This window comes from Alloscardovia venturai (genome assembly GCF_042676605.1).
In the GTDB taxonomy this organism is placed as follows: domain Bacteria; phylum Actinomycetota; class Actinomycetes; order Actinomycetales; family Bifidobacteriaceae; genus Alloscardovia; species Alloscardovia venturai.
On sequence record NZ_JBHTHQ010000022.1, the window covers coordinates 1 to 57,671 of the forward strand.

Below are 57,671 nucleotides of genomic sequence, written 5' to 3' on the forward strand. Positions count from 1 at the left end.
TTCCACAAGAGCGAGCACCGACAAGATTTTTATTACTAACTAGCCAGCAACACATTTTGTCCTATAAGCCCGACTTATTTACTGAGATGAGCGGTGGTTTGGCGGAATAATACAAAGTGTCCGAAAGTGTCCGAAAGTGTCCAAAAAGTGTTACTATAGTGACACTGATTTGGTAGTGACACTAGTTAGTTTGAAATAATGACGGTGCCTTTAAAATATCGAAACTCTAATTATTCCCCACCATCTGTAGTGTCTTGCGTCCTCTGAAATAGTTATAACTGAGCCGGACAAAAAGTCGCTCAGGAAGTTCAGAAGTATTCCATAAGAGCACGGGCGGACACCCCGGCATGGAGAGTTTAAGATGCTGCTTGCTGTTTCCTAGAGTTTGCTGAGTGGCACCGACAGGTATATTGAGTTCAAAGATAGGATATTCAAAGTTTTTCCCAAATGGTCCAATACTTTCCAAGAAATCCGCCAAAGAGCTCAATGCCGCTTGGTCCCACCATGTCACATCATCGTCACTCTCGCCTATGGTCAGTACGGGTTCTGGCAGGTAGTTCATTGGCACTGATATACCGGTGAGCGCATCAGTAAGTGACTCTAAAGGGCCTCGTACGCCGCAAGCTCCCTGATGACCTACGACTTCTAGACCGTCTCGATGGGCAAGCATGTCGATGATTGGGTAGTAGTCTGGCGCGCGCATGGAGCCATCGATGGTTTGATTCTCTTCGTTAACGTGTACGACCGCTGTCGGCAGTTGTGAACGATGCATGAGATGACCCGCAAGAAGTCCAAGCATACCTTGAGGAGCGTCAGTAATGTACACGTACGGTGCGTATGTATCGTCTAGACTTTCCATATACTGGGCAACTGCCTTTTTACGCTTATTATTTGCCGCTACAAGATGGACAATTGCCGTTTTTCGTATCTGCTCATTTTTGCCAATGAAAACGTTGAAAGCATCAACCATAGGTGACCCTACGCGACGCGGGGCATTAAACATCGGAGCAAGAGTATAGGAGTAGAACTGCTCATCGCAGTTTTCGATCTTTATCGCCAACTGTGCTAAAAGTTGTACATACCCCTCAAATGCTGTGAGAAAGACTGGGTGAACGTTTGCATCGGCACGTAGTACATCTAGCGCGAGAGGTTTGGAGATAAGCTCACGGGTGAGTTCTAGAGATTGGCGTACCAAGAAACGATTATCGTGGACGAGAGGCATGACATCAGAAATGGTTCCTATTCCAGCAAAGAGAATGAGGAGATTTAAGTATTTACGTTCGCTGTCAGATGCGTATCGACGTGCGTATGCGCTCACCATTAAGAAAGCAACAGCTGCGCCACAAATACCAGGCAACGGATAGGAAGAGTTGCGTGCGCAAGGGTCTATCATTGCGTCAGCTGGACATGCTGTCTCTTGCTCATGATGATCTGTGACGAGTACGGCAAGACCCTGTGATTGAGCATAGCGGATGCCCTCAGTGGAATTTACTCCACAATCGCATGTGAGAATTACTTTTGTATCTGGGAAGTCATGCATGATGTCGTCCACGTCTTCTATGCCAAACTCGTGACCGTGCTCATAGTGGGGAATACTGAGATTGATAGTGAAGCCTAATTGACTGAGCCCCGCATAGAGAATGATTCCCGACGTAATACCATCCATATCAAAATCCGGTGCAATCGTTATTTCTGCAGATTTGTAAGAGTGAAGAGCCGATATGAACTTATCCATACCGTCGAGCTGAGCACCATAGGGAGTATTTAATTCGCGCAGAAATTCTGGTGTGAGGCCGGAGCGTTCTATAAACTTTTTGACGAGTGGTGAGTAGTGTGACATGTTTTTTTATGGTAACTCAGTGCAGAGAAACCGTCAGAGAAGCTGTTAGAAACCTGTAGAGAAGCCAAAAAACTAAAGAGAGAAAATTAGAAGCCTTTCTCTGTGGAAGAGAAAGGCTTCATACAAGTAACTTGTCAAGTAGCTGTCAAGTCGCCCATTAAGTGCTCGAAACACACGCGACGAGTAGCGTTTTAGACGTACTTCATACCGCCGTCCACGAGGATTGCCTGACCGGTGATGTAGTCAGACTTCTCACTTGCGAGGAAGGATACGAGGTTTGCCACATCTGCAGGAGTCTCACCACGACCCAAAGCGATACCCTCGATAGTCTTCTTCAAGCTCTCACCTACAGGCACATGGTTAATCTCGCTAAGGCGACGGTCGATTTCATCCCACATAGGAGTGAGAACGATACCTGGGCAGAACGCATTTACAGTGATGCCGTACTGAGCAAGCTCTTTCGCCGCAGTTTGAGTCAGACCGCGCACAGCAAACTTTGTTGCTGAGTATGCCGCCAGAGGAGTGAATCCTTCATGGCCAGCGATAGAAGATGCGTTGATAATCTTTCCCTTCGTACCTTGCTTGATAAACTGATGCGCTGCTTCGTAAGTGCCGTAGAATGCGCCCTTCACATTGATGTCGAGCAAATCGTCAAGAGCCTTATCTGTCTGCTCAAGGAATGGCTCTACGCGGCAGATTCCAGCATTGTTGACCATGACATCAAGCTGACCAAAGTCTGCTACGACGTCTTCTACAAGTTTCTTGACATCATCATGAGAAGCAACATTGACGTAGTAGCCCTTGGAGTCATTTCCTACAGAAGCCGCTACTTTGTCTGCATTGTCTTTATTGATATCAGCAACTGCTACAGTAAAACCATCTTGAGCAAGCTGACGAACGATACCTTCGCCGATGCCTTGTCCACCACCAGTTACAATTGCTACCTTCATAATTTCCTCCTCAAAATCTCATGCACATCTTTGCGCATGTGACTTTGAGCATAACACACATGTCTAGAGAAAAACGCAGCAGATATATGAGTAGAATGTAGGTTATGAGACTCGGTTCCATTATTGATTATGCGCGCTCGCAGTTTGCGACTTTTGACGTTATCCCTTTTAACGACGTTGACGCCGCTATTTTCGCGCAGCTTTCTTACGCGCAGCTGACAGAACCGTTTACTACCTTCGCTTCTTCGAATACTGCTTTACTAGAGTCGAAGCAAGCCAAAGCGCAGGCTTCAACTCTTGTGCATTACTTCCAACGTGTCAAAAATTGGCTGGCTCACAAACCGCAAAACCCTGTGCAGCTCGAAGACGAGGAACGTTTTACGAGCCTTTATCAAGCGTTTTATCATGCGGAAGATTTTTCTTTGACTTTCTCATCTGAGGCGAGCCGTGAGCAGATGGTGGAGCTCATTACGGCTATGATAGGGTCGCCTCGATATCGTGATGTTCAAGTTGGGGAATTCGTCTACCAGTTCAATGAAGAGCGATATAACAATGAGCAATTTGCCGCTATGACGTTTTTGCTTCCAGATGGTACGGAATACATTTCTTTACGCGGTACAGAAGCAACGTTTGTAGGTTGGAGAGAAGACTTTCAGCTCGCGTTTGATGACGTGATTCCGTCGCAAATTTCGGCTGTAAGTTATGTCAACACTATAGCTAGGCGCTCACATCATCCGCTTATTATAGGCGGACACTCTAAAGGCGGCAATACTGCTGTGTATGCTGCTGTACATTGTGATGATGATGTGCGCTCGCGTATCCAGCATATATATACTTTTGACGGACCAGGATCCATGACAGATATTATGCAGTCGCAGGAGTTTAAGGATATATCTCATCGACTGACAAAACTTGTGCCGCAAGAGTCGTTTATTGGAATGATGTTTGAATATACGGAACCATATCAGGTGATTCATAGTAATGCGACTGGCATCAATCAGCATTTCCTTTTCTCCTGGGACGTGGACCTCGACAGTGATGATTTTGTACATGACGATGCTCTTACAGTTTCTGCCGATAATCTCTCTAGCGCTTACATCGCTTGGACGAATACGATGGATAGACAGGAACGTCGCGAGATTATCGATGCCATGTTTGCCATAGTTGAGGCATCAGGGTACGACAACTTTACCGATTTAGCGAATAATATCTCCATCTCTGCGCCAGCTATGTGGCAAAAGTTCAGGTCACTTGATGAGGATGAACGAGCAAAACTTGTAGATCCATTTACGAATCTGTTTGCCAAAATCTTCCACTTTAATTGGGCGACATCTATGATGAACCCTGCCACGTGGAGTACGCCAGATTTACAGTCAAGCTCAGTCGTGAAGTCCCTTGCTTCCCTAACTGATAGAATTATCGACGCAGTAACTCCTACCGACACGACTCATGATGCAGACAGTAACGAATAAATATACGCAACCCGCACATTTTTCTTTCGTTGAGAAGAAGTCAGAATTTATCGCAGATGCGTGTCATATAGAAAATCTTGACGAAGCCGTAGTTTTCGTTGAATCTATTCGTGCTGAACATCCTAAGGCGAGGCATGTGTGCTTTGCAGCAATTGTTGGAGCAAGCGAAGCGCAGTTTCAAGAAAGAATGAGCGACGACGGTGAACCGAGTGGAACTGCGGGAAAGCCCGTTCTACAGGTCTTGCGACGCTCCGGTACGACGGACACTGCCATCGCGGTAACTCGTTACTTTGGGGGAGTACTTCTCGGCGCTGGTGGTTTGGTTCGCGCATACTCTACAGCGGCATCTGGGGCGTTGAAAGCTGCAGAAATGTCTCGTGTCGTTCCTGCGCAGGGTATGGTGTGTGACCTTGACTACTCACAATATGCCACGTTACAGCACCTTATAAAGCAGTATCGAGGCGTGATACACGCCGAGAATTTTACGGATAAGGTGAGCGTAGAATTTTTGGTTCCCATATCAGAAGTTGACCGTGTGGAGCAGGCTATACGGCGCGTCTTTCAGGATACAGTAAAGCTCGTGCGCGGTGAGCTTGAATCGATGATGGAATAGAGTAGAGATTATGGCTACAGAAAAAACGTCAAATACTGCCCTGACTACTGAGTATGAATTTTTGCGACATACAGATGATTCCTCAGAGCTACACACTCGATGCCATACGCCACTTCCAGATTCAAGTGATGCCGCTGCGTTTTCGCGTGCCACAGCACTTCTGGAAGCTGTAGCAGGAAATATGAGCACTCCTGTGGAAGACCGAGTGTATTTGGCGGAGACGATGCCTTATCCAAACATTCTTGTCAAACTTTCGACAGATCCTGAGGCGCGAGTGCGTGCAGCTGTTGCAGCAAATACGTCATCAAAAGATTGGCTTGTGGGTCGTCTGACGAAGGATGAAGATAGTGTCGTACGAGCGAAGGCTTTGACAAACCCGGTGACGTCATGGCGTATGCGCATGGAAGGTGCTGAAGATGAGCACACAGAAACGGATACTTTGCGATATCTCGCTAGTCTCGGCACTGAGGAAGATAGCAAAGCTCCTGCGGTTCTTGCAGCGATGGTACGTCGTGCAGTGGCAGAAAATCCACATACGGATGATGAAACGCTCGATACTCTGACGCATGATTCTTCGCCGGATGTAGCTCATGCAGCGGTAAGGATGCAGGAGAAAAGACGGACTGCTTGAGATACGGCAAAAGAGATTGACACTCGTCGAAGTATTCCGCTAACATAAAAGATTGTTGTGTTTCCCTATAGGGGTCCAGGAAAGCGCTTTCCCACTCGCTCACTAGGACTTTCAGGGAGCCCACGGATAAAGGATGTCATAAGGCATCTGGAACACAATGAAAGAAAAGGTTACAAAGTGAAGACTTTCACTCCACGCCCAAGTGACTTAAGCCACGAATGGTACGTTGTAGACGCTACTGACGTGGTACTCGGTCGTTTGTCGGTACAGGTAGCAAACTTGCTTCGTGGCAAGAACAAGCCTACTTTTGCTCCACATGCTGATGGCGGTAACTTCGTTATCGTCATCAATGCGGACAAGATTGCTTTGAGCGGCAATAAGTTGGCAAAGAATCTTTATCAGCACTCTGGTTTCCCAGGTGGTTTGCGTGCAGATACTTACGCAGAGCTTCTTGAGAAGAATCCAGAACGTATCATTCGTGCTGCAGTTAAGGGCATGATGCCTAAGAACAAGCTTGCTAAGGCACAGCTTGCTCGTCTGCGCGTTTATGCAGGTGCTGAACACCCACATACCCCAAACAAGCCACAGGTTGTAGAGATCACTCAGGTCTCTCAGCAGGCTAAGTAGGACCGAAAGGAGAATCCACAATGGCTGAAAATGCAAGCTCCGCGGTTCTTGAGACCGAGGTAGAACTCACTTCTTACACTTCTGAAACCAATGCAGGTGCTGGCACCGGTACTTCTGCAATCGCTCCTGGCTACGGCACTGGTCGTCGCAAGGAAGCAGTTGCTCGAGTACGTTTGGTACCGGGTTCTGGTAAGTGGACCGTTAATGGTCGCACTCTTGAAGAGTACTTCCCAAGCCGTTTGCACCAGCGCGAGGTTAACTCTCCAATCGTTTTGCTCAAGCTCGAAAACAAGTTTGACGTCATCGTTCTCGTAGACGGTGGCGGCGTGACCGGTCAGGCAGGTGCTGTCCGTCTCGGTGTAGCTCGTGCTTTGAACTCTATCGATCGTGATGCTAACCGCGCAGCTTTGAAGAAGGCTGGCTTCCTTACTCGTGATGCTCGTGCAGTAGAACGCAAGAAGGCTGGTTTGCACAAGGCACGCAAGGCTTCTCAGTACTCCAAGCGTTAAGTTTTTACTTACCGTTTTGGTTTTATCCTGCTCCACTTCGGTGGAGCAGGATTTTTTGTTTTTGGGCGGCAGACAGGTGCATGTAACGCAAAGTTGCGTTGTGGAAGAGTAAAGATGCATCGACTGACAAAAATTAATGCGATCACAAAGGATTTTTCCTATAACAATATTGAATTTTGGAAAACTTTCTAAAAAGTACACGCCGAAAGTCGTGGGGGGGGGCTTAGTATAGAGCTCATCTTTCAAATAATTTTGTAGAGATTATTAAATGAGAAGTATCAGAGGGGAGGAAAGTTAATTGTTTACTCCAACGCATGTCCGACATATGGTTAAGCATCTTGTAGTTTTCACTCTTTCTCTGCTTCTTGTTCTAACTACCGCGTTAGGAAGCTCTGTCGCTGTAGCAGACACCACGATTACGCCTGAAGTCGCTTTGAGTGGTATCTACCCACACTATACTGGCGGCACAGGCTCATATAGCCTTGACTATTATGTCGTGAAGTACACAGTAACGATGGATAAGCCACGCCTTTTTGGCATGAAGCAGACTGCCAACACTATGGGTGTTCAGCTTCTTTCTGAAGACACTAATTCTCCAGTGGCAAGTGGAAATGTTATCAATGGATATGCATACTCCCAGCAGACGACTTATGTTCCTGATGGCTATACTTCGATTTTTACTCCTACACTGTCTGCGACGAATATAATTACTCTTTCTTTCAAGATTCCTGCGTCGAAACTTCAATACTGGAAGTTCACGTCAGATATGTTCAAGTTCGACTTCATGCTTCTCAAAGAAGAGAACGGTGTTTATACTCAGCTAACTGATACGCAAGAATCGACGACAGGTACACAGACTGGTTCTACTATCAAGACGAATTGGGTAGGGTATTACTACGACGATGGATATGTATCGCGTTTTAGAATTAGTAGTGTCGATGGGTCTCAGACATTACCGTCATTTTGTGTTGATGGCAAGACATCTACGTTGAATGAAGTAATCGGAACTTCTCGTATTGACGGCATTTCTACTGCCAAAGCAAAAAATTATTACTTCCAGAAGCTCTCTGAAGATAATCCCGCTGTCTATGGCGAGAATGGAGTTATTTCGACACGTTCTCAGGATGCTCAATATCGACCGTATACTTCTCAAGAAGAGATTATTAAGCACATTAAAATGGCGCTTTACTATTATCAGACTCAAGGTAGCACTGATAGTATTCTTTCTGCGAAGCGGAAGAAGACGAAGAATTATCAGCACTATCTTCTTGAGCAACAACTTATTTGGATGTATACCGATGGTATTGCTTCAAGTAATACTGCTTGGAAGAATGTGCATGACCACTATCTTTATACTGGCGATACTGCGAGTATTTCGTTTAAAGATACGCAGACTCTATTTTCGCGTATCGAAGCTCAGAATCTTACACAGAGCCAGCTTGATAGCATTACGTTGACATTCTGGCAAGGCGTGGGACCGACGGGTAGTGAAAAACGACCGAGTCAAAATCAGATGACTTATGAGTACAACCCAAACGTTGTTTCGCTTTCCGTAGTTAAGGTGGATGTGAATGCAACTACAACACGGCTTGCAGGTGCAACCTTCACTCTAAAGAATTCTGCTGGAGAAGTTGTCAGTACACAAACAAGCGGCGCAGACGGTACTCTTACTTTCCGTAAACTTACTGACGGTACATATATGTTGCAGGAAACTGTGGCTCCTTCCGGTTATGACCTTAATGCGACTGTGTACACCGTAACTGTTGCGGGTGGCTCTTTCACTATTAAAGACATGCAGAATAATACTGTAGCTCTTAACTCATCTGGTCAGCTTCAAGTTGGCGATAAAAAGACGCCTGTCAAAGGTAAGTTCGCTGTGAAAAAGGTGGATGCTGACGATGTGAGTAAGACTCTTGCCGGTGCTACCTTTGAGCTCAAGCTCAACAGCACTTCAGCTAGTACATCTTTTGAGAAAACAACGGATTCACGTGGACTCATTTCCTTTGAAGATTTAGACCCAGGACAGTATCTCTTGAAGGAGAAAGAAGCTCCATATGGTTATCAGCTTGATAGTGCAACTTACGTGATTGACGTTCATGATGATGGAACCGTCACATGGAGGAATACTGCTACTGGAGAGTCTTCTTCGAGTGCTGGTCGTGACATCACTATCACCATAAAGGACTCTGCCTATCCACCGATGAAGGTGCAGGTAGTTAAGATGACTCACGTCGCTGGAGATGGTAGCGAAACGCAGGAAGTGCCTATTACATCTGGGAAACTTGTCCTGAAGCTAACCGCTGTAGCCGGGAATACACACGCTGTGCCTACTGGTAAAGATACTTTTGAGTTTGATTTGTCTACACAGCCATCTGACGGAACTGAAATGACACCACTAACGATGACTCTACCAGACGGGTTAAGTGGTGACTATATCCTCACTGAGGTGAGCGCTCCGGCGGGGTATGTAAAGACGAATAAGTCATACACGATTCGTGTCAATCCGGACAACAGGACCGTTACGCTGCTAGATTCTTCGAATTTGCCATCAACTGTGCTGTATAGATACGACGTGCAGGACAAGGTGGACGATATGAGAAGCCTCAAGATTTTTAATGAGAAACCAGAGTATCCGCATACAGGTGGCAGTGGAACTCGTATGTTCACTGTCGCAGGATGCATCGTGATGCTTATAGGTATTGCTATCGCCTTCGGATATCGAAGTAAAGCAAAGAATAAATAAGATTTTGCGCACACAAACGTGTGTACAGGAAATTGTATGAACCCCATACATCATGTCGATGATAAGAGAGGAGAGATGATGCGAGCAAAGTCTAAAGTATTAGCTGCACTCGTTGCACTCTTTATGATGGTAGGTACTCCTGCAGCTGCAATGGGTACTGCTGTAGTGGCGCACGCCGCTAATGATAAGACAAGCACAGTTACCATTCACAAGTTGATGATGACTGATACTCAGTTGGATAGTTGGACAAGTCCTGAGAAGTATGATGGTACTCAGTCTCTCAGCGAGCTTTCTACACTTGCTGGTCAGGACCTTAAGGAAGTAGCAGGCGTTTACTTCGCAGCACAGAACAAGGCTGGAAAGTGGATTAATGCAAATGGTCAAGAAGTATCCTCAGCTAAGGATGCACTTGGCGGGCTGACCACAGCAACTGGTCTTGCTTTGAACGTTTCCAATTTTGATCAGTCCAAGCCAACCGTATACCGATTCGTGGAAGTCAAAGAGCTTTCTGAATATAAGGGCGCTGATGGTCAGACTCTTTCACGTCAGAAGGCAACTGATATCGAGGTAACTCTTCCATTCGTAAAGGCTGATGGTTCTATTCTTGATAATGTTCAGACTTATCCAAAGAATACAGAAACTGGCAAGCCAGAGCACAGCAAGGCACTCGATACTTCTGCAGATAAGACTGGTAGCGATGTCAAGAATCACGGCATGTCTGTGACTAAGGGCGACAATGTACCATTCGTTCTTACTACTAAGATTGCGGCTGGTTCTACTCTGAACAAGGCAGATTGGAACGATACCATGTCTGCTGGTCTCAAGATGAACAAGGATGTCACTATTACTGATAATGCAGGTGTAAACCTTGCTCAAGGTGACTACACTGTGACATACACAGATAAAGGTTTCGCGCTTGCACTGAAGGCTTCTGGCCTGACTAAGCTTGCAAAGGTTACCGCGCCAACGGATGCTTCCTTCAAGGTTTTGGGTGCAGACCCAGCTGTCAACGGTCAGAACAAGGCTGTGACATTTACTCTCAAGTATTCTGCAAACGTTACGGAAGACGCTCAAATTGAGCAGGCTCTCGATAACTCCTCCACCTTCCACTATGGAAACAATCCTGGATACACCACAGAGCCAGGCGACAACAATCCTCCAACCGTAACTCCAAAGAATCACGAGATTACTGTAAAGAAGTCCTTCACAAACGGACCAACTGCTGCTTCTCCTACAACTGACTGGCCTGCTGGTTTGAAGATTACGTACACTCTTCAGGTATTTGATCCAACTACAGTAGACAGCGAAACAGCTGGTGCAGCGGACAATGGCTGGACCAATGTATCTGGTCAGTCCTTAGAGCTTAACGCTACTAAGACTACAGGTTCCTTCACAGGTCTTGACGATAGCAAGTCCTACCGAGTAGTAGAAACTGCAGTTGATGGTTGGGTACCAAACTACTCTGTAGATACTGATGGTAATGTTGTCGTAGTCAACAAGAAGAACGTCAACCCACAGCCAATCGGTCCAAAGCACGTGACAGTCGTCACCTTCGGAAAGAAGTGGGTCAAGACTTCTCAAGAAGCGACTGAACGTCTTGCAGGCGCAAAGTTTGTCATCAAGAACAGTGCAGGAAAGTTCCTCGCTCTTCAGGAAGATGCAACAAACACAGCGAACAAGGCTGCTTATGAATCTGCTATGAAGGCATATCAGGACGAAATTGCGAAGTTCAATAAGGACAATACTTCTACCACTCAGGCAAATATCGATGCTAAGTACAATGCGATGAAGGCAGCATATGAAGCAATGAATGAGCAATATCGCTGGGTAGACTCCCAAGATGATGCACTCGTGCTGACTTCTGACGAAGCTGGTCGTTTCGAAATTAACGGTCTGCGCAAGGATACATACAACCTCGTAGAAATCGCAGCACCAGCTGGTTACGCATTAAACTCTGCACCAATCAGCTTCGAAGTAAAGCCCGGGTCATACACCACTGGAAACATCGAATACAGTCCAACTGATGCTTCCAAGACTGCAACTCAGGTCATCAACAAGAAGGTTACCATCCCACAAACTGGTGGCATGGGTACCATTCTCTTCACTATTGCTGGTATCGCCATCATGGTTGCAGCAGTTGTGGCTTTGAAGATGAACAACAAGAAGTCTGAATCAGACGCAGAGTAAACATCTGCGACAACACAAGATATACGAGAAGATAAAGGAGGCAGTATGAAGTACAACACAATGAAGTCAGTTTTAACTGGTATGGCTGCACTTATAACTGTCTTCTTTGTCGTCCTTGTATCTTTCACAGCAAGTGCCGCTCATGCGCAAGATACGTCGTACACTCTGAACATTCATATCAAGAATTACGATGCTATCTACGCGGCATACGGTGGAAGCACATCGACGAATCTACAGATGTGGGAAGTTCCGTCATCTGCATTGGCTGAGAATAGAGACATTCAAGACACATTCCAAAAACTTCATGAGAAGACTCAGGGAGCACTTGACGCCACTTACTCGGCTGTACAAGTCCCTGTCACGTTTATGCGTGATGGAATTCATACGTCGAATGTAAAGCAAGGTATCTTCTACGTGCGTGGGAGTTTCCCGACCTCTGATAATCTCAATAAATTCGAGTTTATGGTAGACACTCGCGATGCTGGAACGTCGCATGTCATTGACATTGATGCAAAGTCTATCGTAGAGAATCCTCATGCACCTACCGGAAACTATTACTTCCTCAAAGTAGGTGATGATGCTGCACAGACCCCTTTGAGCGGAGCAGTATTCAAGGTATATACCTACGATAAAGTTACCCATACATATTCTGACGTCATGGTATCAGGTAAAGCTTTGACCGTAACGTCAGATAAAAATGGTGAGTTCCATGTAAGTGATTTGCCTTATGGTAACTATGCGCTTGAAGAAGCGAAGGCACCCGATGGCTTTGTCAAGCTCAACGGATACGTACACTTTACCATTGATTCTTCTACAAATCAGGGAAGGAAGCACAAGGTCCTTGTGATTGAAAATCATAGGAAGCCAAATATTCCACCCCTTGCCAAAACTGGTGCGTCAGTGATAGCTATTGCACTCATCGCAGTACTTTTCGTAAGTCTGGGTATAGCTGTTTATCGCAAGAAATATCAGAGAATCTAAAGATATGCGTATTTCTCATGGTTCGGTTAGAAGTCTTGTCGCTTCTGCCGAACCATTACTATTTTGAGCATCACGATTTTAATTTGTCTGACAGAATATCCGAAGGAGACGGGAGAAGGCGGCAAGTATGACAGATAAGAGACATGTCAATCCTACTCATAAGCCGAGCAAGTCTCTGAGCACTCGTAAACGTAAAAAGCTTATCGTCAATATAGCAATTGGGCTCGTTTTTGCCATTGGACTTGGGGTGCTTCTTTACCCACAAATTTCGCAGTTATACTATCGTATCGAGTCGCGCCAGCAAGTAGCAGACTTCGACGAGACAAGTAGATCCATCTCTCAAGAAGAGATCAACAAGCGCATGAAGCTTGCTGAAGCATACAACTCTACTCTCACAAATCTCGTCAAAGATCCTTATGGAAAAGATCAGAAGAAGCAAGGCGTCGCAGAGTATGCGCGGATGCTCGAAGTGCATGAAATGCTGGGACACGTTGAAATTCCTAGCATTGACGTAGATATCCCTATCTATGCGGGTACGAGTGAACAAGTGCTCGCTAAGGGTGTAGGGCATTTGGAGGGTACGTCGCTGCCCATTGGTGGAAACTCTACTCACACTGTGCTGACTGCTCATTCTGGTTATCCAACTGCTCGTCTTTTTACCGATATTCGCAAGATGAAAAAGGGCGATAAGTTTTATATTCACAATTTAAAAACGACACTTGCATACCAAGTAGATCAGATTTCCGTCATTGAGCCAACCGATTTTTCAAAGCTTCTTATCGTACCTGGTCATGATTACGCTACTTTACTGACATGTACGCCACTGTATGTTAATACGCATCGTTTACTTGTACGAGGACATCGTGTCCCTTATGTGCCAGCCGCGGATGAGAAGATTATAGCGGAAAATCGAGCAGCATTTATCTATAAATATCTCTTCTACGTATCAGTTGTAATCATTGCGGTGCTTGTGATGACGATTCTGTACCTGAGTCGTAAGAGAAAGATTATGCTCAAACGGCTAGCAGTGCAACGTGAGCTCATGCAGGAGACAGCGACTGCAAAGGGCAATGAGAACGGGGGAGAGACGGCTCGTGAGCAGAAATGAGGCGAGAGCAATGGCTAAACGTAAGAAGGGGATAAAACGTAGCATCATTGCAATCATCGTTTTTATTGTAGGTTTGAGTATTTTTCTCTATCCTACGGTGTCAAATCTCTATTATGAGTTAGGCACGCAGCGTGAAATTTCTAATTACGATACTGCTGTGAAATCAGTCTCTCAAGAGGAGATTGCTAAAAAGCTGAAGCTTGCGAAGGCATATAACTCCACAATCGATGCTTCAAAGCTCGTCGAGCCGTTTACTCCCTCGCAAAAACGGCAGGGAGTCGCAGAATACGCTCGTATGCTTGAAGTCAAAGAAAAAATTGGCTATGTAGAAATTCCGAGAATTCAGCAGTCTTTACCTATTTATGCCGGAACTTCCGATGAAGTCCTGAGCAAAGGTGTGGGGCATATGGAAGGGACGTCGTTGCCTGTCGGTGGCAAGAGTACTCATGCAGTTTTGGCGGGACACCGAGGTCTCCCTACGAAAAAGATTTTTACAGATTTAGACAAAGTAAAGAAGGGAGATGTCTTCTTTATTCACGTTCTCGATAAAGTGCTCGCATATAAGGTAAATAGTATAAAAGTCATAGAACCGAGCGATTTTAAGCCGATACTTGTGCAACCTAGCAAGGATCTCGTGTCTCTTTTAACCTGCACGCCGCTAGGTATTAATTCTCACCGTTTGCTGGTGACAGGTTATAGGATTCCATACACCCCAGATGCGAACCTCAAGCTCAACGATATTTATTCTCTGAAACGAAAATATCTCATTGCTTGTGTCGTTTCGGGGGCGATAATTCTTGCACTTATATGTGTTATCCATCGTCAGCGAGTAAAGCTACACAGAAGCAATCAGGTCGAGTTTGAGAAAAACTAGTTATCGATTTCTCACTGGTGATACAAATAAAATAGTGGGTTAAGAGGACTTTTGTAAACTAACTTTATGAAAGTTCTCTTATTTATTTGAGTTTCCGTGCACGACCTCATAAAATGTGATGTACAACACATTAAGAGACATAGAAGTCCTATCAGGCCGAAGGAGGTCCTCGTGGCAAAGACAGCTGAAAAGGCACCTGTAAAGGAAGCACAGCCAGAGATGACAGATGCACAGAAGGAAGTAGATACTCTCGTCAAGCGCGCGCTTGTAGCACTTGATGAATATCAAAGCTTTGATCAGAAGAAAATTGATTATATCGTAGCTAAAGCATCGATTGAAGCTCTTCATGCGCATTTGGAACTCGCGAAGTTGGCGGTGGAAGAAACTGGTCGCGGCATGGTAGAAGATAAAGCTACAAAGAATATCTTCGCGTGTGAGCATGTCACTCACCACCTTGCAAATCAGCGCACTGTAGGCATCATCAGAGAAGATGAAGTTGATGGTATCACCGAGATTGCTGAACCAGTTGGTGTAGTTGCCGGTGTGACTCCAGTAACAAATCCTACATCTACCGCGATTTTTAAATCGTTGATTGCTTTGAAGACTCGTTGTCCTATCGTCTTCGGTTTTCACCCATTTGCGCAGGAGTGCTCGAAGGCAGCAGCAAAGATAGTACGAGATGCTGCAGTGGCTGCTGGCGCACCAAAGGACTGCATTCAGTGGATTGAGCATCCATCTATCGAGGCGACAGGTGCTTTGATGAAGCATCCTGGCGTGGCGACTATTCTCGCGACAGGTGGTCCTGGCATGGTTCAGGCTGCATACACATCAGGAAAGCCAGCGCTGGGCGTAGGTGCAGGTAATGCTCCTGCTTATGTTGATAACGATGTCGACCTCGACCGTGCGGTCAACGATCTTGTACTTTCGAAGCATTTTGACTATGGCATGATTTGCGCTACTGAGCAGGGCATTATCGCTCATACGGATGTGTACGATGCTTTGGTTGAGAAGATGAAGACTCGTCACACCTATTTTGTCACGGGAGATGATAAGACCAAGCTTGAAAAGTTCATGTTTGGCACCACTGCTGGGCAGTACGCAAAAGATGGCATAGTCCCAAAGCTTAACGGCGCCGTAGCAGGTAAGTCGCCATTGTGGATTGCTCAGCAGGCAGGTATTACCATTCCTGAAGATACTGTGATTATCGCAGCGGAATGCAAGGAAGTAGGGTATGCTGAGCCTCTCACACTGGAAAAGCTTTGCCCGGTTCATGCAGTAATGCGTGCGCAAGATAAGGATCAAGCGTTTGAGATGTGTGAGCAGATGCTGAAGTTCGGCGAAGGGCACACTGCTGCCATTCACACCAATAATGAAGCGCTTGCTAAAGAGTACGGCTTGCGTATGCATGCATGCCGCATTATCTGGAACTCACCGGCTTCTCTTGGCGGTATTGGTGATATCTACAATGCTATTGCACCGTCCCTTACCCTTGGTTGCGGTTCATACGGTGGCAACTCTGTAGCAGGCAATGTTCAGGCAGTCAATCTTATCAATGTCAAGCGCGTAGCAAGAAGGAACAACAACATGCAGTGGTTCAAGATTCCACCTAAGACATACTTTGAGCCAAATGCTATCCGTTACTTGCGTGATATGGTTGGCGTCAATCGTGTCGTCTTCGTTTGCGACAAAGTCATTTTAGATTTGGGTATCGTCGACAAGGCTATTCAGCAGCTTCGTCAGCGTCTCAACAAGGTAGAGTGGCGCATTATCGACTATGTCGAGTCGGAGCCTTCCATTGACACTGTTGAGCGTGGTGCTCGCATGATGCGCGAAGAGTTCCAGCCAGATACCATCATCGCTATCGGTGGTGGTTCTCCTATGGATGCAGCAAAGATTATGTGGTTGCTCTATGAACACCCAGAAATTGAGTTCCGTGATATCCGTGAGAAGTTCTTCGATATTCGTAAGCGCGCGTTCCGTCTACCGGAGCTTGGTAAGAAGGCAAAGCTTGTATGCATACCAACGACGTCGGGTACGGGTTCTGAGGTTACACCATATGCAGTTATCACAGACACAAAGACAGGTATTAAGTATCCAATTACGGACTACTCATTGACTCCATCTGTCGCTGTTATTGATCCTGTACTTTCTCGCACGCAGCCTCGCCGAGTCGCATCTGATTCTGGTTTCGATGCTATTACTCATGCGATGGAGGCGTACGTATCTGCTTATGCGAATGACTTTACCGATGGTATGGCTCTCCATGCGCTTAAACTGCTCTGGGAGAATCTCGCTCCTTCGGTTCTTGAAGGTCAGACAAACCAGCGTGCGCAAGAAAAAGTACATAATGCTGCAACCATGGCAGGTATGGCATTTGGCTCTGCGTTCTTAGGCATGTGCCATTCGATGGCTCATACCATTGGTGCTTTGTGTCACATCGCTCACGGACGTACAAACTCCATTTTGCTTCCATATGTCATTCGTTATAATGGACAGATTCCATTGGAGCCAACATCATGGCCAAAGTTTGACCGTTACAACACACTTGAGCGTTACCAAGATATTGCCAAGCAGCTTGGCATTAAGGCAGATACGCCGGAAGAGGGTGTAGAAAACTTGGCGAAGGCTGTAGAGGATTATCGCGACAATAAACTTGGCATGGATAAGTCCTTCCAAGCTGCTGGTGTAGATGAGGATCATTTCTGGTCTGTACTCGATCAGATTGGTATGCGTGCATACGAAGACCAGTGCACTCCAGCAAATCCGCGTATCCCACAGATTGAGGATATGAAAGATATTGCTATCGCAGCATATTACGGTGTATCGCAGGAAGAAGGAAAGAAGATTCGTGCTGAGCGTGCAGCGAAAGACGCTGAGTAGGAGTTAATTCTTCTCAATCGGAAATGTGCCGAATTATGTAGAGTAGTGTGTAATAACACACCTAGGCAGCTCTCGCAAGATATACAAAGTAAAGCTTGTAGCGAGAGTTGCCTTTTGTATTCTCGTGGGGAATAATCTTGTGTGATGGTTCCCGTATAATCTCTTAATAATCACATAAAGTTACATAAGTTGTTATGTGACAATCATTGGTGCAAGAGGATGGAGAAACGCGAATATGGTGATTCATAATTTCTTGGCTTTACGCTCAATATGGATTATTTTTCTGCGCTTTCTTTCACCTCTGAATAAAAAGATGAGGGTTGCACTTGGCTGGATTTTGGCGATTGGTCTTATAGCGTCGATTGGTACAACGGCTGAGACAAGTCAACATAGTGGGAAAGCATCACATATGGCATTGTGTATTTCTATGGCGACAGCAATTTTTGTCCTCTGTGCGATTATACGTGGTTGCTTGATATGGCTGAGACTCTACATAAAATATCGTGACAATAAACTACGCGCACAACAAGAATTTGTGACGGATTCTACAGAGCTTGCTGGGCAGAAGAGCTTTATGGAGTTAGCAGGATATAACTCACTCGGCGTGATTATGACTATTTTCTTCGTTGTTATGTGGGCTGCTTTATCGGTAGTTGCACTTCAAGCGTGTATACGTGCGTGGTAGGCGGCTCAGTGGGATATTATCGTTTATCTACACGAGAAGTGATGCGTGAGATGTCGCAGATGAATCGCGCAAAGAAATGGATAACGATCGCGAGCGTTGCCCTTGGGATACTCGTCCTCTCGTGGTTTGTGTTAGGCAACTTTGGCACAGGTAAGTATGCCCTCTACGTTGTTGGATTCAAGGCGTTAACGGTGCTCTATGTGGGCATCTATATCGATGTTCTATGTTTATGTGCTTTATTTATGCAAGTGCAAAAGATACAGGTTTGGGCTGCTAAACGACGTGTAAAACACGATACGTACAACGGTGATGAAGTGAACCGTAAAACGCGTGCAATATCGATTAAGAGTGTGATGGAGAAGGCCTGGAGAAGGTTCTTGGCTTTCGTGGGAGTGATAATATTCGTCTTTCTGGGAGTTGCGATGCCACTTTTTGGAGTATCGCTCACGAAAGATACAATTTACGATATACAACACGGGCCGGTTATTGGTGTGGCACGTGCAGTCTCTGCTGAACATCATAGGGCAGGGAGAGCAGGCGTGACGAATGACATCACATATGAGGGGACTTTTTATCGAGAAAATCAGCAAGGGACTTCCTCAGTTACTGATTTAGAACGTGCAAAATCACCGGGACTCTATAGAGTTAAAGCACAATACGATGTGAGTTTCGGCACCTATGGTCTGGATGACATCGCTCAACCGTCTCAGCTATATATCGTGCGCGTTTACCCGAAAACGCATGCACTTATTTCTGTGAGAAGCGTGAAATAAATAGGAAATCAAAAATTGCTGATTTTGCCGTACATGCGCATGCGTGTCGAACGGAAGGATACGTGTATTCTTGACTTTCGTACTCATTGGCACGGTTTTATGGATGCAAAATTTGAAATGCTGTAAAGCGGTGCGTAGCACTCGACACGCCCGAATTTTTTAGGCATGGGTCGTGCTTAAATTGATGAGTTGCCTGTTTTAGGCTCGCATGTTTTTATGCTTAATATCTTAAATAGCGAGCGTGGCAGCGGTAAGTGCCGCTAGCTACGCACTGATGGGGAATCGTCCACGGGCGAAATTTGCCGGTTAGTGCTCTGAACAGGTTGGAAATGTATCGATCGCAAGAAAGGGCGGACGGCGAATGGCGGGACAGAAAATCCGCATCAGGCTTAAGTCCTATGACCATGAGGTCATCGACCAGTCGGCTAAGAAGATTGTCGAAACGGTCACGAACGCGGGTGCAACTGTAGTTGGCCCAGTTCCACTTCCTACTGAGAAGAACGTATTTGTTGTTATCCGTTCTCCTCATAAGTACAAGGATTCTCGCGAGCACTTCGAGATGCGCACCCATAAGCGCCTCATTGACATCGTAGACCCAACTCCAAAGGCAGTTGATTCTTTGATGCGTCTCGATTTGCCAGCAGATGTAAATATTGAGATTAAGCTGTAGGGAGGGGAGAAATGACATCTAATAACAATCGTCAGGCATTGTTGGGCAAGAAGCTCGGCATGTCTCAGGTATGGGATGAGAATGGTTTCTTCGTTCCAGTAACTTTGGTGGAAGTAGACACCAATGTTGTTACAGCTGTAAAGAATGAGGAATCTGACGGCTATAAGGCTGTTCAGATTGGTTTCGGCGCTATTGACCCTACTAAGGTCTCCAAGCCATTGGCTGGTCACTTTGCTAAGGCAGGCGTCACCCCACGCCGTCACCTCGTAGAGTTCCGCACTGAAGACGTAGAGAACTACGAAGCAGGTCAGGAACTCACTGCAGAAGTATTTGGCGAAGGTGCTACCGTTGACGTAACGGGCACTACCAAAGGTAAGGGCTTCGCAGGTACTATCAAGCGTTGGGGCTTCAAGTCCTATCGTCGTACCCATGGTTCTCACAAGAATGAGCGTCGCCCAGGTTCTGTAGGCGCATGTGCGACTCCAAGTCGTATCCTCAAGGGTAAGCGCATGGCAGGTCGCATGGGTCATGACACTCACACCACTCTTAACTTGACTGTAGTAAAGTCTGACGCAGCTAATGGCATCCTCGCTATCAAGGGCGCGGTTCCAGGACCTAAGGGTTCCCTCGTTGTCGTACGCACTGCAGTGAAGGGAGCATAAGGTATGGCAAACGTAACTTTGAACATCACCGATGCTAACGGCAAGGCAGCAGGTTCTGTAGATGCTCCTGTAGAGCTCTTCGGAATTGAGCAGGATGTTGTGCGTGCACACGTTCCACTCGTACACCAAGTTGTTATCGCACAGCTTGCAGCTGCTCGTCAGGGCACTCATGCTGTAAAGAATCGCGCACGTATCTCTGGCGGCGGCAAGAAGCCTTGGAAGCAGAAGGGCACTGGACGTGCTCGTCAGGGTTCCATTCGCGCTCCGCAGTTCGCAGGAGGTGCAGTAGTACATGGTCCAGTACCTCGTGACTACACCCAGCGTACTCCAAAGAAGATGAAGGCAGCAGCACTTCGTTACGTTCTTTCTGATCGTATGAATGCAGGTCGCGTACACGTAGTTGACTTCGGTTTGGGCGAAACTCCATCGACCAAGACTGCTAAGGCAGCTCTTGCTCCAGTTGAGTCTCGTTTTACCACCGTTGTACTTACTCGCGAGCAGATTACCGAATGGCTTTCTGTTCGTAATCTCACCTACGTACATGTACTCTTCGTAGATCAGTTGAACACCTACGACGTAGTCACAGCTGAAGATGTCGTCTTCACAAAGGAAGCTCTTGAAGCTTTCGTTGCTGCTAAGACTGCTGTTAAGGAGGCCTAAGTAACAATGGTCGCAATTCATAAGCCAGCACATGACATCATCATCAAGCCAGTAGTTTCTGAAAAAGCTTATATGAACTCTGATCGCGGTCAGTACACTTTCGTGGTAGCTCCTTCCGCAAATAAGATTCAGATCAAGCAAGCTGTAGAAGAAATCTTCAAGGTTAAGGTTACTAACGTAAATACTCTGAACCGCGCAGGCAAGCGTCAGCGCACACGCACTGGTTACGGTCAGCGTGCTTCACAGAAGCGTGCAATCGTTACAGTTGCAGCAGGTCAGACTATTGATATTTTTGGTAACTAAGCAGTAGCCGAGAAAGTTAAGGAAAACATATTATGGCTATCCGCGTATATAAGCCAACGACTGCAGGTCGTCGTAACGCATCTGTTTCGGACTTTTCCGAAATTACGCGTTCCACACCTGAAAAGTCCTTGCTCCGTAAGTTGAGCAAGACTGGTGGCCGTAACTCTTACGGTCGCATCACGAGCCGTCACCGTGGTGGCGGTCACAAGCGCCAGTATCGTCTCATCGACTTCAAGCGTTGGGACAAGGATGGCGTACCAGCAAAGGTTGCACACATCGAGTACGATCCAAACCGTTCTGCTCGCATTGCATTGCTCCATTTTGCAGATGGTGAGAAGCGCTACATCATCGCTCCAGAAGGTATCAAGCAGGGTGACACCATCGAAACAGGTGCACAGGCAGATATCAAGCCTGGTAACAATTTGCCTCTTCGCAACATCCCAACAGGTACCGTTGTTCATGCAATTGAACTTCGTCCTTTGGGTGGCGCAAAGATTGCACGTTCTGCAGGTGCATCCGTACAGCTTGTAGCTAAGGACGGTAACCTCGCACAGCTACGCATGCCATCTGGCGAAATTCGTAACGTAGACGCTAACTGCCGCGCAACCGTTGGCGAAGTAGGTAATTCCGAACACGCTAACATTGAGCTTGGTAAGGCAGGTCGTGCACGTTGGATGGGCAAGCGCCCACACACCCGTGGTGAATCTATGAACCCTGTGGACCATCCACATGGTGGTCGTACCCGCGGTGGTAAGGCACCAGTATCCCCATGGGGTAAGGGTGAGGTTCGTACACGTCGTCCTAAGAAGGCTTCGAACAAGATGATTGTTCGTCGTCGTCCTAACGGTAAGAACCGCAAGTAAGGGAGTGTCGAAGAGATGACTCGAAGCATCAAGAAGGGCCCATTCGTCGACGCCCACTTGCAGAAGAAAGTCGACGCTCAGAACGAAAAGGGTACTCACGACGTTATTAAGACTTGGTCTCGTCGTTCCATGATTACCCCTGACTTCATTGGTCACACTTTCGCTGTTCATGACGGTCGTAAGCATGTGCCAGTGTTCGTTACTGAATCGATGGTAGGACACAAGCTCGGTGAGTTCGCTCCAACGCGTACTTTCCGTGGCCACGTGAAGGATGATAAGAAGGGACGCCGCTAAATGGAAGCTAAGGCAATTGCACGTCACGTACGCGTGACGCCTCGCAAGGCTCGCCGCGCCGTCGACCTCATCCGAGGCAAGAAGGCAACCGAAGCCGTTACCATTTTAAAGTTTGCTCCACAAGCAGCATCTACTCCAGTGCTTAAGGTACTTGAGTCCGCTATCGCGAATGCACGCGTTAAGGCTGAAGCAGCAAACGAACCATTCCGTGAGAACGATTTGGTAGTAGCAGCTACTTATGTAGACGAGGGTGTAACTCTCAAGCGTTTCCGTGCTCGTGCACAGGGTCGCGCAGGTCGCATTAACAAGCGCACTTCCCACATCACGGTCATCGTTGCAGATAAGGAAGGTGCACGCTAATGGGCCAGAAGGTAAATCCATTTGGTTACCGCCTCGGCGTAACCGAGTATCACCGTTCTAAGTGGTTCTCTGATTCCAACAAGCAGGGCGAGCGTTACCGCGATTTCGTTCTTGAGGATGACAAGATCCGTAAAGCAATGAACAAGGACCTCGAGCGTGCAGGCGTTTCCCGCGTCGTTATCGAGCGCACTCGTGACCGTGTTCGCGTAGACATTCACACAGCTCGCCCAGGCATCGTTATCGGTCGTCGTGGTGCAGAAGCTGATCGTGTACGCGCAAAGCTTGAGAAGATCACTAGAAAGCAAGTCCAGCTCAACATCTTCGAAGTGAAGAATGCTGCAATCGATGCACAGCTCGTTGCACAGTCCATCGCTGAGCAGCTTGCAAATCGCGTTACTTTCCGTCGTGCGATGCGTAAGGCTCAGCAGGATGCAATGCGAGCTGGCGCAAAGGGTATTCGTATCAAGCTTTCCGGTCGCTTGGGCGGTGCAGAAATGTCTCGCTCTGAGTTCTACCGCGAAGGTCGCGTTCCACTGCAGACTCTCCGTGCACTCATCGATTACGGCTTCTTTGAAGCATCTACCACTTATGGTCAAATCGGTGTAAAGGTATGGATCTACAAGGGCGACATGACTGAGAAGCAGTTCGAAGAGCAGCAGGCTCAGCAGAACAACCGCTCTCGTCGCGGTGATCGTCGTCCACGTCGTAACAACCGTGGTGCAGCTGCTCAGCGCGGTGCACAGCAGGCGGCTCCAGCTCAGGCTGAAGCTCAAGCTGCCGCTCCAGCTGAAACTGCTGAAGTAAAGGAGTAAGACAAAGTGCTTATCCCAAAGAGAACTAAATACCGTAAGCAGCACCGTCCGGTTCGCTCCGGTATGTCCAAGGGTGGTAACGAAATCGCTTTCGGTGATTTCGGTATTCAGGCTCTTGCTCCTGCTTACATCACCAACCGTCAGATTGAAGCTGCACGTATTGCAATGACCCGCTATATTAAGCGTGGTGGTCGCGTGTGGATTACAATCTTCCCAGATCGTCCTTTGACTAAGCATGCTCTTGGTGCTCGAATGGGTTCCGGTAAGGGCGCACCAGAGTTTTGGGTTGCAAATGTTCGTCCAGGACGCGTAATGTTCGAGATTTCCGGCGTTTCTGAGGAAGTTGCTCGTGAGGCGCTTCGCCGTGCAATTGATAAATTGCCTATGAAGTGCCGAATCATTGCACGTGAAGGCGGTGACAACTAAATGGCAGGTACAGCAGAATACTCGATCAAGAATTTGAACGAGAAGACCAACGCTGAAATTGAGGACTTCCTCAAGAAGTCGAAGGAAGAGCTTTTCAACCTTCGCTTCCAGAACGCTACTGGTCAGCTTGAAAATGCTTCCCGCATTAAGGCTGTGAAGCGTGATATTGCCCGCATGTACACTGTTCTTCGCGAACGTGAACTCGGCATTACCGAGTCCCCAGTGCAGGAATAGGAAAGTCTGAGGAGTAAAGATGGCTGAAAAGCTGGAACGCAACGATCGTAAGGTCCGCACTGGTTACGTAGTTTCCGATGCAATGGACAAGACGATTACCGTTGAGTTGGAGCAGCGCTCAACCCACCCATTGTATGGTAAGGTTGTTCGCAGCAACAGCAAGGTCAAGGTCCATGACGAGAACAACGACGCACATGTCGGCGATCTTGTTACAATTATGGAGACAAGGCCTTTGAGCAAGACGAAGCGTTGGCGTCTCAACGCTATCGTTGAGCGCGCTAAGTAAATAAGTTCGGCAAGGCTCCGTGTACACCCTGAGGTCACTGTACTCTTGTAGTTGCAAGGGGAGTGGTGGCCTTGGGTGTGCGTGGAGGACCAGCTCGGCTAAGGAGAATCAATGATTCAGCAAGAATCGCGACTTCATGTCGCCGACAACACGGGTGCTAAGGAAATCTTGGCAATTCGCGTGCTCGGTGGATCGAAGCGACGCTATGCCGGAATCGGCGACGTAATTGTCGCTTCCGTCAAGGATGCAATTCCTGGCGGTTCGGTAAAGAAGGGTGACGTAGTTAAGGCTGTCGTCGTCCGCACTGTTAAGGAACATCGTCGTGCAGACGGTTCCTACATCAAGTTTGATGAGAACGCAGCGGTTATTCTTGGTAGTGGCCGTGAACCAAAGGGCACACGTATCTTCGGACCAGTAGGTCGTGAATTGCGCGACAAGCGCTTTATGAAGATCGTATCTTTGGCACCGGAGGTGATCTAATGGTAGCGAAGATCAAGAAGGGTGACCTCGTCAAGGTTATTCGTGGTAAGGACCGCGGCGCAGAAGGTACCGTGCAGAGCGTTCTTCCAAATGATCGTCTTATCGTAGAAGGCGTTCAGATTGTAAAGAAGCACGTCCGTGCAACTCAGCAGGGTCAGCAGTCCGGAATCGTTTCCGTAGAAGCACCTATTCATCGTTCTAATGTGATGCTGATCGATCCAGAGACTAAGAAGCCAACTCGTGTTGGCGTTGTGGTCAAGGAAGAAGCACGTGATGGCAAGGTAAAGCGCGTACGCGTACGCGTAGCTAAGAAGTCTGGAAAGGAGCTGTAATGAGCGAAGTAAATATTGAGGCTCCAGCAACTCCTCGTCTTAAGGCACGTTACAAGGATGAAATCATCCCTGCTTTGGAGAAGGAATTCAATATTTCCAACCCTATGCAGGTCCCAGGTGTGGAAAAGGTAGTAGTTTCCATGGGTGTAGGAGCTGCAGCTCGCGACTCTAAGCTCATCGAAGGTGCAGTACGTGACCTCACCGCTATCACTGGTCAGAAACCAAAGATTACTCGCGCAAAGAAGTCTGTAGCACAGTTCCATTTGCGTGAAGGTCAGGCCATTGGTGCGTTCGTTACTCTTCGTGGCGATCGTATGTGGGAGTTCTTGGACCGTCTTTTGACTTTGGCTTTGCCACGTATTCGTGATTTCCGTGGTATTAACGGTAATCAGTTCGATGGTAACGGTAACTATAACTTTGGTCTTACTGAACAGTCTATGTTCCATGAGATTGATCCTGATTCCATCGATCACCGCCGTGGTATGGATATCACAGTTGTGACCTCAACTAAGAATGACGAGGAAGGCAAGGCTTTGCTTAAGCACCTCGGCTTCCCATTCAAGGAGGACTAAGAGATGGCAAAGACAGCTCTTAAGAACAAGGCAGCTCGTAAGCCTAAGTTCGCAGTTCGTGCATATACACGTTGCGAGGTTTGCGGTCGCCCACATTCCGTTTATCGCAAGTTCGGCCTGTGCCGCGTTTGCCTTCGCGAGAAGGCTCACCGTGGTGAGCTTCCAGGCGTAACGAAGTCCAGTTGGTAAATCGACGTTGAAGGTCCTCGGCCCTATAGGGAGCGGAGGAAACCACGACGAGGAAGGGCATCAGCCCAAATGACAATGACAGATCCAATCGCAGACATGCTTACACGTCTGCGTAACGCGAGTGCGGCAAAACACGAAACAGTGGACATGCCATACTCAAAGTTCAAGGCACATATTGCCGAAATCCTCAAGCGTGAGGGTTATATTGCTGATTTCACAGCAAAGGAAGCTCGTGTGGGCCAGACACTTGAAATTACTCTCAAGTACGGTCAGCACGGCGAACAGAGCATCCAAGGTATCAAGCGCGTATCTAAGCCAGGTTTGCGTCGTTATGCTAAGTCCGACGCACTTCCAATGCCTCTCGGCGGCTTGGGCATCGCTATTATCTCTACAAGCTCTGGTTTGATGACTCAGAAGGAATGCCTTGAAAAGGGCATCGGCGGCGAAATCGTCGCTTACGTGTGGTAAGGAGGGCTTGATTTAGTATGGCATCACATATTGGTAAGCTCCCTATCGCAGTTCCAGCTGGAGTAGAAATTACTGTTAATGGAAATATCTTCCAGGCTAAGGGTGTTAAGGGCACCGACTCTTTTGAGATTCCTGAAGGTATTTCTGTATCTGTAGAAGACGGTCAAATCACCTTTACCCCTGAAGATGATGCACGTCCAACCCGTGCAAAGCACGGTTTGGCACGCTCTCTCGCAGCAAGCATCGTTGAAGGTGTCTCCAAGGGCTTTGAGAAGCGTCTTCTTATCGTAGGTACCGGTTACCGCGTTGTAGCTAAAGGTAAGAATCTTGAGTTCTTCTTGGGATACTCCCACACTATTAACGTGGAAGCGCCTGAAGGCATCGAGTTTGAGGTAGTTTCTGCTAACGAACTTCTTGTCAAGGGTACTGACAAGCAGGCTGTCGGACAGGTTGCAGCTAACATTCGCAAGCTTCGTGCGCCAGAACCTTATAAGGGCAAGGGCATCAAGTATGCTGATGAGCGCATCATCCGCAAGGCTGGAAAGGCTGGTAAGTAAATGACGGTAACAATTTATGGTAAGGGCAAGAATGTTGCTCGCTTGCGCCGTCACGCACGTCTTCGTAAGAAGATTGCCGGCACTCCTGAGCGTCCACGCCTCGTAGTTTCTCGTTCTAACCGCAACATGGTTGCTCAGATTATTGATGACACCAAGGGTGTAACTCTCGTTTCTGAGTCCACTTTGCACAATGATTTTGGTACTTTTGAAGGCACTAAGGTCGAAGCTGCAAAGAAGGTTGGCGAATTGATTGCTAAGAAGGCAGTTGCAGCAGGTATCACTGAGGTTGTATTCGATCGCGGTGGTAATAAGTATCACGGTCGCGTTGCTGCGGTAGCAGAAGGCGCACGTGAAGGAGGTCTGCAGCTGTGAGCGATAACGAAAAGGAAATCAAGGTGGCTGAAGAGACTCAGACAAACGAGCAAGCTCCAGCAGCTGAAGAGCGCAAGGGTCGCCGTGCAAATCGCGGTGAAGGTCGCCGTGGCGAACGTCGCAACCGTCGTGAACGCAACGAGCAGCGCGATGAGCTTCTCGATCGCGTTGTAACTATCAAGCGCGTAAGCAAGACCACTAAGGGTGGTCGTACCATGAGCTTTGCAGCTCTCGTCGTAGTAGGCGATGGCAATGGCACTGTTGGTGTCGGCTATGGAAAGTCTCATGAAGTTCCATCAGCGATTGCTAAGGGACAACTTGATGCTAAGAAGCATATGTTCAGCGTTCCACGCGTTCGCGGTACTATCACTCATCCAGTGATTGGTCATGAGTCTGCAGGTACAGTATTGCTTCGTCCAGCAGCTCCAGGTACTGGTGTTATCGCTGGTGGTGCTGTTCGTGCAGTACTTGAGTGCGCAGGTATCACCGATATTCTGTCCAAGGATATGGGATCCGGTAACGCAATCAACACAGTCCGCGCAACTGTAGCAGCTTTGAAGCAGCTTGAAGAGCCAGAAGAAGTGGCAGCACGCCGCGACCTCTCTCTGTCTGAAGTTGCTCCAGATCAGCTCCTTCGTGAGCGTGCGCAGGGCATTGAAGAAGCTCGCAAAGTACGCGAAGAAGCAGCGGCAGCAGCAAAGGATGGTGAGTAATGGCTAAGCAGCTTAAGTTCACCTTAAAGAAGGGTCTCGTTGGCTCCACTCAGCGTCAGAAGGACAATGTACACTCTCTCGGTCTTCGTAAGATTGGTCAGAGCGTAGTACGTGATGATACTCCTGCGTACCGTGGTATGGCTAACAAGGTTCGTCATCTTGTAACTGTAGAGGAGATTGACTAATTATGGCAAACACTAATGAAGTCGATATCCTTCAGATGCATGACTTGCGTCCAGCTCCTGGTGCTAAGAAGTCCAAGACCCGTGTTGGTCGTGGTGAAGGTTCCAAGGGCAAGACCTCTGGTCGCGGCATGAAGGGCACAAAGGCTCGTTATCAGGTACGTCCTGGTTTCGAAGGTGGTCAGCTTCCACTGTACATGCGCCTTCCAAAACTCCGTGGCTTTAAGTCTCCATTCAAGGTAGAGTTCCAGGTAGTAAATCTCGCTGATTTGGCTACTTCTTTCCCTCAGGGTGGTGACGTAGACGTAGAAGCACTCGTTAACGCTGGTCTTGTACGCAAGAATCAACCTGTGAAGGTATTGGGCGACGGTGAAGTCACCGCAGCTTATACTTTGAAGGGTGTAAAGTCTTCTGCATCTGCAAAGGCAAAGATTGAAGCAGCAGGCGGCAAGATTGAAGACTAGTTGTGAGGCGTTCGTTAAAACGCTGACTAGATTCAATAAGTAGTTAAGTTTCTGCTTATTTGTAAGGTCCTTGGCACGTTTGAGTGTCAAGGACCTTATCTTTTGTTATGATTGACTTCAGTGTGTCTAAGTCAGTGTGTCTCGAACTTTCTCAAACGTGAGGCACTGCAGGAGGGAATTCAGTGAAAACGTTAATTCAGGCGTTGCGAGAAAAAGAGTTACGCAACAAAATACTGTTTACTATTTTCATTGTTATTGTGTACCGTATAGGAGCTGCTATCCCAACTCCAGGTATTGATTACAAGGTAGTAAGCAAAGCAGTAAAAAGTGCCGCAGGTGGAGAAAACTTTGTAGCACTGGTGAACTTGTTCTCTGGTGGCGCGTTACTACAGTTGTCTGTCTTCGCACTCGGTATTATGCCGTACATTACTGCGTCGATTGTTATCCAACTGCTGCGCGTTGTAATTCCTCGATTCGAGGCATTACATAAAGAAGGACAGTCTGGCGAAGCAAAACTTACTGAGTATACGCGATACTTAACCATTGGTCTCGCATTCTTGCAGTCGACGACAATCTTGGTAACTGCTCAGTCGGGTGCTCTCTTCGGAAGCGCAGTTTCAGGATCCGTAATCCCGGACAGTTCTGTTCATAATATGCTTTTCATGATTATCATCATGACAGGTGGAACAGGTCTGGTGATGTGGATGGCTGAACTTATTACCGATCATGGCATTGGTCAGGGTATGTCAGTTTTGATTTTCACTTCCATCTGCTCAGGCTTCCTCCCACAGTTGTGGAATATTGGTTGGACGAATAAGCAGTGGGGTCACTTTGCAATCGTGACGGGTACTCTTGTTGTTGTCTTGATCTTCGTCGTGTATGTCGAGCTTATGCAGCGTCGTATTCCTGTCCAGTACACGCGCCGAATGATTGGTCGTAAAATGTACGGTGGCACGTCTACATATCTGCCATTAAAGGTAAATATGTCCGGCGTAATCCCACCAATTTTCGCATCGTCAATTCTCGCAATCCCGACATTGATTGCTCAGTTCGGAAATGCTAACGCTGGCTGGGTAAAGTGGATTAACACATACTTGGCAAATACGACGTCTCTTTGGTATATCGGCTTGTATTCTGTAATGATTGTGTTCTTCACCTTCTTCTATACCTCTATCACGTTTAATACCGATGAGACAGCAGACAATATGAAGCAGTATGGTGGTTTCATTCCAGGTATTCGTGCAGGACGCGCGACATCTGAATATCTCACTTATGTGATGAACCGTCTGAACACAGTGGGAGCTGTCTACTTACTCTTTGTCGCGTTGATTCCGACGATTTTGATTTTGGCCTTGAAACTTGGTTCCAAGCTTCCTTTCGGCGGTACCACGATTTTGATTATTGCTGGTGTTGGTTTGGATACCTTGCGCCAGGCTCGTGCGCAGACCGAACAGTTCCAGTATGAAGGTTTCCTTGACATCAAGCATGATGAAGCTAAGGAAGATAAAGCCGCTTAACTTCTACATACATCGAGTAAAGACATAGAGTAGAAATTAGTTTAACGAAAGAAGAATTATAATGCGTTTACTTATCATGGGTCCACAAGGTGTAGGAAAAGGAACTCAGGCGGCAAGGCTTGCTGAGTATTTCCATATTCCAGCGATTTCCACCGGCGATATCTTCCGCTACAACTTGAAGAATCAGACTGAGCTTGGCAAGCAGGCACAGGCATTTATTGATAAAGGTGAGCTCGTACCTGATGAACTCACGAATTCCATCGTGAAAGATCGTCTTGCGATGGACGATGCGAAGGGTGGATGGATTCTCGATGGCTATCCTCGCAATGCGTCGCAGGTCGAGGCTCTCGATAAGATGCTTGAAGAGTTAGATACTCCGCTCGATGCAGTGGTGGCTCTTGATGCTGATCACGACGTCCTCATGAAGCGCATGATGAAGCGTGCAGAAATTGAGGGACGCGCTGACGACACTCCTGAAGTCATTGCTAAGCGTCTTGACGTCTATACAAAGGAAACTGCACCTCTCCTTGATACGTATGAAACTCGTGGTGTTCTCGTAGAGATTAATGGTGTAGGAGATATTGACGAGATTCACAAGAATATTGTTGCTGAGCTTGAAAAATAGGAGAGCTTTATAAAAGTAAAACTCATATTCTGAATTCCTGAAAGCACCCGTGTCTTTAAGGCACGGGTGCTTTGTTATACTTGCCTTATGACAACAGGACTTATTATTCTTATCGTTATAATTGCTCTTATTGTGATTATTGCTCTCTGGGCGATTGGTGCATATAACAATCTCGTTAATATACGTAATCGCGTAGCAAACGCGTGGGCACAGATTGACGTTCAGCTTAAGCAACGTGCGGACTTAATTCCGAATTTGGTCAACACAGTTAAGGGATATGCTGCTCACGAATCAGAAGTCTTTGAAGAGGTGACGAAGGCGCGTGGCGCTGTCCAATCAGCAGGAAGTGACAATACGCTTGAACGTATGGAAGCTGAAAATCAGCTTTCACGCGCGATGGTTAATGTTCTCGCAGTATCAGAGAATTATCCAGAACTAAAAGCAAATCAAAACTTCCTCGATTTGCAGGAACAGCTGAAGGCTTTGGAGTCAAAGATTGCTTATGCTCGTCAGTTCTATAACGACGTTGTGCTGAAGATGAATAATGCTATACAACAGTTCCCAAGCAATATCGTGGCAGGGTTCGGACATTTCGAGCTTGCAAAGCCATTCGAGACCGCTGGGAATGACCGTGAAGTGCCACAGGTTCAGTTCTCGTGAAGTATTCTCAGCATATAAAACGTGGAATTACGTGGGCAATAGTATATGCTGTTGTCTTTATCGTTATCCTTGGTATTTTCGGAGGTACTTCAGCGAACCGACGTGCTGCGTCTACCCGTCGTGAGGGAGTATCACAGGAGTATAAGGATTTGAACTACACTGCGACGATGGATACTCACGGAGACCTTCATATTAAGCAGAGAGTAACCATCGATCTTCATCGTCGCGATTCTGGTCCATGGAGGGGAATCACTCAAAAATTCCAGCTCAATGAGAGCGACGTCACCTCGATTTCTGACATTAGTGTAACAGATGCCAAAACAGGGCAAGCGTATACATATAGAAGTTATAGTGAAGTAGACCCCTACAAAGTCGGTATTTCTGACTGGAATGAGCAAGCTGCGAAATCGTGGTTTCTTAAGAATTCACGCGATGACACAGACTTTAATCCCGATACTGATGCTCTCCACGTTAAGAATTCTAAATACGCAGATATACAAGAAGGAGACTTTAAGTACGTAACCCTCGGATGGTGTATCCCTGTAACATATTCAGGTACATATACTTTTGACGTTTCCATGACGTTCAAAAATCTTGCCGGGAAACTTAAAGATGGCGCGTACTTCGCGTGGGAGCCAGTCTCCGATACCAATGAAGTGCCAATTCATAAGATGACAGTAAAAGTCGTCTTACCGCAGGGCGTATCACAATCGTATGGATGGCTACATACAGATAGCTCTGAGAGTACCACGAAGCGAGTGAACGACAGAGAGTATTCCTTCTCGGTGAAGAATGTGAAGAAGGATAACTACGTAGACTTTATCGCGGCATATCAAGGTGCAGATTCGTATAGTGATGTGCAACGTAGCTACACGCATGATGATATCGAAAAAGTAAAAAGCTCAGAGTATAACAAGCTGCAATCTGCTCGTGCAGAGAGTGCAAATACGAGAAGAACGTTGAGCTTCTATGGGATTATGATAATCTTCGCTCTTTCTATCGCAATAGCTATCGTCATATGGTTAATTTACGGTGCTCAATCTACACTGAAATTAGCGCAATATCGCGGAGAGCAGGATTATAATCGTGATCCTCCATCTGTTTCTCCAGCGGCGGCGGCACATATTTATGCGCTCATTACAGGGCACCCAAAGGATAAAGAAATTAAGTCGCGGGCGCTGAATGCGACGATATTGTCCCTTGTCTCTAAAGGTGCACTGATGATCCTTCCAGGAGCGCCAAGCACGTATAAGGATATTGACTTAGATAATGTCAAGTCTCAGGACATGAGTTCTGTCATGTCTACAGTCACGTCTCAAGGATATTTAGCTCAGCAGAGCAAAGTACAAGAGCATGTGATGACTTTTGTACTTGCTAGCGACATTGAGGAGAAGAGTTTCTCATCCAAGCATCATCTCAGTAATTCCGAGTGGCGTACCGCTCGCGTGCTGATGATGGTCGGTGAGAATGTTGGCTCATATGTATTTTCATCAAAAGATCTTGCGAACCAAGCTAGAGAAGCATCGATGAGTCGCAATACAACAAATAAGTTTGCAGAACGTGTCAAGAGCATGTACAACTCTCAGATAGCTGATTTTGATCGACTCCATGTTTCTGAATATCCTGCATGGCAGCGTGGCTGGCCGTTGACGATAGGTTGGATTTATGCGATTGTCACAGCACATTTCGGAATGCGGACTTCCTACTGGGCAGCGTATATCCTTATAGCAGTCGTCGTTCTTGCATTTACCGGCTTTGCTTGGGGATATGGTGCTCCAGCAATTCTTACAGAAAAGAACAAAAAGAAAGTTTCACAAGTTTACGGGTTGGCGCATTATCTCGAAGATTTTAGTAGCTTTACCGATCGAGGCGTTACTGATATGAAGCTCTGGGATAGATATTTAGTGTATGCAACGGCGTTTGGTATGAGTGAGACTGTCATGAAAGAACTTCGAAGTGCATATATTCACGATATGGATGTCGCGCAGTCTGCCAACGCAGATATTGATCCTTGGCAATACTATATGTATGATGATGCAATGTTGTCGTGGATGTGGATGCCTTGGGTTAACAATCTTACATCTAATCTCGCTTCGCGATTTACGCCAAACATAGACACAACAATGATGGGGTCGAACTCTGACTTCTTTAATGCTGATTTCAGCAGTTTTGACGGTTTTATGGATTCCTTTAACACGTCTATGGACTCCGTGAACGATGCTATTAGTATCGCTGGGGCATGGAGCGCACCAAGTACGGGCTCTGGGTCAAGTGGTGGAGGAACAGACTCTGGTGGAAGCTTCGACTTCGGCGGGTTCGACGGAGGTGGAGGAGGCGGTGGTGGAGGAAGTTTTGGGGGCTTCTAAGACTTCTGACACTAGCTGCTATATAAGTAAATAACACTCGCGGCATGGGAATAGGCTAGGAACTACAAGATTGTAGTTCCTAGCCTATCTTATAGTTGGCTAACGGCTAAATAGACGAAGTATCGGGGCGCTCACCGCAGTGATGTACCATATGAAAATTGCGGTGGCATAAAGCATGCAAGAAAAAATAAATTGTGGGAAATATAAAAACGGCGAGATTGTACCAATAGGAGAGAAGAATTCAAACTGTGGAATAGTCCCCGAAAAGATATAGAAAACCATATATATCAACGAAGCAGTAGCTCCTATTTTTCGTCCTAGTATAGCGAAGAAGATAATGATAAAGCTTGACGGCAGCAGCGATAGGGAAAGTATGAGGGGAGCATCTTCTAAAATAGATAACTCAATAAATGAGTGAGAATGGGGGTGCCGGCAGTAGGCAGCGAATGCACCTAGAGGAAATATAGAGAGAGTCATTAATACGGTAGACGATACCAAAAGAAGTATAGAGAGATTTCTCACTCTTGGCGTTGAGAGTCTTTCTTGCATGGATAACCTAGGAGCGAGGAGTAGAGCTATAACTTCTGTCGATATGAGTGGCATGAATGTTGTTGCTGTCAAAAAGACTGGCGTATACCGTCCTGGAAAGTAGATTGGCACCTCTGCTCCATAGCGTAGGGCAAAAAACTCAAGAAACATAAGGACAATTAGCACAAGAGGTAGCGCGGATGATAATCGTCCTTTATTGAAATAGTACAACTTTTTCATTGTGATACTCCGATGTAATTAGAACTATTGTATCGTTTATGGTGCTCCATTACTCCAAAATTTTCATCATGATGTAGAATATATTTCGAAGAGATTGATTGCTAATTTCCTTAAGGATGAGGGAAGATGGCAAGATATGTTTTCGCGAAGAATGCTCAGCTGTAGTACGTGAAGTGTAATTATGATGCAAAGTTCTACTATTTGTCCCGAAGATTTAAGTATCGTTTGCGAGCACGTTAACTTTTCTTATGGAAAACAGGAAATTCTAAAAGATATTTCGTTTTCTGTGGGAAAAGGTGTCACCGGGATTTTAGGGACGAATGGAGCTGGAAAAACTACTGTACTGAGCATTCTTTCTACTTTGAAAAAGCCGAAGAGCGGACATGTAGCTCTATTGGGTCATGACCTTTCTCGTTATAGTAGTGTTGAGGGTGCAAGGAAAAATCTTGGTTTTCTTCCTCAGCACGTTGAAGTGATGAATTTTTCCTCTGTCCAGGATAATGTGGCATACGCTGCGTGGGCTCATGGAGTAGATGAAAAGCACGTTGAAGAAGCTACGATGCGAGCTTTATCTGCGGTGAATTTAGAAGATAAAGCATCAGTAAAAGCGAGAAAACTGTCTGGCGGTCAGCGTCAAAGACTTGGAATTGCATGCACAATCGCACACAATCCGCAGATTATTATTCTTGACGAGCCAACCGTTGGTGTCGATCCTCTCCAGAGGAATGATTTGAGGAATCTCATATTACATTTGGGGCAGAGCCGTACAGTTATTTTAAGCACACATTTAGTAGATGATATTGCGCGAATAGCTCAGACTCTATTGATACTTAATAGTGGGAATTTATCCTATTGCGGTCCGCTTGCCGACCTTGATGAAGTAAGAGCATGCACATCGCAATCTCCCACCGATGTGGCGGAGTCAATTGAGCATGCATTCGCACGCTTGGGGAGCTAAGTATGAGCAGATTAGCATATGTGAGAAGAGGCATTCGAAGGAGCATCCCTCTACGTGATGAAATAGCTTTACTATGCGTTGTGACACTTGCGACTTTTGTTCTATCTGTTCCGGTCATTCTATCAGCGTTTGCGCGTTGGTCTGCTGTGGAGCAAACCGTGAGAGACACAGTACTCATTCCGGCGTTCATCATTGCAGTATATGCAGCGGTACATTTTCGTAGTTTTTCTCGGAATAGCGTCATCGTGGGGCGAGTAAGTGCACGATCGAGAGCATATCTCGCATGCGTTGGCTCTTTGCCTATGATTTTCTTATCCGCAGGTGGATATGTATTGGGAATGTCCCCGTTGATTATCCATGTGGCACTACATGCGAGCTGGTTTCACTTTAATGTATTGTCAGGATGTGCTGCGCTCGTTGAAGTGTTTATGCTCAGCGTGATTGGCATAGTAGTTGCCGTGCTTTTCCCGTCACGTTGGAGTCTTATCGTAGCTCCAGCGACGGTACTGGTTGTGGCTTTTCTACCAGTCGAAATTAACAATACGATACTGAGTAATTCAGGACATTCTTCTCTCACCTTTGCGCCTGTCTGGATGGAGAATCTTCCAGGACTGGGATACTCTACAAGTGTTTCGATGAATATTTCACGAATTGCTATCGCGCTTTTTACTAGTATTACTCTGATAATGTTTGCCCTGCATTTCTTGGAAGGGAAATATACGCAAGGGCGCATGTTTAATAGCGTTTTGCTAACATCACTCTTTTGCACTGTAGTGCTCATTGGGTGGTCTATCGCTGTTCCCTCAACGATATTCAAAGCTGAAAATGTGACCATACAATGTAAAAATACAAGTGATAACATAGTCCTATGTGTGCACCCTGCTGATATGACTGTGCGACAAGAAATTATGGAGATAACGCGTGAAGTTTTTGCTGTAGCTCCTCAAAGTGGTTCTGTTCTCGTCGTCGAGGGAATGAACAGCTCTTCCACTGTTCAATTTAAGAGGAAAATATATAACTCAGAGCAAGTCTTGACAATGTGGGGCACAGCTGTGAGCACTCTAACAGGGAATGAAACTAAAGCTGAGATAAAGAAGACACTCTATGATGACCTCATCAATCAAATAGTAGTTCCAATAAGTGCGTGTAGTTCAAAGAACCAGGATTCTGCAAATGTGATGAATACGATTCAAACGGGGATTCGACTTAGGTTTGGTTTAGCGGCTAATTCAGGAATGATAGATGAAAATACCGGGCGAGAAGTCATCGACGAAGAATCTCAGTGGCTTGCACATATAACGGATCAAAATTTTACACAATGGTATATGCAGCATCGCCAAGATATACAAAGTTGTACCATCACGCAGGTAGAATGACACAAGGCGGGATGCAAAGAAGCATTGAGCAAGGTTAGTTTGAGATATTTATATAATGGTCCTCGCTTACTGTTATCATTGACAGGTGGTGTGCCTTCACAAGAAGGTGCTCTAGTAATCTAGCGAGGAATGAGACCAATGGCTAAAGACGGTGTTATCGAAGTCGAAGGACGAGTTGTAGAGGCTTTGCCGAATGCAATGTTCCGTGTCGAGTTGGAGAACAAGCATATCGTTTTGGCTACGATCTCTGGAAAAATGCGTAAGAATTACATTCGTATTCTTCCACAAGATCGCGTGGTGCTCGAGATGAGTCCATACGATTTGACTCGCGGTCGTATTACATACCGTTACAAGTAAAAGGAAAGCCATGAAGGTTAGCCCAAGTGTTAAGCGTATCTGCGACTCTTGCCGCGTGATTCGCCGTCACGGTCGCGTAATGGTAATCTGCAACGCAAACCCACGCCACAAGCAGCGTCAGGGCTAGTAAGCAGGTCACAGCGACCACAATTAGGCGCCAATTCACAGCGTAAGCTGAACCCCAAGTACGGAGGCTTGGGCCGCACATAAGCGGACGAATTGGTGTACGACCCCCGTAGAACAGAAAAGGAATTCGAAGATGGCACGTCTTGCCGGAGTCGACATCCCTAATGAGAAGCGTATTGAAATTGCTCTCACCTATATCTTTGGTGTAGGCCGCACACGCGCTCATGAGACACTCGAAGCAACTGGTATCTCTCCAGATATTCGTGTTAAGGATCTTACCGACGAACAGCTCATTCAGCTTCGTGACTACATCGAAGCTAACTACAAGATTGAGGGTGATTTGCGTCGTGAAATCGATGCAGATATTCGTCGCAAGATTCAGATTAATTCTTATCAAGGTATGCGCCACCGTCGTCACCTCCCAGTACACGGTCAGCGTACTAAGACAAACGCTCGTACTCGCAAGGGTCCAAAGCGTACAGTTGCTGGAAAGAAGAAGTAAGTTAGTTAGCCACGCGTTCATTCGCATCGCTTAACTACAAAAGCTAAAAGGAAATGAGGTCTCAATGGCAGCTGCAAAGCAGGCCACGCGCAAGCCTCGTCGTAAGGACCGCAAGTCGGTTCCAGTCGGCCAAGCGCACATCAAGTCCACATTCAACAACACAATCATCTCCATCACCGACCCATCAGGTGCAGTTATCTCTTGGGCATCCGGTGGCGATGTAGGCTTCAAAGGCTCCCGTAAGTCCACTCCTTACGCAGCAGGCATGGCAGCAGAGGCTGCAGCACGTAAGGCACAGGAACACGGTGTCAAGAAGGTTGATGTATTCGTTAAGGGTCCAGGTTCTGGTCGCGAAACCGCAATCCGTTCCCTCCAGTCTGCAGGTCTCGAAGTCGGTTCTATCTCCGATGTGACCCCGCAGGCACACAATGGTGTACGCCCTCCAAAGCGTCGCCGCGTCTGAGCACAAGACAGACAATTATTAGTCCAACCCGCGAAGATCAGATGGTGCACACTGATCTTAAGCTGAAAGGATACGAAGGTGCTTATTGCACAGCGTCCGTCACTGACTGAGGAAGTTATCAATCCTCAGCGTTCACGCTTCACCTTTACTCCATTGGAGCCAGGATTTGGCTATACCTTGGGTAATTCTCTGCGTCGTACGCTCCTCAGCTCCATTCCTGGTGCAGCAGTGACATCGGTACGCATCTCTGGTGCTTTGCATGAGTTCACAACTCTGCCTGGCGTTAAGGAAGATGTCACCGAAATCCTCCTCAATATTAAGGGAATTGTGCTCACAAGCGAATATGACGAGCCAGTCACTGTTTACTTGCGTAAGCAGGGCGAAGGCGAAGTGACAGCAGGTGATATCACCGAAGTCGCTGGTGTCGTAGTCGCAAATCCAGATTTGCACATCGCAACTCTTGCAGAAGATGGCGAACTGGAAATTGAGTTCACTGTAGAGCGTGGCCGCGGTTACGTGCCAGCTCAGATGAATAAGCAAGAAGGTGATGAAATCGGCCGTATTCCAGTCGATTCCATCTACTCTCCAGTGCTCAAGGTCAGCTATAAAGTCGAGGCTACCCGTGTGGATCAACGTACCGACTTTGACAAGCTTATCCTTGATGTAGAAACCAAGCAGGCAATTTCTCCTCGCGATGCTGTAGCATCCGCAGGCTCCACTTTGGTTGAGCTCTTCGGTCTTGCACGTGAGCTGAATGTAGAAGCTGAAGGTGTCGAGGTTGGTTCCGCTCCTGTAGTGGAAGAGTCCGATCCTGAGCTTGATATTGCTATCGAGGATTTGAACCTCACTCAGCGTTCCTACAATTGCCTCAAGCGCGAAGGTATTCATACCGTTGGCGAGCTTGTAAAGCGCACTGAACAGGATCTGCTTGATATTCGTAACTTCGGTCAGAAGTCTATCGATGAAGTCAAGGAAAAGCTTGAAGCACATGGTCTTTCCTTGAAAGCATCTCCTCTAGGCTTCAACCCAGTAGATCTCGAAGGTGGCACATTCTTCACTCCAGACGACATGTAGTTTGGACGAGAGAATTCACCGACAAAACTAAAACACCCAGCACGGATGTTCGGGCGTATGCCCACCTGTGCCGGATAAGGAGAACAATATGCCAAGACCAAAGAAAGGCCCACGTCTGGCTTCAAGCCCAGCACATGAGCGCCTTATGCTTGCGAACATGGCTACAAGCCTGTTCCAGAACGGTCGCATCACTACAACTTTGCCAAAGGCAAAGCGTTTGCGTCCGCTCGCTGAGCGTCTTATCACTCTCGCTAAGCGCGGTGATTTGCACTCTCGTCGTCGTGTGATGCGTGTAATTCGCAACAAGTCTGTTGTACACGCGCTCTTCACAGTAATTGCTGAGCAGATGGAACAGCGTGAGGGTGGTTACACTCGCATCGTTAAGATTGCTCCACGCCAGGGCGATAATGCTGCAATGGCAGTGATTGAGCTCGTAACTGAACCAGTGTCCCCTAAGAAGGCTGCTGTGAAGGAAGCTGAATCTGCTGTTAAGGTTGCCGAGAAGAAGGCTGAAGAAGAAGTAGAGGCAGCTAAGGCTACCGAAACTGAAGAAACTCCAGCTGCAGAGGCAACAGAAGAAGCTGCTGAGTAGTCATAAAACTGCTTAAGCTATTCAAGAGACCTAGAATTTTCTAGGTCTCTTTTGTATATGTGTTTTGCTTGATGTTGAATTCTAAGGTTGCAGGGTTCTCGCTATAATACCAAACATGCGTTTGAGGATTGATTTAGCATATGACGGCACAGATTTTCACGGCTGGGCACGCCAAAATGGACAGCGAACGGTACAAGGTGAGATTGAGGCAGCAATTGCTCGCGTATTGAGGCTCGACCCATCAGACGTGCTTCTTACTGTTGCTGGTCGCACAGATGCCGGCGTGCATGCGAGTGGGCAGGTTTGCCACATCGATGTGGATGATGATGTTCTCGAGCGTGCAATTGGGCATATGAGCGGTGTAAGTGCTTCAGAAGCGTTGCATCGACGGATTTCACGGCTCGTTCCGTCTGATATTTCGATCTTTAGTATTGAGAAAGCCCCTGAAGGTTTCGATGCTCGTTTTTCAGCGTCAGATAGAGTCTATGTATACCGTGTGGCAGATGGCGTGACGAAGCGTGATCCGCGGCTTTCACGAATGGTTTTGCGTGCAGATGATGTGCTCGATGTTAATGCTATGAACCGAGCAGTAAAAGCCACGATTGGACTGCATGATTTCGGCTCATTCGCGCTGCCTAATCCAGGTGGCACGACCATACGCGAAGTCAAGTTTGCCGCATGGCAGCGCGTGCCACATGTGCAGCTTACTCCCGAGAACGTTTATACGGGAGGGGCTGAGCATAATTCGACGCAGGCTGTCGGTGCGGCACCGGATGGAGGACACGCATATGAGATTGATTTTGCCGAGTCAGGACTATTAACCTTCACCATAATCGCCGATGCTTTTGCGCGTAATATGGTGCGGTCCCTCGTTGGGGCGAGTATTGCAGTAGGCAGAGGCAAGAAAAGTGTGGACTGGTTTATCGATAAAGTAAACGATCCTGAGCGCGAAGGGCTTACCGGACCAGCACCAGCTTGCGGTCTTACCTTGGAGCGAGTGAATTACCCGAGCGATGAGCTGCTGGCTGAAAGAGCTGAGGCGATTCGAGCTGTACGTACACTTAGGTAGCGGAACAATATTCTCAATTGTCGCTGTTCATGGTGCCTCGCTGAATGGGAATTTCTCGCAACGGCGAAAGCAGTGCAATGAAAATTCCGATTATTTGTATGCAAATTATTGTGAAAAAAATAATTCCTGATGCAGAAAACGTTTGTAATCCAAAACCAACGAAGATAGGAGTAATCGCACTGAAGATAGTCGCTACAGTTTCAAGAACAGAATCAGCGCGTCCTTGCATGGAGTTAGGAATTTGCGAATATATGTATCCTAGCATTGCAGCATTATCAGCAGGGAAGAGAAAAGTACCAAAGGCGAGAAAAATGAGAGTTGCCCAATAGTTGGTAAAAAGCATGAGCAATATTGTGCAAATTGTGAATAGGGCGAGATTAAGAGCCGTAATAACTGACGGCTTAAGATGCTGAGCAATCGGAACTGCAATAAGGGAACCGAGGAACATTACAAAACCAACGGAACAATCAACGAGAGCAATTTTTACCGTGTCCGTGTGAGATGAGATAAGCTGAATTTGTACATTGACGAATAAAGCAGTAGTAGCGATATTACTTAAGGCAGCGCTGAAAATGAACCATAAAAAGATTCTTTGATTGAAAGACCACGTAAGTCCTTCCCAAAGTTTTATGAAGAAATTTTGAACGACATTTTGATTCTGGTTATTATGAGAATCCTGAGCATCTGCGCGGTAGACAATGGTAATTTGTGAAGCAAATACGCCGCTTAATGCATGTAAAAGACCCGTTATAAGGAAAGATGCAGTATTCCAGAATTTGTAAATGAAACCGAAGAATGCGGTGCTTACCATGCTGAGAATTGATTCTCGTGACTCACGTATTGCCTGGGCTTGGGTAAATAAATTATCGCTAATAATTGATTTGAGTATCGCATTATTTGCAGGAGAAAGCAACCCTGAAACAAGAGCAAGTACCGTGATAAGGACGAGGAATATAGGTGGAATTAAAATTCGTAAGTATGAGAAAGTAACCAGTAGCAGACAGATAATTGTCCCTGCAATGCTTAAGAGTTGCAGCATCTTTTTCCGGCTATATATGTCAGCTAATGTGCCACCAAAAAAGGTGGAGAAGGAAAAGAAAAAAGACGCCAAAGCGATAGACAGTCCTGTAAAACTTTCAGACTGTGTGAGTGAGAATGCAATGAGTGGAATGAAAAAATCGCGAGATGATGTAGCAAGTAAATCGGTTGTATCGCTAAAAAACCAATGTGAATAATTCTTTTGTCTAAAAAGAGATAATGTGCTGCTCATTTCTTTTCTCCATTCAAGAAGTGAGGGCATTCATTGGGAACAGGTATACTGTAGGAAGCATCATACTGGTACAAGTTTTGATGCATAACGTTGCCTACCGTTTGTGGATTAAGGTTTAATAAGTATCGAATTGCCTCATATGATGCAAGACCGGATGCTATTTGTACAACTGGTCCGAATGCGGGAGTAATTTCATGTCTTGGATCGTTGAGATAAGAAGTTGAGCGATTGTGATCGTGCAGATTTTTTATTGCTGATTCCATAAAACATGTATAACATCCTGTTTTCTTTGGGACGAAAATGCCACATTGGATTATAGGACCGTTGTAGCTTGCTAGCATCCAAGCTATTTCGTTCTTTACACAATAAGAATTAATCCAATCATATATTTCGTTAGGTGTGTCTGCGCAACATAGCAAAAAATCAAATTCAGAAGTAAGGACTTTTTCAAGACAATCTTCTGAATCTATTTTTTGTTCTATCGTTACGATATTGATATTTGGATTATATTCTTTTAATCGTTTTGCTGCTTGATCGGTTTTAGGCTTGCCGACACTTTCTAAATCAAAAAGTATTTGACGGTTTAGGTTTGAGAGTTCTACTGTATCGAAATCAACAATAGTGAGATTTTTTATTCCGGACGAAATAAGATTGTAAGCGATTCCGCCACCAATTCCGCCCATTCCTAAAATAGCTACATTCTTTTCCTGTAGGGTCTCGATAGATTCCCATCTGGTTGATATCGGGCCTCGATTTATCCAATCTAAATACGCCACACTGCGTGAATAGCGTTCTTGATCTTCTAAAGACAGGGTTTGCGATGGAGATACGAGTTCTATATGCCCATTTTCGATGAAGCTATCTATTATCTTTCTAGCGAAAGAGATAGGGATAGAACTTGCAGAAGAAAAATCTGAAACAGCGGTATCGTAAGAAATAGCGTGTGACAGCAACGGAGATAAGTAGCGTAAAATTTTTTGTTCTGGATCAGGAAACGACTGGGCTAATCCAGGCGTCGGTGAGCCGATTATGGTTGTCTTATCGTCTAGAGCAATCATTTCATGACCAGTACGAATTTTGATTAACATGTTGAATTATATGGAAGGAAGAGGGGGAATATAGGGTATCCGCCCTCAAAGCGATTACTTACGCACCGGTTTTACGTGGATACAACCATGTATCGATATCTTCGATATCGGTTACGGTGAATGTTGTTTGTTGATCTTCCATATTTCCTCCTTTCAACACCCAACTTTACATTATGAGGATAGCTGTAATATTGCAGGAATATCGATATGTGGACTGTTGAATTGCGTAAGAAGTTCGATTAGAATTTCTCTGCCGCTTGTGGCATACTAGTTAAGTTCACTTTTACAGTAATGCTGTAAGAATGAATGTGTGGATGATTGTCCGAGCGGTCGAAGGAGCACGACTCGAAATCGTGTGAGGCTAAACACCTCCAAGGGTTCAAATCCCTTATCATCCGCTCTTGCCCTCCTAGTAGAAATGCTGGGAGGGCTTATTTTTATTACTCAGGCAAGTATTTGAGGGCTTTCCATCTCTGCTAGACAGTGTCATAAGCGCTAGCCAATATCAATATGATGAATCGTCCCATCCCATTTCGCCAATTCGCTCTTTAAAAATGTAGGCCGTATGTCGAATCGGCTTATCTCATTCATCTGAACCCATTCACACTCATATGGGTGGCCGTCCAAAGTGTGTGGTGGAATTTCTCCAAGCAGATCCACGCTATAATGAAATTCAATCATATGATGAAGCTCGCCGTTGTAGTCAAATCGATTTTCGACGACGAACATCAAGTCTTTTACGATGCACTGCAGCCCTAATTCTTCCCCAACCTCACGGGCTACGGCGTCTTTGCTTGATTCTCCAACTTTTATAGCTCCGCCAACTAGGTGATTTTGATCTTCTACTTTATATGTGAGTAATGCGCCGTCTCTTATGATGATTGCCGCGACTCTCACGCCATGCCTACCATTTTCTGTTATCGTTCTAAAATCCACGGAATCGCCCTTTCGTCGAAATAGCGTAGGTGAAATATTCTATCCCATAGTTGCTCTGAACGAAGATAAGTAAATTTTGGATCGTCTCAACAAACTCACTTTTGTCTTCTTGCCATTTCTCTCCATAATGTCACGTATGCTTATAATATGTAACTATTTATACGCAACGAAGCGAGGAAAAATGGATAAAAGACTAGCAACGCGTTTGGGCTCACCGATTTCTGAAGTTGGTTTGGGCACATGGCAGCTTGGCACTGATTGGGGTGAGGTTACAGAGCAAGACGCGCACGAAGTTCTCGAAACAGCGCTCGAAAATGGCATTAATTTCATCGACACTGCAGACGTGTATGGTGATGGGCGAAGTGAGCAGTTCGTTGGCGAATTTAGAAAGAATCACCCTGACGAGCAGCTTTTCATCGCCACGAAGATGGGACGCCGAGGTCCGCAAGAATTCGATGAGTACTCGAAAGAGCATTTCCTTGAGTGGAATGATCGCTCCCGTAAAAACTTGCAGATGGACACGCTCGACCTCGTTCAGCTGCATTGCCCACCGACGGATGTCATTACTGCTCAGCGCACATATGATTATCTTGATGAAATGGTGGATACTGGCCGTATCGCGCGTTACGGCGTAAGCGTAGAAACGTGCGAACAAGCACTACTCGCAATGGAGCGTGAGAACGTGGCATCAATTCAGATTATTATGAATATTTTCCGCAGAAAGCCACTTGAGCAGGTCCTGCCAAAGGCGGTCGAAACCGGTACTGCAATTATTGTGCGTGTACCGCTTGCGTCAGGTTTACTCAGCGGAAAATACACGAAAGACACCACATTTGCGCCAACCGACCATCGCACATACAACCGTCACGGTGAAGCATTTGACGTAGGAGAGACGTTTGCGGGAGTCCCATTTGAGGAGGGCGTACAGGCGTCTCAGGAGTTTAGCGCATTGTGCGCGAAGTATGTCCCAGATGCTACTCCTGCGCAGGTCGCTCTGCGCTGGATCCTCGACCAAGAAGGCGTGACCACCGTCATTCCAGGTGGCCGCAACGTATCACAGGTGAGTGCAAATGCAAATGCTGCCGCGCTCGCGCCATTATCTAGCGAGTTTAAGGCTCAGCTGAAGGATCTTTACGATACGTCTATTCGTGGCTTTGTGCACGATAAGTGGTAAGCCACACCTCGCTTTTGACACGCCACAGGAAGAGAGCGCCGCAAATCCACCATTGGATAAGCATCGCAAGCCAGTAGCCGCTCACGCCCATCATCGGGCATAAAACGAAAGCGAGTGGTACGCGAATTATCCAGATAGATCCTGCGGTAAACAGGCTTGAAACGAGTGTGTCCCCAGCTCCACGAAGTGCTGCTGACGCTACGATGGACACGGCGAATAATGGTTCGCTAAACGCTCCGATTCGTAGTGCGGCGGCACTTATATTTTGTATTTCGTGGCTTGGGGACAGCAGTGAAATAAGCTGCGGTGCGAAGATGAACATAAGCACACCCGCCGTGCTCATTGCTGCAACGCCGAGGGCAATGGTCAGCCATGCAAAGCGCCTTGCCATGCGGTACTGTTTCGCGCCGATAGACTGGCCAACGATGGTCGTAGCTGCAGTTCCGATGCCGTAGCCAGGCTGATAGCAGAAGCTTTCTGCGGTAATAGCGAACGAATTTGTCGCGATTGCCACCGTTCCCAGCGGTGCAATAATGCGTGTGGATACCACTTGTGCTCCATTGGTTACCGCTGTCTCAATTGCGACGGGTGCCCCGATTTTTACCGCTTTCCACAGCGTAGTGCGGCTAAATTTAACATGCTCGCCCACGTGGCGCTTCAAGTGTGGGCTAGAAAAAAGCATATACCACAAGTAAATTGCGGCTCCCACAAATTCAGAGAGAGCTGTGCCGAGTGCCGCGCCTGCCACGCCGAGGTTCGCGCCAGGCCACCACAATGTCAATGGCCCTAAAGTGTATGCAGTTGTTGGAAAAATAAGCAGCGAATTGAAAATAACATCGCATACGCACATAATGATGCTCACGAGTCCCGGAAGCTTCATATTTCCCGAACTTTGCACCATCGAGCTGCCCATCGATGTGTACTGAATCGCTAGTAGCGAAAGGCCGAATATGCCCAGATATGCCGTTGCTCCCGCACGAATTTCAGCCTCGCCGCCAAGCCACGTTGGCAAAACGAATGCGAGCATTATAGTGATGAACGCGAGCAGAGCAGAAAAAGCAAATCCCCATGTGAGCCCTTGCTTCATCAAATTTCGCGCTTCTTTATGGTCTTGTGCTCCGAAACGCTGCGCCATTTGTACACTAAATCCAGCGGTAAGCGCTGAGCACAGTCCGGAAACTAGCCAGGTCACAGGGGAGACGAGGCCGATAGATGCTGATGCGCTCGTGCTTAAGTGCCCCACCATTGCAGCATCAATGTATTGCATCACAATGTATGACAACTGCGCGGCAATCGTCGGTAAAGAAAGTAATACGACGAGAAGGACGCTGCGCTTGCGTGTGAGCGTCTCGCCGATGTGGAGTTGGTGAAGAAGTTCGGCAGAAGCGGGGAATTTCTTAGTCATAGCGTCCTCAAGATTAACATGAGAGTTTGTCGAATGCGCTGTAGGGAGAACCGTCAGTATATGTGCCTCAGCAGTGTGTTAGTGCTGCTCATACGGCGCGCGCAGAGGCGATACCCCATGCTCGAGGAGATCTCCGAGAAGTTTAACCGCTTCGTCTTGCGGCACTTTCTTACCGGACATAATCCACCGGCGCCACACATTAACGGACGAATACACCACAAAAGTATTGATAAGTTCCTGCTTGGCCTCGCTAAATTCGCGATACGGATTGTATAAAGCGCGACTGTTCCTTGTAGTGTGCCGCACAAGGTCGTCGGTAAAGTGACGCAGCTTAGAAGAACTTAAAATTTTTTCTAAGCGTGGATTTGATGAGAAAAATTCAAACATCGCCTGGGACAGACTGTAATAATCAAACGGCTGAGGCAGTGAAGCGATCGCCTCGGAGTACCGCTGAGCTAAGACGTTCACACAGTCATCGTATAAGTCTTCAATGCTGTTGTAGTGCAGGTAAAAAGTCTTACGGTGAATATGCGCGTGGGAAGCAATCTGTGAAATAGTGACATCGCTTGAGCCGGTTTGACTCAAAAGATCAAAGTACGCATAACGAATCGCTTCGTGTGTACGAAGCCAACGTAGGGAGCGCACGTCACTGTGATCCATACATACTCGCTTTCACATACCAGCCCAGTGTGAGGCCGAATCGCACCGCGTAAAAGTTTTATATCCAACTATATCAAAAGTGTGTAATTGCCACATTTTTCGGTTTCATGGTAATTGAGTCGATTTGTGATACCGGATAGCGTCGAATTATCGCAATGAAGCCTCGCTCACGGTAGAGCAGTAGAGCGGTCGCACAAAGTAGAGTGCGCGCGCATGAGGAAGTGCGGTAGAAGAAAGGAAAAAGATGCTAGAACTTAATATAGATGACGTTCTTGCGGTACTAGGGTCAGTACGCACGCATGTAATCGTCGTTGCGGTTGTATTAGTACTTGCGCTGATAGTAACGATTGCTGTCAATAAGAAAACGGTGAAAAATCTCGGTGCACGTAAACTCACGCATTCGGGAACATGGATTGTCGCAGTAATTGCAGCTATTGTGTCTGTTAATATGATGGTCCTTGGCCCACTGGAAAACGTAATTACGCTGGCCACAAGTCCAAAGCTTGCATTGAGCCAGAGCACGATTAAAAAGACAAATGATTTGGCTGTCAACATCGAGCGCGAAGGCATTGTGCTTTTGCAAAATAATGACAATGCTCTGCCAATTGAAAACCCTGGGAATATCAACGTATTTGGTTGGGCATCCACGAACCCAATCTATGGTGGTACGGGTTCTGGTGCTCTTTCTGATGCTTATCCAACCACTTCCATTTTGGATTCGCTTAAGGATGCTGGCTTTAAAACAAATCAAGAGCTGACGGATTTCTATACGCAGTATTCTACAAAGCGTGGTGAGATAGCAGTTACGCAAGCAGACTGGACTCTCCCAGAGCCTCCTGCAGCAAACTACACACAGTCGCTGATAGACAACGCTAAGAAATACTCGGACACAGCAGTTGTCGTGATCGGTCGCGTTGGCGGTGAAGGACTCGACCTTCCTAAGGATATGAATGCTGAGGGTGTGGTCTATAACAATAATTCGAACGATTATAAGGATTTTGAAGCCGGTCAGCATTATCTCGAGCTTGATCACACCGAGCGCGATATGCTCGATTTGGTAACGGAGAACTTTGATAAGGTCGTCCTTGTTTACAATGGCGCGAATGCGTTTGAAATGAGCTTCCTTAATGACTATCCACAGATTAAGTCTGTGCTGTGGGCCCCTCATCCTGGTCAGGCAGGTTTCGCAGCTCTCGGTGAGATTATGAATGGTACGGTTAATCCGTCCGGTAAAACCGCGGATACATTCGTGAAAGATTTAACGAAGACCCCAGCATTTAACAACGTCGATGATTTTAAGTATGACAATGCGAAGGAATTTGAGATTCAGTCTGCTCGCGGTCTGCGCTCCCCACGATTTGTCAACTACGTTGAGGGCATTTATGTTGGCTATCGTTTCTATGAAACAGCAGCTGATGAAGGTGCAATTAACTATGACGACGTGGTACAGTACCCATTCGGCTACGGTTTGAGCTACACCAATTTCGAGCAGAAGATGGGCGATGTTACCTACCAAAACGGTACCGTGTCCTTCGAAGTGACTGTGACAAATACTGGTGACGCTAAGGGTAAGGACGTGGTCGAAGTCTATTCCAACCCTCCATACACTGAAGGTGGAATCGAGAAGGCAACCGCAAACCTCGTCAAGTTTGAAAAAACAAAGGAACTTGCTCCGGGACAGTCGCAGAAAATCTCGATTTCCTTCGACGATGATGACCTTGCATCATACGACTACAAGAACGCTAAGGCGTATGTCCTCGAAGCAGGTGACTATGGCATTTCTATTCGTCGTGACAGCCACCACATCATCGATACGAAGAATGTCAATGTAGCGCAGACGATCACATATGATTCGAAGGCAAATGCTCATAATGGCGATGCTAAGGTTGCGACCAACACATTCGATGACGTTGCTGGAGATGTGAACTATCTGTCGCGTGCTAATAATTTTGCTAACTACACGCAGACGACTGCTGCTCCAGCAGATTTCACGATGAGTGATGCTGCGAAGGATGGTTTCTACAACAACGGCAATTACGATCCAAAGAAGTTTGATAAGAACACTGACAAGATGCCAACGACTGGTGCGAAGAACAATGTGCGCCTCGTCCAGCTTCGTGGAAAGTCTTATGACGATAAGTTGTGGGACAAGCTTCTCGATGAGCTTACCGTCGACGAGATGAATAATCTTATCGCAAACGGTGGCTACGGCAATGCGGCAATCGACTCTATCGGTAAGATTCGTATGTCTGATGTAGACGGCCCGGCTGCGTTAAAGGACAACTTCACAGGTGTGTCATCCATCGGTTTGCCTGCAAACATCGCGCTTGCGAACAGCTGGAACCGTCAGCTTGCCGAAGATTATGGTAAGAACATCGGCCAAATGGCTCATGAACTTAATATCTCTGGTTGGTATGCTCCATCGATTAACATTCATCGCAGCGAGTTTGGCGGCCGCAACTTCGAGTACTTCTCTGAAGATCCAACTCTTACAGGAACTCTCTCTTCTGGTCAGGTCCTTGGTGCTGCCCAGTACGGCGTGTACGCGTTTACCAAGCATTTCGCTCTCAACGAGCAGGAAACTGAGCGTAATGGTCAGCTGCTCACATGGTCAAATGAGCAAGCAATCCGTGAGATTTACTTGAAGCCATTTGAGACCGTGGTCAAGTCTGCGAATAACGCGAAAGTCAAGTCCATTGCTATTATGAGCTCGTTCAATTACGTGGGTAATACGTATTCCAGTGCAAAGCTGGCGCTCAATCAGACGGTTTTGCGCGACGAGTGGGGATTCCGCGGAATGGTGGAGACCGACTACTTCGCAGGTCCAAATTATAGCTATCAAAATGCTGATCAGCTCATTCGCGGTGGCACAGACATCATGCTGGCTACGACGAAGACAACGAATTATGTGACCGATACCAGTGCTACGGCTGTCATTCAAATGCGCCGTGCGGCACACAATATCCTGTATACCACAGTAAATTCGTGGCGTTATAAGGATGGTGAGCCAGGTGCTGGTTTGGAAGCATGGAAGATAGCGCTCATCGTTGCTGACGTTATCGTCGCGCTCGCATTGCTTGCCCTTGCATATGTTGCAATTCGTAGGTTTATGAAGCGTCGCGAGAACTAAGGCTGCCAAAGAGGTGAGCTGGTAAAACCGGCAAGAGCTAAAGTATCAAGCACGCGGATAAAACCGCTGGCAGTGCACAATTTCCCCGTATAAGTTTTGAACTTGTGCGGGGAAATTCGTCTGCGAGTGGGCGTAGGGACGACCGGTGGAGTAGCGAAGCTCTCGCCGGTCTACAAAGCGCCATCCTCACTAAACGCCACCCTAAGAAAACGCCGACACGCCGTCAAGAAAAGCCAAAAATATAGCAGAAATTATTTGACTTTTGCATCGAAAATCAATAAAATAGAAAAGTTAAAACTTGTGTCATATTGCGGGCATGGGCGCAAAGCGATGGCATGAGTGTAAATAGTGGCATCTGCCATACGCTTTGATTATATAAATTATTCACATTACAGCGAATGGTAAGGAATTCCCCTTGGCTGCTAAAAAAAGCAATAGTGCAGTAGCGGTGATCGCGCGCGCAGATGAGAATGATATCAAGCTGCGCAAGGCTACTGACCGCGTTAATTTCGGCTCTATTCGTGAGCCTATCGAGGTGCCAGATCTCCTTGGCGTGCAGACCGATAGCTTTGACTGGCTTATCGGCAACGAACGTTGGAAGGCACGCGTAGCTGAAGATGAGAAGAACGGCACTTTTACTGTTCCTCGCGTATCTGGCTTGGATGAAGTTTTCAGTGAAATTTCTCCTATCGAGAACTTCGCGCAGACTATGTCCTTGAGCTTCTCAGACCCATACTTTGAGGAGCCACGTCACACCGTTCAGGAGTGCAAGGAAAAGGATTATACCTACTCTGCACCTCTGTACGTCAATGCAGAATTTACTAATTACGAAACAGGCGAGATCAAGTCTCAGACTGTCTTCATGGGTGACTTCCCATTGCAGACGCCACATGGCACATTCATCATCGGTGGTACTGAGCGTGTCATCGTATCTCAGCTCGTGCGTTCTCCTGGCGTGTACTTTGACCGTCAGGCTGTGCAGGCTTCCGACAAGGAAGTCTTTGGCGCAAAGATTATCCCAAGCCGCGGTGCTTGGCTTGAATTTGAAATTGACAAGCGAGACGTTCTTGGCGTGCGCATCGACCGTAAGCGTAAGCAGTCAGCTATTGTCTTCCTTCAGGCTATCGGCATGACGAAGGATGAGATTGCTCAGTCCTTCAAGGATTACCCTCTCGTCATGGAAGCGCTCAAGGAAGAGAAGATTGAAGGTCAGGAAGCTGCTCTCGTAGAGCTCTACCACAAGATTCGTCCAAACGATGCAGCTACTGCTGAGGCTGGGCGTAATTTGCTTGACTCCTTCTACTTCAACACTAAGCGTTACGACTTGGCTCGTGTGGGTCGCTATAAGATTAACCGCAAGCTCGGTCTTGAAAGCGATGTCAACGATCGTTCTCTCTCTCGCGAAGACATCATCGCAACTATCAAGTACTTGGTAAGCCTCCACGCAGGTGAAAGCACTTTCAAGGGCATGCGCAATGGCGAGCCTGTTGAGCTTCGCGTAGATGTAGACGATATCGATCACTTCGGCAACCGTCGTATCCGCCAGGTCGGTGAACTCATCCAGAACCAGCTTCGTACGGGTCTGTCCCGCATGGAGCGTGTGGTTCGTGAGCGTATGACCACTCAGGATGCTGAAGCAATTACTCCACAGTCCTTGCTTAATATCCGTCCAGTATCTGCCACTATCAAGGAGTTCTTCGGTACATCCCAGCTCTCCCAGTTTATGGATCAGAACAATCCACTTGCAGGTGTGACAAACAAGCGTCGTCTCTCTGCGTTGGGTCCTGGTGGTCTGTCCCGTGACCGCGCTTCCATGGAAGTGCGAGACGTACATCAGTCTCACTTCGGTCGTATGTGCCCAATCGAATCTCCTGAAGGTCCAAACATTGGTTTGATTGGTTCTCTTGCAACCTTCGGTCGTGTCAATCCATTTGGTTTTATTGAGACTCCATACCGCAAGGTCGTCGATGGACAGGTCACTAATGACGTCGTGTACATGACTGCGGATCAGGAATCTGAGCACTTCATCGCACAGGCAAATCAGAAGCTTGACGCTGATGGCAAGTTCCTTACGCAGGAAGCTCTCGTTCGAGATGCGAACGCAGAAGCAGAGGATGTTCCGGTATCAAACGTTGACTACATGGATGTTTCTCCTCGTCAGATGGTCTCAGTCGGTGCTTCCTTGATTCCATTCTTGGAGCATGATGAAGGTCACCGTGCATTGATGGGCGCTAACATGCAGCGTCAGGCTGTCCCATTGATTAAGTCTGAGCGACCACTCGTTGGTACAGGTTCTGAATGGCGTACAGCAGTAGATTCTGGCGATGTCGTCAAGGCTGAGAAGGATGGCGTAGTTATCTATGTGTCCGCAGATCTCATCCGCACGATGAATGACGACGGCTCACAGTCTTCTTACAAGCTCGTTAAGTTCCAGCGCTCAAACCAGACTACGTGCTACAACCAGGTGCCACTCGTCAACGAGGGTGATCGCGTAGAAGTTGGTTCTGTCTTGGCTGACGGTCCTGCGACTGATCAGGGTGAACTTGCTTTGGGTAAGAACCTTCTCGTCGCATTCATGCCGTGGAACGGCTACAACTACGAAGATGCAATCATCATCTCCCAGCGTTTGGTTCGTGATGATACTTTGTCTTCTATTCACATCGAAGAGTATGAAATCGATGCACGCGAGACTAAGCTCGGTGCAGAAGAGATTACTCGTGATCTTCCAAACGTAGGTGAAGACGCTATCGCTGACCTCGATGATCGAGGCATCATTCGCATCGGCGCTGAGGTGGAGCCAGGCGACATCTTAGTAGGTAAGGTAACGCCTAAGGGTGAGACTGAGCTTACACCAGAAGAGCGCTTACTTCGCGCAATCTTCGGTGAGAAGAGCCGCGAAGTACGCGATACATCTTTGCGCGTGCCTCACGGTGAGTCCGGTACCGTTATCGGTATTAAGGAAATCACTCGTGAAGATGCAGCGGAAGACGGCGATGAGCTTCCAACAGGCGTCAACCACATGATTCGCGTCTATATCGCTCAGCATCGCAAGATTACTCAGGGTGATAAGCTCGCTGGACGCCATGGAAATAAGGGCGTCATCTCCCGCATTCTCCCAGAAGAGGACATGCCATTCCTCGCAGATGGTACACCGGTCGATATCATGCTCAACCCATTGGGTGTGCCTTCTCGAATGAATGTCGGTCAGGTACTCGAGTTCCACCTTGGCTGGATTGCAAAGTCTGGTTGGGATATCTCTCTCGATCCAAACTTGGAAGCTGAGTGGAAGAAGTACATTCCTGAAGGTGCTGAGAAAGGCGAGCCTGGCACTCCAGTAGCTACTCCAGTGTTTGACGGTGTCAAGCCAGATGTTCTCAACGGTTTGCTCCATACCACCCTTCCAAACCGCGATGGTGACCACATGGTCGGCGGCGACGGTAAGGCACAGCTCTTCGATGGGCGTACGGGTGAACCATTCGGCAAGCCAATTTCTGTGGGCTACATGTATATGCTAAAGCTCCACCACTTGGTAGACGACAAGATTCACGCACGTTCTACGGGTCCTTACTCCATGATTACTCAGCAGCCACTCGGTGGTAAGGCACAGTTTGGTGGCCAGCGCTTCGGTGAAATGGAAGTTTGGGCTCTTGAAGCATACGGTGCAGCACACACATTGCACGAAATGATGACTGTAAAGTCTGATGACGTGGACGGTCGCGTACGCGTTTACGGTGCAATTGTGAAGGGCGAAAACTTGCCTGCTGCTGGTATCCCAGAATCCTTCAAGGTTCTGCTCAAGGAAATGCAGTCTCTGTCTCTTAACGTCGAAGTTTTGAACGCTGAAGGCGTAGCAATCGACATGAAGGAAGAAGACGGTGACCCAGTTTCCGCTACGGATGATCTCGGCTTCAATATCGGATCTCGCCCAGATGCTTCTGCAGGTTTTGAAGAGCCAGCAGCAGTGGACCAGTTCCAAGCAGAGTAATTGAGTTTAAGTAGACTTACAGGAATTTAAAGACAGGAAATTAAATGCTTGATGTAAATGCATTTGATCAAGTTCGAATTGGTTTGGCAACTGCTGACGATATTCGTAGCTGGTCCCATGGCGAAGTGAAGAAGCCAGAGACCATTAATTACCGTACCTTGAAGCCTGAGAAGGACGGCCTGTTCGGCGAGCAGATTTTCGGACCTACTCGCGACTGGGAGTGCGCATGTGGTAAGTACAAGCGCGTTCGTTTCAAGGGCATCGTATGCGAGCGTTGCGGTGTAGAAGTCACGCGTTCTCGCGTACGCCGCGAACGCATGGGACACATCGAATTGGCAGCACCAGTAACTCACATCTGGTTCTTCAAAGGTGTTCCGTCCCGCTTAGGTTACCTTCTTGACATCTCTCCAAAGGATCTCGAAAAGGTTATCTACTTCGCTGCATATATGGTCACGAAGGTTGACGAAGAAGCTCGTCACAAGGACATGCCAGATTTGCAGGATGAGTTTGATGTAGAAATCGATCGCCTTGTCAAGCGTCGCGATAATGAACTTGATGCTCGTGCGAAGAAACTCGAAGAGGACATGGCTGAGATTGAAGCTGAGGGCGGCAAGTCCCCAGCGAAGGCAAAGCTTCGTAACTCCGCCGAGCGTGAGCTGAAGAACATCCGCCAGAAGTATGATGACGAAATTGCTCGTCTCAACGCTGTGTGGGATAAGTTCAACTCTTTGAAGCCTGGCGATATGGAAGGCGATGTCGACCTTTGGCGTGAGATGGAAGATCGCTATGGCGATTACTTCGAAGGCTGCATGGGTGCTGAGGCAATCCGCCAGCGTTTGCTTGACTTCGACCTCGCAGCTGCTACTGAAGAGCTTCAGGAGCAAATTGCTACGGGTACTGCACAGAAGAAGGCTCGCGCTTTGAAGCGTTTGAAGGTAGTTCGCTCCTTCGTTGAGACCGGCAAGTCCCCAGCTGCAATGGTTCTGGATGTCATTCCAGTAATCCCACCAGATCTTCGCCCAATGGTTCAGCTCGACGGTGGTCGCTTTGCTACCTCTGATTTGAACGATTTGTATCGTCGTGTGATTAATCGTAATAATCGCTTGAAGCGACTCATCGAGCTTGGCGCTCCTGAGATTATGCTGAACAACGAAAAGCGCATGCTTCAGGAAGCGGTGGATTCCCTCTTCGACAATGGTCGTCGTGGTCGTCCAGTCACCGGTGCATCTAACCGTCCACTCAAGTCCTTGTCCGACATGCTCAAGGGCAAGCAGGGTCGATTCCGCCAGAACTTGCTTGGTAAGCGCGTAGATTATTCTGGTCGTTCCGTTATCGTGGTTGGTCCATCCTTGCGTATGCACCAGTGCGGTTTGCCAAAGTCTATGGCGTTGGAGCTCTTCAAACCATTCGTCATCAAGCGTTTGGTAGACAAGGGTTACTCTCAGAATATGAAGAGCGCAAAGCGTCTTGTAGACCGCGGTGACGTAGCAGTGTGGGACGTGCTTGAAGAGGTAATTTCTGAGCATCCAGTACTGCTCAACCGTGCACCTACGCTTCACCGTTTGGGTATTCAGGCGTTTGAGCCAGTACTCGTAGAAGGTAAGGCAATTCATCTTCCACCACTTGCTTGTGCAGCATTCAACGCTGACTTCGATGGTGATCAGATGGCAGTCCACTTGCCATTATCTGCGGAAGCTCAGGCTGAAGCACGTACACTCATGATGGGCTCGGACAACATCCTGAAGCCAGCAGATGGCCACACAGTAACCATGCCTTCTCAGGATATGATCATCGGTTTGTACTACTTGTCTACAGTCGTTAAGGGTGCAAAGGGTCAAGGTCGCGTGTTTAGCTCCATGGCTGAGGCACGTATGGCTCTCGACTTGCACGAGATTGACATGCAGGCAGAAGTATTGATTCGTCAGCCAAAGGACTTTGTCCTGCCAACGAATTGGCAGCCACGCGAGATTGAAGTAGTGACCCCAACTGAAGGTGGCATTACCGTTGCTAAGGAAGAACGTTTCGCAGATGGAAGCATTCTCTTTGCGACATCCTATGGTCGTATGCTTTTCAACGAGACTTTGCCAGTCGATTACCCGTTCATCAATGAACAGGTAGCAAAGGGTAAGCTCTCAAGCATCGTCGATGACATCGCATCACGTTACTCCACTCAGCAAGTAGCAGCGACCCTTGATGCGTTGAAAGATCTCGGCTTTACTCGTGCACCATGGTCAGGCGTTACTATGGCGTTCTCCGATATCGTGGCACCAAGCAACCATCAGGAGATTGTTGCGAGCTACGAAGAGCAGGCTCGTAAGGTCAACAGCCAGTATGATATGGGCCTTCTGACTGACGAAGAGCGTAAGCAGGAGCTCATCGGCCTGTGGACTGAGTGCACCGATAAGGTGGCTGAGGCAATGCAGGCAAACTTCCATGATGACAACAATGTGAACATCATGGTTCAGTCTGGTGCTCGCGGTAACTGGATGCAGATTCGTCAGATTGCTGGTATGCGTGGTCTCGTGGCGGACCCTAAGGGTGAAACCATTGCGCGACCAGTGAAGTCTAACTATCGCGATGGCTTGTCTGTGCTTGAGTACTTCATCTCTCAGCACGGTGCACGTAAGGGTCTGGCTGATACTGCACTTCGTACTGCAGAATCTGGTTACTTGACTCGTCGTCTTGTGGACGTTTCCCAGGACGTTATCGTCCGTAAGCTCGACTGTGGCACAAAGCATGGCTTGCCGATGACTGTTGCTGAGCGCGATGAAAACGGTAACCTCGTTCTTGTTAAGAAT

At 47.2% G+C, this 57,671-nt stretch carries 58 protein-coding genes and 1 tRNA gene (1 of these 59 running past the window's edge); 52 read left to right on the forward strand and 7 right to left on the reverse strand.

The annotated features are described in order from the left end of the window. Positions 1–226: 226 nt before the first annotated feature. Together ACFQY8_RS07065 and ACFQY8_RS07070 are read right to left on the reverse strand one after the other, a co-directional pair. Positions 227–1,840, reverse strand: coding sequence for a DHH family phosphoesterase (locus ACFQY8_RS07065; protein ID WP_377939211.1), 1,614 nt, complete (start codon positions 1,838–1,840; stop codon positions 227–229). 191 nt (positions 1,841–2,031) lie between these two features. Beyond that, positions 2,032–2,790, reverse strand: coding sequence for an acetoin reductase (locus ACFQY8_RS07070; protein WP_377939212.1), 759 nt, complete (start codon positions 2,788–2,790; stop codon positions 2,032–2,034). Positions 2,791–2,894: 104 nt separating this feature from the next. Here ACFQY8_RS07070 and ACFQY8_RS07075 point away from each other — a divergent pair, with 104 nt between their 5' ends. The 47 genes from ACFQY8_RS07075 (at position 2,895) to ACFQY8_RS07305 (ending at position 41,225) form a co-directional block, all read left to right on the forward strand. Then, entirely contained in the window at positions 2,895–4,262 is a 1,368-nt protein-coding gene (locus tag ACFQY8_RS07075) for an Mbeg1-like protein (protein ID WP_377939214.1), read from the forward strand. After that, positions 4,243–4,875: a YigZ family protein gene (locus ACFQY8_RS07080; RefSeq protein WP_377939301.1), complete on the forward strand. Its 633-nt coding sequence runs from the start codon at positions 4,243–4,245 to the stop codon at positions 4,873–4,875. The genes ACFQY8_RS07075 and ACFQY8_RS07080 overlap by 20 nt, the downstream gene beginning before the upstream one ends. Positions 4,876–4,885: 10 nt before the next feature. Further along, a complete protein-coding gene (locus ACFQY8_RS07085; protein ID WP_377939215.1) occupies positions 4,886–5,506 on the forward strand; it encodes an AbrB family transcriptional regulator in 621 nt (206 codons plus the stop codon). Positions 5,507–5,683: 177 nt separating this feature from the next. Then, a complete protein-coding gene (rplM, locus tag ACFQY8_RS07090; protein ID WP_377939216.1) occupies positions 5,684–6,133 on the forward strand; it encodes a 50S ribosomal protein L13 in 450 nt (149 codons plus the stop codon). A gap of 20 nt (positions 6,134–6,153) precedes the next feature. Next, positions 6,154–6,642: a 30S ribosomal protein S9 gene (gene rpsI, locus ACFQY8_RS07095; protein ID WP_377939217.1), complete on the forward strand. Its 489-nt coding sequence runs from the start codon at positions 6,154–6,156 to the stop codon at positions 6,640–6,642. 298 nt (positions 6,643–6,940) lie between these two features. Further along, positions 6,941–9,385: an MSCRAMM family protein gene (locus ACFQY8_RS07100; protein ID WP_377939218.1), complete on the forward strand. Its 2,445-nt coding sequence runs from the start codon at positions 6,941–6,943 to the stop codon at positions 9,383–9,385. A gap of 36 nt (positions 9,386–9,421) precedes the next feature. After that, positions 9,422–11,572: a pilin N-terminal domain-containing protein gene (locus ACFQY8_RS07105; RefSeq protein WP_377939219.1), complete on the forward strand. Its 2,151-nt coding sequence runs from the start codon at positions 9,422–9,424 to the stop codon at positions 11,570–11,572. Positions 11,573–11,617: 45 nt separating this feature from the next. Beyond that, entirely contained in the window at positions 11,618–12,553 is a 936-nt protein-coding gene (locus tag ACFQY8_RS07110) for a prealbumin-like fold domain-containing protein (protein WP_377939220.1), read from the forward strand. Between the two features lie 127 nt (positions 12,554–12,680). Beyond that, positions 12,681–13,661 (forward strand): class C sortase, encoded by a 981-nt coding sequence (locus tag ACFQY8_RS07115; protein WP_377939221.1) that lies wholly within the window; start codon positions 12,681–12,683, stop codon positions 13,659–13,661. A 10-nt stretch (positions 13,662–13,671) separates the two neighbouring features. Next, complete coding sequence (locus tag ACFQY8_RS07120) at positions 13,672–14,535, forward strand: class C sortase (protein ID WP_377939222.1); 864 nt, start codon at positions 13,672–13,674, stop codon at positions 14,533–14,535. A gap of 219 nt (positions 14,536–14,754) precedes the next feature. Beyond that, entirely contained in the window at positions 14,755–17,415 is a 2,661-nt protein-coding gene (adhE, locus tag ACFQY8_RS07125; protein ID WP_377939302.1) for a bifunctional acetaldehyde-CoA/alcohol dehydrogenase, read from the forward strand. A 313-nt stretch (positions 17,416–17,728) separates the two neighbouring features. Next, the gene (locus ACFQY8_RS07130) at positions 17,729–18,100 is read left to right on the forward strand and encodes a hypothetical protein (RefSeq protein ID WP_377939223.1); all 372 of its coding nucleotides are present in this window, start codon (positions 17,729–17,731) and stop codon (positions 18,098–18,100) included. Continuing rightward, complete coding sequence (locus ACFQY8_RS07135) at positions 18,094–18,873, forward strand: hypothetical protein (RefSeq protein WP_377939224.1); 780 nt, start codon at positions 18,094–18,096, stop codon at positions 18,871–18,873. The genes ACFQY8_RS07130 and ACFQY8_RS07135 overlap by 7 nt, the downstream gene beginning before the upstream one ends. A 361-nt stretch (positions 18,874–19,234) precedes the next feature. Next, positions 19,235–19,543 (forward strand): 30S ribosomal protein S10, encoded by a 309-nt coding sequence (rpsJ, locus tag ACFQY8_RS07140; RefSeq protein ID WP_006288664.1) that lies wholly within the window; start codon positions 19,235–19,237, stop codon positions 19,541–19,543. A gap of 11 nt (positions 19,544–19,554) precedes the next feature. Continuing rightward, the gene (gene rplC, locus ACFQY8_RS07145; protein WP_377939225.1) at positions 19,555–20,205 is read left to right on the forward strand and encodes a 50S ribosomal protein L3; all 651 of its coding nucleotides are present in this window, start codon (positions 19,555–19,557) and stop codon (positions 20,203–20,205) included. A 3-nt stretch (positions 20,206–20,208) separates the two neighbouring features. Continuing rightward, positions 20,209–20,865, forward strand: coding sequence for a 50S ribosomal protein L4 (gene rplD, locus ACFQY8_RS07150; protein WP_377939226.1), 657 nt, complete (start codon positions 20,209–20,211; stop codon positions 20,863–20,865). A 6-nt stretch (positions 20,866–20,871) separates the two neighbouring features. Continuing rightward, a complete protein-coding gene (rplW, locus tag ACFQY8_RS07155; RefSeq protein ID WP_377939227.1) occupies positions 20,872–21,168 on the forward strand; it encodes a 50S ribosomal protein L23 in 297 nt (98 codons plus the stop codon). A 32-nt stretch (positions 21,169–21,200) separates the two neighbouring features. After that, complete coding sequence (gene rplB, locus ACFQY8_RS07160; RefSeq protein ID WP_377939228.1) at positions 21,201–22,031, forward strand: 50S ribosomal protein L2; 831 nt, start codon at positions 21,201–21,203, stop codon at positions 22,029–22,031. Positions 22,032–22,046: 15 nt separating this feature from the next. Next, positions 22,047–22,325 (forward strand): 30S ribosomal protein S19, encoded by a 279-nt coding sequence (gene rpsS / locus ACFQY8_RS07165; protein ID WP_377939230.1) that lies wholly within the window; start codon positions 22,047–22,049, stop codon positions 22,323–22,325. Then, positions 22,326–22,685 carry a 50S ribosomal protein L22 gene (gene rplV, locus ACFQY8_RS07170; RefSeq protein WP_377939232.1) on the forward strand — a complete coding sequence of 120 codons (360 nt, stop codon included), beginning with the start codon at positions 22,326–22,328 and terminating at the stop codon, positions 22,683–22,685. Next, complete coding sequence (rpsC, locus tag ACFQY8_RS07175; protein WP_377939233.1) at positions 22,685–23,497, forward strand: 30S ribosomal protein S3; 813 nt, start codon at positions 22,685–22,687, stop codon at positions 23,495–23,497. The genes rplV and rpsC overlap by 1 nt, the downstream gene beginning before the upstream one ends. A 6-nt stretch (positions 23,498–23,503) precedes the next feature. After that, positions 23,504–23,923 (forward strand): 50S ribosomal protein L16, encoded by a 420-nt coding sequence (gene rplP, locus ACFQY8_RS07180; protein ID WP_377939234.1) that lies wholly within the window; start codon positions 23,504–23,506, stop codon positions 23,921–23,923. Then, positions 23,924–24,157, forward strand: coding sequence for a 50S ribosomal protein L29 (gene rpmC / locus ACFQY8_RS07185; protein ID WP_377939236.1), 234 nt, complete (start codon positions 23,924–23,926; stop codon positions 24,155–24,157). 19 nt (positions 24,158–24,176) lie between these two features. Then, a complete protein-coding gene (rpsQ, locus tag ACFQY8_RS07190) occupies positions 24,177–24,443 on the forward strand; it encodes a 30S ribosomal protein S17 (RefSeq protein WP_071414909.1) in 267 nt (88 codons plus the stop codon). A 111-nt stretch (positions 24,444–24,554) separates the two neighbouring features. After that, positions 24,555–24,923 carry a 50S ribosomal protein L14 gene (gene rplN, locus ACFQY8_RS07195; protein ID WP_377939238.1) on the forward strand — a complete coding sequence of 123 codons (369 nt, stop codon included), beginning with the start codon at positions 24,555–24,557 and terminating at the stop codon, positions 24,921–24,923. Next, positions 24,923–25,255, forward strand: a complete 333-nt coding sequence (gene rplX / locus ACFQY8_RS07200; protein WP_377939240.1) for a 50S ribosomal protein L24 — start codon at positions 24,923–24,925, stop codon at positions 25,253–25,255. The genes rplN and rplX overlap by 1 nt, the downstream gene beginning before the upstream one ends. Then, positions 25,255–25,827, forward strand: coding sequence for a 50S ribosomal protein L5 (gene rplE / locus ACFQY8_RS07205; RefSeq protein ID WP_377939242.1), 573 nt, complete (start codon positions 25,255–25,257; stop codon positions 25,825–25,827). The genes rplX and rplE overlap by 1 nt, the downstream gene beginning before the upstream one ends. Before the next feature lie 3 nt (positions 25,828–25,830). Next, on the forward strand, positions 25,831–26,016 hold the full coding sequence (locus ACFQY8_RS07210; RefSeq protein WP_021618609.1) for a type Z 30S ribosomal protein S14: 186 nt from the start codon (positions 25,831–25,833) through the stop codon (positions 26,014–26,016). Positions 26,017–26,085: 69 nt separating this feature from the next. Beyond that, positions 26,086–26,484, forward strand: a complete 399-nt coding sequence (gene rpsH, locus ACFQY8_RS07215) for a 30S ribosomal protein S8 (RefSeq protein WP_377939244.1) — start codon at positions 26,086–26,088, stop codon at positions 26,482–26,484. A gap of 17 nt (positions 26,485–26,501) precedes the next feature. After that, positions 26,502–27,041, forward strand: coding sequence for a 50S ribosomal protein L6 (gene rplF, locus ACFQY8_RS07220; protein WP_377939246.1), 540 nt, complete (start codon positions 26,502–26,504; stop codon positions 27,039–27,041). Next, positions 27,042–27,413, forward strand: a complete 372-nt coding sequence (gene rplR, locus ACFQY8_RS07225; RefSeq protein WP_377939248.1) for a 50S ribosomal protein L18 — start codon at positions 27,042–27,044, stop codon at positions 27,411–27,413. After that, complete coding sequence (rpsE, locus tag ACFQY8_RS07230; protein ID WP_377939250.1) at positions 27,410–28,126, forward strand: 30S ribosomal protein S5; 717 nt, start codon at positions 27,410–27,412, stop codon at positions 28,124–28,126. Before rplR ends, rpsE begins: the two co-directional genes overlap by 4 nt. Then, positions 28,126–28,311, forward strand: coding sequence for a 50S ribosomal protein L30 (rpmD, locus tag ACFQY8_RS07235; protein ID WP_377939251.1), 186 nt, complete (start codon positions 28,126–28,128; stop codon positions 28,309–28,311). The genes rpsE and rpmD overlap by 1 nt, the downstream gene beginning before the upstream one ends. Positions 28,312–28,313: 2 nt before the next feature. Next, a complete protein-coding gene (gene rplO, locus ACFQY8_RS07240) occupies positions 28,314–28,772 on the forward strand; it encodes a 50S ribosomal protein L15 (protein ID WP_377939252.1) in 459 nt (152 codons plus the stop codon). 182 nt (positions 28,773–28,954) lie between these two features. Further along, complete coding sequence (gene secY, locus ACFQY8_RS07245) at positions 28,955–30,289, forward strand: preprotein translocase subunit SecY (protein WP_377939254.1); 1,335 nt, start codon at positions 28,955–28,957, stop codon at positions 30,287–30,289. A 61-nt stretch (positions 30,290–30,350) separates the two neighbouring features. Beyond that, a complete protein-coding gene (locus tag ACFQY8_RS07250; RefSeq protein ID WP_377939256.1) occupies positions 30,351–30,914 on the forward strand; it encodes an adenylate kinase in 564 nt (187 codons plus the stop codon). An 87-nt stretch (positions 30,915–31,001) separates the two neighbouring features. Beyond that, a complete protein-coding gene (locus ACFQY8_RS07255; protein ID WP_377939257.1) occupies positions 31,002–31,574 on the forward strand; it encodes a LemA family protein in 573 nt (190 codons plus the stop codon). Then, on the forward strand, positions 31,571–33,940 hold the full coding sequence (locus ACFQY8_RS07260) for a DUF2207 family protein (protein WP_377939259.1): 2,370 nt from the start codon (positions 31,571–31,573) through the stop codon (positions 33,938–33,940). The genes ACFQY8_RS07255 and ACFQY8_RS07260 overlap by 4 nt, the downstream gene beginning before the upstream one ends. A gap of 949 nt (positions 33,941–34,889) precedes the next feature. Then, on the forward strand, positions 34,890–35,666 hold the full coding sequence (locus tag ACFQY8_RS07265) for an ABC transporter ATP-binding protein (protein WP_377939260.1): 777 nt from the start codon (positions 34,890–34,892) through the stop codon (positions 35,664–35,666). 80 nt (positions 35,667–35,746) lie between these two features. Further along, a complete protein-coding gene (locus ACFQY8_RS07270) occupies positions 35,747–37,042 on the forward strand; it encodes a hypothetical protein (protein ID WP_377939262.1) in 1,296 nt (431 codons plus the stop codon). A 138-nt stretch (positions 37,043–37,180) separates the two neighbouring features. After that, the gene (gene infA / locus ACFQY8_RS07275; protein ID WP_172145391.1) at positions 37,181–37,399 is read left to right on the forward strand and encodes a translation initiation factor IF-1; all 219 of its coding nucleotides are present in this window, start codon (positions 37,181–37,183) and stop codon (positions 37,397–37,399) included. A gap of 10 nt (positions 37,400–37,409) precedes the next feature. Next, positions 37,410–37,526 (forward strand): 50S ribosomal protein L36, encoded by a 117-nt coding sequence (gene rpmJ / locus ACFQY8_RS07280; protein WP_021618597.1) that lies wholly within the window; start codon positions 37,410–37,412, stop codon positions 37,524–37,526. A gap of 132 nt (positions 37,527–37,658) precedes the next feature. After that, positions 37,659–38,027 carry a 30S ribosomal protein S13 gene (gene rpsM / locus ACFQY8_RS07285; RefSeq protein ID WP_377939265.1) on the forward strand — a complete coding sequence of 123 codons (369 nt, stop codon included), beginning with the start codon at positions 37,659–37,661 and terminating at the stop codon, positions 38,025–38,027. Between the two features lie 64 nt (positions 38,028–38,091). Next, positions 38,092–38,490, forward strand: coding sequence for a 30S ribosomal protein S11 (rpsK, locus tag ACFQY8_RS07290; RefSeq protein ID WP_018143440.1), 399 nt, complete (start codon positions 38,092–38,094; stop codon positions 38,488–38,490). Between the two features lie 78 nt (positions 38,491–38,568). Next, positions 38,569–39,564 carry a DNA-directed RNA polymerase subunit alpha gene (locus ACFQY8_RS07295; RefSeq protein WP_377939266.1) on the forward strand — a complete coding sequence of 332 codons (996 nt, stop codon included), beginning with the start codon at positions 38,569–38,571 and terminating at the stop codon, positions 39,562–39,564. A gap of 88 nt (positions 39,565–39,652) precedes the next feature. Then, positions 39,653–40,156, forward strand: a complete 504-nt coding sequence (gene rplQ, locus ACFQY8_RS07300; protein WP_377939267.1) for a 50S ribosomal protein L17 — start codon at positions 39,653–39,655, stop codon at positions 40,154–40,156. A 115-nt stretch (positions 40,157–40,271) separates the two neighbouring features. After that, complete coding sequence (locus ACFQY8_RS07305; RefSeq protein ID WP_377939269.1) at positions 40,272–41,225, forward strand: tRNA pseudouridine synthase A; 954 nt, start codon at positions 40,272–40,274, stop codon at positions 41,223–41,225. Between the two features lie 13 nt (positions 41,226–41,238). Here the strand turns inward: ACFQY8_RS07305 and ACFQY8_RS07310 are convergent, their stop codons facing one another. Next, positions 41,239–42,525, reverse strand: a complete 1,287-nt coding sequence (locus ACFQY8_RS07310; RefSeq protein ID WP_377939270.1) for an MFS transporter — start codon at positions 42,523–42,525, stop codon at positions 41,239–41,241. Beyond that, positions 42,492–43,583 (reverse strand): ThiF family adenylyltransferase, encoded by a 1,092-nt coding sequence (locus ACFQY8_RS07315; RefSeq protein ID WP_377939272.1) that lies wholly within the window; start codon positions 43,581–43,583, stop codon positions 42,492–42,494. The genes ACFQY8_RS07310 and ACFQY8_RS07315 overlap by 34 nt, the downstream gene beginning before the upstream one ends. Positions 43,584–43,895: 312 nt before the next feature. Here ACFQY8_RS07315 and ACFQY8_RS07320 point away from each other — a divergent pair. Continuing rightward, positions 43,896–43,981 (forward strand) — tRNA-Ser (locus tag ACFQY8_RS07320). 97 nt (positions 43,982–44,078) lie between these two features. Here the strand turns inward: ACFQY8_RS07320 and ACFQY8_RS07325 are convergent. After that, positions 44,079–44,519 (reverse strand): NUDIX hydrolase, encoded by a 441-nt coding sequence (locus ACFQY8_RS07325; protein ID WP_377939273.1) that lies wholly within the window; start codon positions 44,517–44,519, stop codon positions 44,079–44,081. A gap of 181 nt (positions 44,520–44,700) precedes the next feature. On the opposite strand from ACFQY8_RS07325, the gene ACFQY8_RS07330 reads away from it, so the two are divergent. Then, entirely contained in the window at positions 44,701–45,693 is a 993-nt protein-coding gene (locus tag ACFQY8_RS07330; protein ID WP_377939274.1) for an aldo/keto reductase, read from the forward strand. Here the strand turns inward: ACFQY8_RS07330 and ACFQY8_RS07335 are convergent. Together ACFQY8_RS07335 and ACFQY8_RS07340 are read right to left on the reverse strand one after the other, a co-directional pair. Continuing rightward, positions 45,662–47,098, reverse strand: a complete 1,437-nt coding sequence (locus ACFQY8_RS07335) for an MATE family efflux transporter (protein WP_377939275.1) — start codon at positions 47,096–47,098, stop codon at positions 45,662–45,664. The two genes, ACFQY8_RS07330 and ACFQY8_RS07335, sit on opposite strands and share 32 nt — an antisense overlap. A gap of 78 nt (positions 47,099–47,176) precedes the next feature. After that, positions 47,177–47,758 (reverse strand): TetR/AcrR family transcriptional regulator, encoded by a 582-nt coding sequence (locus ACFQY8_RS07340; protein ID WP_377939276.1) that lies wholly within the window; start codon positions 47,756–47,758, stop codon positions 47,177–47,179. A gap of 244 nt (positions 47,759–48,002) precedes the next feature. Between ACFQY8_RS07340 and ACFQY8_RS07345 the strand changes: the two genes are divergently transcribed. The 3 genes from ACFQY8_RS07345 to ACFQY8_RS07355 all read left to right on the forward strand — a co-directional run. Further along, on the forward strand, positions 48,003–50,888 hold the full coding sequence (locus ACFQY8_RS07345) for a glycoside hydrolase family 3 protein (protein ID WP_377939277.1): 2,886 nt from the start codon (positions 48,003–48,005) through the stop codon (positions 50,886–50,888). A 415-nt stretch (positions 50,889–51,303) separates the two neighbouring features. Further along, positions 51,304–54,873, forward strand: a complete 3,570-nt coding sequence (rpoB, locus tag ACFQY8_RS07350) for a DNA-directed RNA polymerase subunit beta (protein WP_377939278.1) — start codon at positions 51,304–51,306, stop codon at positions 54,871–54,873. 44 nt (positions 54,874–54,917) lie between these two features. After that, a protein-coding gene (locus ACFQY8_RS07355) for a DNA-directed RNA polymerase subunit beta' (RefSeq protein ID WP_377939279.1) crosses the window boundary here: on the forward strand, positions 54,918–57,671 show its 5' portion. 1,269 nt of this gene lie beyond the right edge of the window; the window shows 2,754 of its 4,023 coding nt (coding positions 1–2,754); the start codon lies at positions 54,918–54,920; its stop codon lies beyond the right edge, outside the window.

Coding starts and splice junctions, on each gene's coding strand:
- rplV (WP_377939232.1), top strand. CDS start 22,326: ATGGAAGCTAAGGCAATTGCACGTCACGTACGCGTGACGCCTCGCAAG.
- ACFQY8_RS07070 (WP_377939212.1), bottom strand. CDS start 2,790: ATGAAGGTAGCAATTGTAACTGGTGGTGGACAAGGCATCGGCGAAGGT.
- rplB (WP_377939228.1), top strand. CDS start 21,201: ATGGCTATCCGCGTATATAAGCCAACGACTGCAGGTCGTCGTAACGCA.
- rpmJ (WP_021618597.1), top strand. CDS start 37,410: ATGAAGGTTAGCCCAAGTGTTAAGCGTATCTGCGACTCTTGCCGCGTG.
- ACFQY8_RS07315 (WP_377939272.1), bottom strand. CDS start 43,583: ATGTTAATCAAAATTCGTACTGGTCATGAAATGATTGCTCTAGACGAT.
- rplX (WP_377939240.1), top strand. CDS start 24,923: ATGGTAGCGAAGATCAAGAAGGGTGACCTCGTCAAGGTTATTCGTGGT.
- ACFQY8_RS07085 (WP_377939215.1), top strand. CDS start 4,886: ATGGCTACAGAAAAAACGTCAAATACTGCCCTGACTACTGAGTATGAA.
- ACFQY8_RS07120 (WP_377939222.1), top strand. CDS start 13,672: ATGGCTAAACGTAAGAAGGGGATAAAACGTAGCATCATTGCAATCATC.
- rpmD (WP_377939251.1), top strand. CDS start 28,126: ATGGCTAAGCAGCTTAAGTTCACCTTAAAGAAGGGTCTCGTTGGCTCC.
- rplR (WP_377939248.1), top strand. CDS start 27,042: ATGACGGTAACAATTTATGGTAAGGGCAAGAATGTTGCTCGCTTGCGC.
- ACFQY8_RS07305 (WP_377939269.1), top strand. CDS start 40,272: ATGCGTTTGAGGATTGATTTAGCATATGACGGCACAGATTTTCACGGC.
- ACFQY8_RS07075 (WP_377939214.1), top strand. CDS start 2,895: ATGAGACTCGGTTCCATTATTGATTATGCGCGCTCGCAGTTTGCGACT.
- ACFQY8_RS07110 (WP_377939220.1), top strand. CDS start 11,618: ATGAAGTACAACACAATGAAGTCAGTTTTAACTGGTATGGCTGCACTT.
- ACFQY8_RS07115 (WP_377939221.1), top strand. CDS start 12,681: ATGACAGATAAGAGACATGTCAATCCTACTCATAAGCCGAGCAAGTCT.
- ACFQY8_RS07310 (WP_377939270.1), bottom strand. CDS start 42,525: ATGCCCTCACTTCTTGAATGGAGAAAAGAAATGAGCAGCACATTATCT.
- rpsJ (WP_006288664.1), top strand. CDS start 19,235: ATGGCGGGACAGAAAATCCGCATCAGGCTTAAGTCCTATGACCATGAG.
- ACFQY8_RS07265 (WP_377939260.1), top strand. CDS start 34,890: ATGATGCAAAGTTCTACTATTTGTCCCGAAGATTTAAGTATCGTTTGC.
- ACFQY8_RS07330 (WP_377939274.1), top strand. CDS start 44,701: ATGGATAAAAGACTAGCAACGCGTTTGGGCTCACCGATTTCTGAAGTT.
- ACFQY8_RS07210 (WP_021618609.1), top strand. CDS start 25,831: ATGGCAAAGACAGCTCTTAAGAACAAGGCAGCTCGTAAGCCTAAGTTC.
- infA (WP_172145391.1), top strand. CDS start 37,181: ATGGCTAAAGACGGTGTTATCGAAGTCGAAGGACGAGTTGTAGAGGCT.
- ACFQY8_RS07345 (WP_377939277.1), top strand. CDS start 48,003: ATGCTAGAACTTAATATAGATGACGTTCTTGCGGTACTAGGGTCAGTA.
- rpsM (WP_377939265.1), top strand. CDS start 37,659: ATGGCACGTCTTGCCGGAGTCGACATCCCTAATGAGAAGCGTATTGAA.
- ACFQY8_RS07250 (WP_377939256.1), top strand. CDS start 30,351: ATGCGTTTACTTATCATGGGTCCACAAGGTGTAGGAAAAGGAACTCAG.
- rplN (WP_377939238.1), top strand. CDS start 24,555: ATGATTCAGCAAGAATCGCGACTTCATGTCGCCGACAACACGGGTGCT.
- rpmC (WP_377939236.1), top strand. CDS start 23,924: ATGGCAGGTACAGCAGAATACTCGATCAAGAATTTGAACGAGAAGACC.
- ACFQY8_RS07105 (WP_377939219.1), top strand. CDS start 9,422: ATGAACCCCATACATCATGTCGATGATAAGAGAGGAGAGATGATGCGA.
- adhE (WP_377939302.1), top strand. CDS start 14,755: ATGACAGATGCACAGAAGGAAGTAGATACTCTCGTCAAGCGCGCGCTT.
- ACFQY8_RS07335 (WP_377939275.1), bottom strand. CDS start 47,098: ATGACTAAGAAATTCCCCGCTTCTGCCGAACTTCTTCACCAACTCCAC.
- rpsC (WP_377939233.1), top strand. CDS start 22,685: ATGGGCCAGAAGGTAAATCCATTTGGTTACCGCCTCGGCGTAACCGAG.
- rplD (WP_377939226.1), top strand. CDS start 20,209: ATGGCAAACGTAACTTTGAACATCACCGATGCTAACGGCAAGGCAGCA.
- ACFQY8_RS07065 (WP_377939211.1), bottom strand. CDS start 1,840: ATGTCACACTACTCACCACTCGTCAAAAAGTTTATAGAACGCTCCGGC.
- rpsK (WP_018143440.1), top strand. CDS start 38,092: ATGGCAGCTGCAAAGCAGGCCACGCGCAAGCCTCGTCGTAAGGACCGC.
- rplE (WP_377939242.1), top strand. CDS start 25,255: ATGAGCGAAGTAAATATTGAGGCTCCAGCAACTCCTCGTCTTAAGGCA.
- rplO (WP_377939252.1), top strand. CDS start 28,314: ATGGCAAACACTAATGAAGTCGATATCCTTCAGATGCATGACTTGCGT.
- ACFQY8_RS07255 (WP_377939257.1), top strand. CDS start 31,002: ATGACAACAGGACTTATTATTCTTATCGTTATAATTGCTCTTATTGTG.
- rplQ (WP_377939267.1), top strand. CDS start 39,653: ATGCCAAGACCAAAGAAAGGCCCACGTCTGGCTTCAAGCCCAGCACAT.
- rplW (WP_377939227.1), top strand. CDS start 20,872: ATGGTCGCAATTCATAAGCCAGCACATGACATCATCATCAAGCCAGTA.
- ACFQY8_RS07340 (WP_377939276.1), bottom strand. CDS start 47,758: ATGGATCACAGTGACGTGCGCTCCCTACGTTGGCTTCGTACACACGAA.
- rpsH (WP_377939244.1), top strand. CDS start 26,086: ATGACAATGACAGATCCAATCGCAGACATGCTTACACGTCTGCGTAAC.
- ACFQY8_RS07080 (WP_377939301.1), top strand. CDS start 4,243: ATGCAGACAGTAACGAATAAATATACGCAACCCGCACATTTTTCTTTC.
- rpsQ (WP_071414909.1), top strand. CDS start 24,177: ATGGCTGAAAAGCTGGAACGCAACGATCGTAAGGTCCGCACTGGTTAC.
- rplC (WP_377939225.1), top strand. CDS start 19,555: ATGACATCTAATAACAATCGTCAGGCATTGTTGGGCAAGAAGCTCGGC.
- rplF (WP_377939246.1), top strand. CDS start 26,502: ATGGCATCACATATTGGTAAGCTCCCTATCGCAGTTCCAGCTGGAGTA.
- rpsI (WP_377939217.1), top strand. CDS start 6,154: ATGGCTGAAAATGCAAGCTCCGCGGTTCTTGAGACCGAGGTAGAACTC.
- ACFQY8_RS07130 (WP_377939223.1), top strand. CDS start 17,729: ATGAGGGTTGCACTTGGCTGGATTTTGGCGATTGGTCTTATAGCGTCG.
- rpsS (WP_377939230.1), top strand. CDS start 22,047: ATGACTCGAAGCATCAAGAAGGGCCCATTCGTCGACGCCCACTTGCAG.